At 57.6% G+C, this 56501-nt stretch carries 53 protein-coding genes and 1 riboswitch (2 of these 54 only partly in view); of the genes, 27 read left to right on the plus strand and 26 right to left on the minus strand.

Going from position 1 to position 56501, the window contains the following annotated elements:
* The 5 genes from QWU00_RS04915 to QWU00_RS04935 all read right to left on the minus strand — a co-directional run.
* Positions 1-230 carry the 5' portion of a lysozyme inhibitor LprI family protein gene (locus QWU00_RS04915; protein ID WP_052051193.1) on the minus strand. The gene continues 250 nt to the left of window position 1, outside the view, so only the first 230 of its 480 coding nucleotides appear in the window; the start codon lies at positions 228-230; the stop codon falls past the left edge of the window.
* 55 nt (positions 231-285) lie between these two features.
* On the minus strand, positions 286-816 hold the full coding sequence (locus tag QWU00_RS04920) for a hypothetical protein (protein WP_231551611.1): 531 nt from the start codon (positions 814-816) through the stop codon (positions 286-288).
* Positions 817-978: 162 nt separating this feature from the next.
* Positions 979-1659 carry a hypothetical protein gene (locus QWU00_RS04925; RefSeq protein ID WP_052051192.1) on the minus strand — a complete coding sequence of 227 codons (681 nt, stop codon included), beginning with the start codon at positions 1657-1659 and terminating at the stop codon, positions 979-981.
* 2 nt (positions 1660-1661) lie between these two features.
* On the minus strand, positions 1662-2459 hold the full coding sequence (locus QWU00_RS04930; protein WP_035378358.1) for a hypothetical protein: 798 nt from the start codon (positions 2457-2459) through the stop codon (positions 1662-1664).
* Complete coding sequence (locus tag QWU00_RS04935) at positions 2456-3151, minus strand: hypothetical protein (RefSeq protein ID WP_052051191.1); 696 nt, start codon at positions 3149-3151, stop codon at positions 2456-2458. Before QWU00_RS04935 ends, QWU00_RS04930 begins: the two co-directional genes overlap by 4 nt.
* A 156-nt stretch (positions 3152-3307) precedes the next feature.
* Here QWU00_RS04935 and QWU00_RS04940 point away from each other — a divergent pair, with 156 nt between their 5' ends.
* Positions 3308-4021, plus strand: a complete 714-nt coding sequence (locus tag QWU00_RS04940) for a LexA family transcriptional regulator (protein ID WP_035378357.1) — start codon at positions 3308-3310, stop codon at positions 4019-4021.
* On the opposite strand, the gene QWU00_RS04945 is transcribed toward QWU00_RS04940, so the two are convergent.
* Positions 3984-6887: a M16 family metallopeptidase gene (locus QWU00_RS04945; protein ID WP_150395669.1), complete on the minus strand. Its 2904-nt coding sequence runs from the start codon at positions 6885-6887 to the stop codon at positions 3984-3986. The genes QWU00_RS04940 and QWU00_RS04945 overlap by 38 nt on opposite strands.
* Positions 6888-7083: 196 nt before the next feature.
* Here QWU00_RS04945 and QWU00_RS04950 point away from each other — a divergent pair, with 196 nt between their 5' ends.
* Positions 7084-8823, plus strand: a complete 1740-nt coding sequence (locus QWU00_RS04950) for a Hint domain-containing protein (protein ID WP_081938966.1) — start codon at positions 7084-7086, stop codon at positions 8821-8823.
* A gap of 39 nt (positions 8824-8862) precedes the next feature.
* On the opposite strand, the gene QWU00_RS04955 is transcribed toward QWU00_RS04950, so the two are convergent.
* Positions 8863-9588: a LysE family translocator gene (locus tag QWU00_RS04955; RefSeq protein ID WP_035378355.1), complete on the minus strand. Its 726-nt coding sequence runs from the start codon at positions 9586-9588 to the stop codon at positions 8863-8865.
* Positions 9589-9710: 122 nt separating this feature from the next.
* The gene (locus QWU00_RS04960) at positions 9711-9890 is read right to left on the minus strand and encodes a hypothetical protein (protein ID WP_035378353.1); all 180 of its coding nucleotides are present in this window, start codon (positions 9888-9890) and stop codon (positions 9711-9713) included.
* Between the two features lie 492 nt (positions 9891-10382).
* Here QWU00_RS04960 and QWU00_RS04965 point away from each other — a divergent pair, with 492 nt between their 5' ends.
* The 4 genes from QWU00_RS04965 (at position 10383) to QWU00_RS04980 (ending at position 17313) form a co-directional block, all read left to right on the plus strand.
* Complete coding sequence (locus QWU00_RS04965; RefSeq protein ID WP_086641765.1) at positions 10383-10685, plus strand: hypothetical protein; 303 nt, start codon at positions 10383-10385, stop codon at positions 10683-10685.
* Between the two features lie 222 nt (positions 10686-10907).
* A complete protein-coding gene (locus tag QWU00_RS04970; protein WP_035378350.1) occupies positions 10908-12152 on the plus strand; it encodes an FAD-dependent oxidoreductase in 1245 nt (414 codons plus the stop codon).
* Positions 12152-12682: a c-type cytochrome gene (locus QWU00_RS04975; RefSeq protein ID WP_052051188.1), complete on the plus strand. Its 531-nt coding sequence runs from the start codon at positions 12152-12154 to the stop codon at positions 12680-12682. The genes QWU00_RS04970 and QWU00_RS04975 overlap by 1 nt, the downstream gene beginning before the upstream one ends.
* Before the next feature lie 206 nt (positions 12683-12888).
* A complete protein-coding gene (locus QWU00_RS04980; RefSeq protein WP_035378348.1) occupies positions 12889-17313 on the plus strand; it encodes a Hint domain-containing protein in 4425 nt (1474 codons plus the stop codon).
* 22 nt (positions 17314-17335) lie between these two features.
* Here the strand turns inward: QWU00_RS04980 and QWU00_RS04985 are convergent, their stop codons facing one another.
* The 3 genes from QWU00_RS04985 to QWU00_RS04995 form a co-directional block, all read right to left on the minus strand.
* A complete protein-coding gene (locus tag QWU00_RS04985; RefSeq protein ID WP_231551610.1) occupies positions 17336-17935 on the minus strand; it encodes a trimeric intracellular cation channel family protein in 600 nt (199 codons plus the stop codon).
* Positions 17936-17970: 35 nt separating this feature from the next.
* A complete protein-coding gene (locus tag QWU00_RS04990) occupies positions 17971-19002 on the minus strand; it encodes a threonine aldolase family protein (RefSeq protein ID WP_035378345.1) in 1032 nt (343 codons plus the stop codon).
* A 45-nt stretch (positions 19003-19047) separates the two neighbouring features.
* A riboswitch (SAM-I-IV-variant riboswitch) is annotated at positions 19048-19157 on the minus strand.
* A gap of 210 nt (positions 19158-19367) precedes the next feature.
* Positions 19368-19766 carry a hypothetical protein gene (locus tag QWU00_RS04995; RefSeq protein ID WP_035378343.1) on the minus strand — a complete coding sequence of 133 codons (399 nt, stop codon included), beginning with the start codon at positions 19764-19766 and terminating at the stop codon, positions 19368-19370.
* 181 nt (positions 19767-19947) lie between these two features.
* On the opposite strand from QWU00_RS04995, the gene QWU00_RS05000 reads away from it, so the two are divergent.
* Entirely contained in the window at positions 19948-20526 is a 579-nt protein-coding gene (locus QWU00_RS05000; RefSeq protein ID WP_035378341.1) for a nicotinamidase, read from the plus strand.
* 102 nt (positions 20527-20628) lie between these two features.
* On the opposite strand, the gene QWU00_RS05005 is transcribed toward QWU00_RS05000, so the two are convergent.
* Positions 20629-22374, minus strand: coding sequence for a Hint domain-containing protein (locus QWU00_RS05005; RefSeq protein WP_081938965.1), 1746 nt, complete (start codon positions 22372-22374; stop codon positions 20629-20631).
* Between the two features lie 355 nt (positions 22375-22729).
* Here QWU00_RS05005 and QWU00_RS05010 point away from each other — a divergent pair, with 355 nt between their 5' ends.
* Together QWU00_RS05010 and QWU00_RS05015 are read left to right on the plus strand one after the other, a co-directional pair.
* The gene (locus QWU00_RS05010; RefSeq protein WP_231551609.1) at positions 22730-23605 is read left to right on the plus strand and encodes an META domain-containing protein; all 876 of its coding nucleotides are present in this window, start codon (positions 22730-22732) and stop codon (positions 23603-23605) included.
* A 216-nt stretch (positions 23606-23821) separates the two neighbouring features.
* Positions 23822-26020, plus strand: coding sequence for a TonB-dependent siderophore receptor (locus QWU00_RS05015; protein WP_052051187.1), 2199 nt, complete (start codon positions 23822-23824; stop codon positions 26018-26020).
* Positions 26021-26076: 56 nt separating this feature from the next.
* Here QWU00_RS05015 and QWU00_RS05020 read toward each other — a convergent pair whose 3' ends face one another.
* Positions 26077-26334, minus strand: coding sequence for a hypothetical protein (locus QWU00_RS05020; protein WP_035378338.1), 258 nt, complete (start codon positions 26332-26334; stop codon positions 26077-26079).
* 343 nt (positions 26335-26677) lie between these two features.
* Here QWU00_RS05020 and QWU00_RS05025 point away from each other — a divergent pair, with 343 nt between their 5' ends.
* Positions 26678-27289 (plus strand): DedA family protein, encoded by a 612-nt coding sequence (locus QWU00_RS05025; protein WP_187668522.1) that lies wholly within the window; start codon positions 26678-26680, stop codon positions 27287-27289.
* 12 nt (positions 27290-27301) lie between these two features.
* Here the strand turns inward: QWU00_RS05025 and QWU00_RS05030 are convergent, their stop codons facing one another.
* Positions 27302-29281, minus strand: coding sequence for a Hint domain-containing protein (locus tag QWU00_RS05030; RefSeq protein ID WP_052051186.1), 1980 nt, complete (start codon positions 29279-29281; stop codon positions 27302-27304).
* Between the two features lie 206 nt (positions 29282-29487).
* Between QWU00_RS05030 and QWU00_RS05035 the strand changes: the two genes are divergently transcribed.
* A complete protein-coding gene (locus QWU00_RS05035; protein ID WP_231551608.1) occupies positions 29488-30177 on the plus strand; it encodes a recombinase family protein in 690 nt (229 codons plus the stop codon).
* Between the two features lie 58 nt (positions 30178-30235).
* Here QWU00_RS05035 and QWU00_RS05040 read toward each other — a convergent pair whose 3' ends face one another.
* Positions 30236-30838, minus strand: coding sequence for a TetR/AcrR family transcriptional regulator (locus QWU00_RS05040; RefSeq protein ID WP_035378337.1), 603 nt, complete (start codon positions 30836-30838; stop codon positions 30236-30238).
* Between the two features lie 3 nt (positions 30839-30841).
* Positions 30842-31315 carry a nuclear transport factor 2 family protein gene (locus tag QWU00_RS05045; RefSeq protein ID WP_035378335.1) on the minus strand — a complete coding sequence of 158 codons (474 nt, stop codon included), beginning with the start codon at positions 31313-31315 and terminating at the stop codon, positions 30842-30844.
* A 182-nt stretch (positions 31316-31497) separates the two neighbouring features.
* On the opposite strand from QWU00_RS05045, the gene QWU00_RS05050 reads away from it, so the two are divergent.
* The 3 genes from QWU00_RS05050 to QWU00_RS05060 all read left to right on the plus strand — a co-directional run bounded on the left by QWU00_RS05050 (position 31498) and on the right by QWU00_RS05060 (position 32946).
* Positions 31498-31686 carry a hypothetical protein gene (locus tag QWU00_RS05050; RefSeq protein ID WP_035378333.1) on the plus strand — a complete coding sequence of 63 codons (189 nt, stop codon included), beginning with the start codon at positions 31498-31500 and terminating at the stop codon, positions 31684-31686.
* A 91-nt stretch (positions 31687-31777) separates the two neighbouring features.
* Positions 31778-32209, plus strand: coding sequence for a CHRD domain-containing protein (locus QWU00_RS05055; RefSeq protein WP_035378475.1), 432 nt, complete (start codon positions 31778-31780; stop codon positions 32207-32209).
* A 137-nt stretch (positions 32210-32346) separates the two neighbouring features.
* Complete coding sequence (locus QWU00_RS05060) at positions 32347-32946, plus strand: YceI family protein (RefSeq protein WP_035378331.1); 600 nt, start codon at positions 32347-32349, stop codon at positions 32944-32946.
* A gap of 7 nt (positions 32947-32953) precedes the next feature.
* On the opposite strand, the gene QWU00_RS05065 is transcribed toward QWU00_RS05060, so the two are convergent.
* The 5 genes from QWU00_RS05065 to QWU00_RS05085 all read right to left on the minus strand — a co-directional run bounded on the left by QWU00_RS05065 (position 32954) and on the right by QWU00_RS05085 (position 35989).
* Positions 32954-33301 (minus strand): DUF3147 family protein, encoded by a 348-nt coding sequence (locus QWU00_RS05065; protein ID WP_035378329.1) that lies wholly within the window; start codon positions 33299-33301, stop codon positions 32954-32956.
* Positions 33302-33670: 369 nt separating this feature from the next.
* On the minus strand, positions 33671-34108 hold the full coding sequence (locus QWU00_RS05070; protein ID WP_035378327.1) for a hypothetical protein: 438 nt from the start codon (positions 34106-34108) through the stop codon (positions 33671-33673).
* Between the two features lie 353 nt (positions 34109-34461).
* Positions 34462-34857 carry a hypothetical protein gene (locus QWU00_RS05075; protein WP_035378325.1) on the minus strand — a complete coding sequence of 132 codons (396 nt, stop codon included), beginning with the start codon at positions 34855-34857 and terminating at the stop codon, positions 34462-34464.
* A gap of 40 nt (positions 34858-34897) precedes the next feature.
* Positions 34898-35404 carry a GAF domain-containing protein gene (locus QWU00_RS05080; protein ID WP_035378323.1) on the minus strand — a complete coding sequence of 169 codons (507 nt, stop codon included), beginning with the start codon at positions 35402-35404 and terminating at the stop codon, positions 34898-34900.
* A 117-nt stretch (positions 35405-35521) separates the two neighbouring features.
* Positions 35522-35989, minus strand: a complete 468-nt coding sequence (locus QWU00_RS05085) for a hypothetical protein (protein ID WP_052051185.1) — start codon at positions 35987-35989, stop codon at positions 35522-35524.
* A 524-nt stretch (positions 35990-36513) separates the two neighbouring features.
* Between QWU00_RS05085 and QWU00_RS05090 the strand changes: the two genes are divergently transcribed.
* The 5 genes from QWU00_RS05090 (at position 36514) to QWU00_RS05110 (ending at position 43220) form a co-directional block, all read left to right on the plus strand.
* Complete coding sequence (locus QWU00_RS05090; RefSeq protein WP_035378319.1) at positions 36514-37395, plus strand: CPBP family intramembrane glutamic endopeptidase; 882 nt, start codon at positions 36514-36516, stop codon at positions 37393-37395.
* A 207-nt stretch (positions 37396-37602) separates the two neighbouring features.
* Entirely contained in the window at positions 37603-39846 is a 2244-nt protein-coding gene (locus tag QWU00_RS05095) for a hypothetical protein (RefSeq protein ID WP_035378318.1), read from the plus strand.
* A 41-nt stretch (positions 39847-39887) separates the two neighbouring features.
* On the plus strand, positions 39888-40580 hold the full coding sequence (locus QWU00_RS05100; RefSeq protein ID WP_081938961.1) for a YoaK family protein: 693 nt from the start codon (positions 39888-39890) through the stop codon (positions 40578-40580).
* A 133-nt stretch (positions 40581-40713) separates the two neighbouring features.
* On the plus strand, positions 40714-41559 hold the full coding sequence (locus tag QWU00_RS05105; protein ID WP_052051184.1) for a hypothetical protein: 846 nt from the start codon (positions 40714-40716) through the stop codon (positions 41557-41559).
* Positions 41560-41678: 119 nt separating this feature from the next.
* A complete protein-coding gene (locus tag QWU00_RS05110; RefSeq protein WP_304651028.1) occupies positions 41679-43220 on the plus strand; it encodes a glucosyltransferase domain-containing protein in 1542 nt (513 codons plus the stop codon).
* A gap of 106 nt (positions 43221-43326) precedes the next feature.
* Here the strand turns inward: QWU00_RS05110 and QWU00_RS05115 are convergent, their stop codons facing one another.
* The 3 genes from QWU00_RS05115 to QWU00_RS05125 form a co-directional block, all read right to left on the minus strand.
* Entirely contained in the window at positions 43327-44394 is a 1068-nt protein-coding gene (locus QWU00_RS05115; RefSeq protein ID WP_035378313.1) for a glycosyltransferase, read from the minus strand.
* 376 nt (positions 44395-44770) lie between these two features.
* On the minus strand, positions 44771-45835 hold the full coding sequence (locus QWU00_RS05120; protein ID WP_035378311.1) for an ELM1/GtrOC1 family putative glycosyltransferase: 1065 nt from the start codon (positions 45833-45835) through the stop codon (positions 44771-44773).
* A complete protein-coding gene (locus QWU00_RS05125) occupies positions 45832-47193 on the minus strand; it encodes a lipopolysaccharide biosynthesis protein (protein ID WP_052051183.1) in 1362 nt (453 codons plus the stop codon). Before QWU00_RS05125 ends, QWU00_RS05120 begins: the two co-directional genes overlap by 4 nt.
* 366 nt (positions 47194-47559) lie before the next feature.
* On the opposite strand from QWU00_RS05125, the gene pqqA reads away from it, so the two are divergent.
* The 5 genes from pqqA to pqqE all read left to right on the plus strand — a co-directional run bounded on the left by pqqA (position 47560) and on the right by pqqE (position 50990).
* A complete protein-coding gene (pqqA, locus tag QWU00_RS05130; protein WP_035378309.1) occupies positions 47560-47640 on the plus strand; it encodes a pyrroloquinoline quinone precursor peptide PqqA in 81 nt (26 codons plus the stop codon).
* Positions 47641-47708: 68 nt separating this feature from the next.
* A complete protein-coding gene (gene pqqB / locus QWU00_RS05135; RefSeq protein ID WP_035378307.1) occupies positions 47709-48620 on the plus strand; it encodes a pyrroloquinoline quinone biosynthesis protein PqqB in 912 nt (303 codons plus the stop codon).
* On the plus strand, positions 48617-49357 hold the full coding sequence (gene pqqC, locus QWU00_RS05140) for a pyrroloquinoline-quinone synthase PqqC (RefSeq protein WP_035378305.1): 741 nt from the start codon (positions 48617-48619) through the stop codon (positions 49355-49357). The genes pqqB and pqqC overlap by 4 nt, the downstream gene beginning before the upstream one ends.
* Positions 49358-49623: 266 nt before the next feature.
* On the plus strand, positions 49624-49896 hold the full coding sequence (gene pqqD, locus QWU00_RS05145) for a pyrroloquinoline quinone biosynthesis peptide chaperone PqqD (protein ID WP_006560022.1): 273 nt from the start codon (positions 49624-49626) through the stop codon (positions 49894-49896).
* A complete protein-coding gene (pqqE, locus tag QWU00_RS05150) occupies positions 49893-50990 on the plus strand; it encodes a pyrroloquinoline quinone biosynthesis protein PqqE (RefSeq protein WP_035378303.1) in 1098 nt (365 codons plus the stop codon). Before pqqD ends, pqqE begins: the two co-directional genes overlap by 4 nt.
* Before the next feature lie 106 nt (positions 50991-51096).
* Here the strand turns inward: pqqE and QWU00_RS05155 are convergent, their stop codons facing one another.
* A complete protein-coding gene (locus QWU00_RS05155; RefSeq protein WP_035378301.1) occupies positions 51097-52353 on the minus strand; it encodes a dicarboxylate/amino acid:cation symporter in 1257 nt (418 codons plus the stop codon).
* A 243-nt stretch (positions 52354-52596) separates the two neighbouring features.
* Between QWU00_RS05155 and QWU00_RS05160 the strand changes: the two genes are divergently transcribed.
* The gene (locus tag QWU00_RS05160; RefSeq protein WP_231551607.1) at positions 52597-53574 is read left to right on the plus strand and encodes a hypothetical protein; all 978 of its coding nucleotides are present in this window, start codon (positions 52597-52599) and stop codon (positions 53572-53574) included.
* An 89-nt stretch (positions 53575-53663) separates the two neighbouring features.
* Here the strand turns inward: QWU00_RS05160 and QWU00_RS05165 are convergent, their stop codons facing one another.
* Positions 53664-54257 carry a recombinase family protein gene (locus QWU00_RS05165; protein WP_035378299.1) on the minus strand — a complete coding sequence of 198 codons (594 nt, stop codon included), beginning with the start codon at positions 54255-54257 and terminating at the stop codon, positions 53664-53666.
* Between the two features lie 209 nt (positions 54258-54466).
* Here QWU00_RS05165 and QWU00_RS05170 point away from each other — a divergent pair, with 209 nt between their 5' ends.
* Positions 54467-56101, plus strand: a complete 1635-nt coding sequence (locus tag QWU00_RS05170) for a Hint domain-containing protein (protein ID WP_081938960.1) — start codon at positions 54467-54469, stop codon at positions 56099-56101.
* 319 nt (positions 56102-56420) lie between these two features.
* A protein-coding gene (locus QWU00_RS05175) for a DUF2987 domain-containing protein (protein ID WP_052051181.1) crosses the window boundary here: on the plus strand, positions 56421-56501 show its start. It continues 666 nt past the right edge of the window; 81 of the gene's 747 nt are visible here — the first part of the coding sequence; its start codon is at positions 56421-56423; its stop codon lies off the right edge, out of view.

Below are 56501 nucleotides of genomic sequence, written 5' to 3' on the forward strand. Positions count from 1 at the left end.
TCTTTTAAAACCTTTACTGTGTCATCATCTTTTGTATCGATGATCTGTTTCTGAAGAAATGCAAGCGCGGCCTTGGCATATTTCTGATGCGTTGCTTCGTCCTGCGCCAGTGCATTGCCCTCACACTGGTTCATCTCAACCGTGTTGGTACCCGGGCATGAATTTGCGGCTGCATGCGCCTGTGTTGCGCATAGGAACGCCAGAGCAGAAAGCACTGCGAAGCGGGACATATGGACCCCTTTCACGACATGAAAAGCCTTGGGCCAGACTAGCGCTTGCGCTGTGCTATGGCGAGGGCAAAGTGGTGGCGGACGCGGCTGCCTTACGCGCCATGCGGGCTTGTTTGGCGGCCTTGCGGGCGTTTTCTTCGAAGGCTTCCAGTTGTTCCAGCAGCAGGGCGCACTGGGCGGCAATCTTGCGTTGGGCGGAACTGGCGGAAAGCTGCGGGAAGAGTGCTGCCCCCATAGCGCGGAAAGAAAGTTCATCCACCAGCATCATACGCAGGCGTTGGTGGGCGCACAGGCCCAGGGCTTCCCGCACGCTGGTGATACGCGCAACGGCTTTGCCGCGCACCATCTGCCAGGACACAGCATCATGCTTTGTCAGAGTGCTTGTGCGGTGATCCTGTGAAAACTCCTTGTAGTCACAATAGCCGAACACATAATCCTGATACCAGCGTTCAGCGGCATCTGCGGCGGATTGGGTGATGTCTCCGGCGTTTAAAAGCGCCTGTACGGTGCGGCGCACACGCATGGGATGTGTGCCCACAAACTCCGAGCGTGCCAGCCGTTCCGGCGTGGGGGTGATCTCGGCCATGAGAGGGGGGCATGGGGAGTGTGAAGACGGTCTGCAGGTGCCGGATTTTCTGATTGCCATGGAAAACTCCTTTTCTTTTTGTGTCGTTTTTTATTCTCTCTGGCGAGAGATGTTCTCTGTTGGACGGGTAAGGCGTGCTGGCTGAAGGAGCTTCCTCCTGCATTAAGGAGAGGGAAAGGTCTGTGCGGGCTGAGGGCGGACTGCGAAAGGACTGGTAGCCTCCCCAACGGGACGCAGACGGAGCAATGCGCGGCATCCTTCCGCATCTCGCCTTATGGTTTCTGAAAATGGAAGTAACAGGGTGCGTAATTCATTGGGGCTGGGCCAGCGGGCCCCGGTAGGATAGCCGTTGCGGGGTGGCTGCCGTGCCCATGCCAGACGCGCCTCCCGCCCCCATGCACCAGACGGGATATCACCACATACCTCAAAAATGGCGCGGCACTGACTGGCGGCGGTCTCTGCCCCCGGTGGATTGGTGACAAGTTGGCTGAGTTTTTTCAGCCATGCTGCCACATGCAGTTCTGTAACGGGCTGAAGGGCGTGCTGCACCTGCGCCCAGTGCAGGCGTACGGCATCCATCATGCTTTGCGGCACATCCCGCATGGTAAGTGGCACCCCTGCGGCATGCGCAGCAAACACGGCGCGCATGGCGGGTTCAGCGGGTCTATAGCGCGCGAGAACCGGAACGGTGAGCAGTTGTGGCGTTTGAGAAAATGCTGCGGTTTTCTCTTCTTTTTTCGGGGTGTCCTGCTGCTTGAGGACGGAAGACGGGCTTCTCTGGGCTTCTGCACACACATGGCGGGCGGCCATAGTTTCCGATGAGGCTGTATGGGGAGATTGCATGATTACACTCCTTCCAGATCAGGCACGTTCTGCCATGCGGCAAGGCGCTGGGCATGGGTGGACGATGTGTGCCCAACCGGCTGGGCGTGTTCCGCCACGCGGGCCCGCACTTTGGCTTCCACCCATGAGACGGGTTCGGCTGGTTTGAAGGCCGCGCATTCGCCCAGAACCGCCAGCAGGCAGGCGGCATCATCATGCAGCATTTTCAGCCATTTCCCCATCAGGGCGCGGGTTGAGCGCTCTGGCCGGCCTGTTGCCTTCTGCAAAAAAAACAGACCATGTTTAAACAGATGCAAACGGACATCATCGTTCGGCCCGAACGCAGTGAGGGTACACTCTGCTTCTGACTCTGCTTCTTGGTGTTTATGGGGTGGGCTTAACCCCTCCCCTGCCCCCATGTCCTGCACGGAAAACGGAGCAGAGGGTGGCGTGGAACGTGCGGCCTTCAGGCTGGGGTTGCCACCTGTGCGCCCCCAAGCCGCTCCTTGATCTGACGCGGCTTTATCCCGCAGCAGGCGGCGGCTGTATACGCACCCTTCCGCAGTGGTGCTGAATACGCCAGCCTCTCTCAGTTCAGCCATCAGGCGCGTGATCTGCCGTTCCGCCACGCCCAGCATAAGGGCGAGATGCCGCGGATGCAGAGGGCGATGATTGACGCAAAGATGGCCGTAAGGTTCGCCCTCATGCATCAGGCACAGCAGGCGCATCCAGAGGCCCTGTGCAGCCAGAGAGCACAGACGCAGTGCCGGGTCGCGCTCATAATCCTGCCACCAGAACTTGGACCAACGACGCTTGCTCATACGGCCCCCTTTGCTGGAACGAAGGACAGGAACACCGTGTGATCAGGGTGAGTGCGGGCCGCGTGCGCGGGGCCGTGTGATGGGGCCAGAGGGTCTTCAAGCGGGCTGAGGGGGAGATGCGTCGGCTCGGCCGGCATTGTCTGCCAGCGTTCCAGCCCGCGCCACAGGCCGCGCATGGCGATGGGATGACCGGGAGGAAGCGGTTCTGCATCACGCAGGGGATCGTTCCACTCGCCCTCATCCGTTTCAGAGGGTGTGGGGCAGACGCGGGCGTTTTCGTACCGCATCAGGGCCTGTCTTACCCCTTCCATGCACCGGCCAGTGTGGCGACCGATCTGCCGCAGGGAGCGACCGGCGCGGCGCAATGCCACCATCTGCCCGAGCAGGGCCGCACTGGTGCCCGGACGGGCTGCGACCTGACAGGCAGCGTCTGGCTCCATGGGGGGATGAGACGACTCGGAGAGGGATTTATCACACCAGATAGGCATCACAACAGGAGCGGTGTGATTTATCCTACTCTCCGCAGGGAAAGAGCCTAGCTGTGACTGCTGTGAAGACGGCATGCGCGTGAAAGAACGATTTCTGTTGGGGATGACAGAAGACCGAGAGGAGACCTCGGAAGAATGAGGGGAAAGGGCTGAAATATGAGAGAAAGAGGTGTGTTTTGCACGCACGGGCAGCAGGACAGACATGGAGGCTTTTCCGTTATGAAAGCTGGTCAGGAGCCCCCGGTCTTGAGGTGGGAGGCTTAAGGGCAACGCTAGTGTGACCAGTCACACTTGGTCAAGCGGAAATGGTGTGATATATCCCTTTTGATCTTGCTTCGTTCTTATGGGATACCTCCCCCTATGACACGCTCCCCGGTTGCTGAAGAACTTGAACGGCGCATGGCGCTGCTGGGCCTGACCCAGAAGGCCCTGGCCCGCAATGCGGGCGTGGGCGATACCTACGTGCGCGATATTCTGAAGGGAAAATCCCGCAATCCGGGCGGCGAGAAGCTGGAACGGATTGCGGCCATGCTAGGCTGCACAGCGCGAGATTTACTGTTTCCTGCCCATGCACGGATGACGGGGGAGCAGGATAAGCCCGCCCGTTATTCCCCCCCTGCGGATATGCCAAGCGTGTGTGTGGAACTGAACCCGCCCGGTTATGTGGCCGTGCCGTTTATCTCTCTGCGGGCAGGCATGGGCGGCGGCGGGTATGTGGAAGACCAGCTTCTGGGGCGCCCCAAGTTTTTTGAGGAAGAATTTGTGCGTGGTACCCTGCGTGCCCACCCGGCGGATTTGCGGGTGATTGAAGTTGAAGGCCAGTCCATGGAGCCGATGCTCAAGAATGGAGACATGGTGCTTGTGGATACCCGCAAGGTCTCCATTATTGAGCCGGGCATTTTTGTACTGTTTGATGGCGATGGCGTGGTGTGCAAATGGGTTGAGCGCGCGCATGAGGCCAGCGAGCCCATGATCCGCATCAAATCTGAAAATCCGCGTTTTTCTCCTTATGAAGTTCCGGCTGATCTGGTGCAGATTATTGGCCGCGTGGTGTGGTTTGCCCGCCGGCTGTAAAGGCGGCTGGTGTGGGCGGTTTGGGGCCATACACAAATGTGGACAGGCCATCTGGTTTCACCTCCTGCGCAAATACGGTGCGTATCTGCTCCGGGGTTGTTGCCGCTATGGTTGCGGCGTCCTGATTGGGCTGGTTGAGAGGCAGATCATGGCTCAGCAGAAAAAGATCGCGTCTGGCAATGCCGCTGAGCGATGACGTGCTGAAGGGCTGCGTGCGCAGATAACCGGCCTTGACGCGGTCCAGTTCCGCCGTGCTGACGGGATGGGTCTGCATGTCCTGAAGTGTGGCGCGTATCAGCGTTTCCGCCAGCGGGACTTTGGCGGGATCAGCCCCGAATGTGACGCTGAATGACCCACGTGTCTGATCCACTGATGCAGCACTCCCCACCGTATAAACATAGCCGGTTCTGGCCCGCAGGGCCTGGTGGAGGCGTGAGGAAAAACCACGGCTCAGGATCAGGTTGCCCAGATCAAACTGTGCGGTTTCCGGCTGGCCGAGCCTGAGACCCGATGACTCAAACAGTTGCACCTGATCCTGTGTTCGGCCCTCGCCATCCATCTGGAAGGTGGTGACGGGGGCATCCGGGACGGGAGGCAGGAGAACCTCCGGTTTGGGGCCTGTGGCATGCCAGTTTCCAAACGCGGCCATGACAGCCGCTTTTGCGGCATCGGGTTCGATATCGCCAATGACTTCAATAACAGTCATGTCCGGGCGATAGGCTTTTTGGAAAAACGCCAAGACATCGCTTCGGCTCAAGCTACGAAATGTCTGAGGTGTTGGCTCGCGCTGTGCGGGATCATCCTTTGGCAAGACGCGTTCCATTACGGCGCGCCGCATGGCATAGGCTGGTGTTTGCTGGACGCCCTGCTGCGCAACGGCCAGCTTTTCCCGCCGTGTGATGAGGTCTTTCTCCGGGAAGGCCGGATGCAGTTCGGTATCGGCCAGCACTGCAAGCGTGGGGATGAAATCCTGCGTGTGCGCGCTGAGCCCGAAGGCAGAACCAAGCGAGACCGAACTCCCGAGATCCCCCACTGTTTTGGCGATACTCAGCCGGTCATGCTGGGCCGTGCCATACAGCAGCAATTGTGCCGTGAGGGCTGCAATGCCCTCTTTCCCAACAGGGGCTTGCAGCGCCGGATTGATGCGGACCTGCCCGAAGAGCAGCACGGTATGGGACTGATGGAAGGGCCGCACAATCAGCCGAAGACCGTTGGGTAGAGTAAAGAGCGTGCGCGGCAGCGGCCAGTGCGGCACGGGCGGCATGTCCAGAACGGATTGGGCCCAATCGGGCAGAGGCACCGGACCTGTGGGCGTGCGGGCAAAGGATTCTCCGCCAGAGTCCCCTTTATCCTGCACGGGTGGGATAGTGCCCTGCGGTAGCCACACCTGCGTGATGGCGTGGTCCGGGTCCAGATAGCGGGCAGCGAGGGCGTTGACCTGCTCCGGCGTGACGGCAGCGTAGGCTTTTGTCAGCACATCCGGGCTGCTGACACCCCAATCTGCTACGGCGGCGGTCCAGACACGGGTTAACCCCGCAATGCTGTTGCGTTCAAACTCGGCTGCCTTGATGCGGGCCCGCTTGGCGGCGTCCACCAGATCAGCCGGAATACCGTGAGCACGATAATCGGCCAGAACGGCCCGGAGTTCAGCCTGATAGGGGGCTGGGTCAGCGCCACGGGGAAAAGAAATGGACGCTGTGATGGAGCCGCGGGAGGGATAGCCCTGATAGAGAAACGCCGTGCCCAGACTTTTACCGTCCAGCCCCAGAATGCCCAGCTTGCTGCGACTGTTGGCAATAGCATCTGCCATGACGATCAAGGCGGCAGCATCTGACTGGCGCAACCCCGGAGCACGCCAGCCGACGGTAATGCGCCCGATTGCGGAATCCGTTGGCGCGGTCAGGGTGCGGGCGGTGGGAAGAGCGTGGTCTGTGTCTGTTGGTGTGCGGACTGGAACAGGACGGGATGGTACGGCGCCAAAAGCTTCCCGCACCTGTTTGAGGGCTGCCGTAGGTTGCACATCTCCGACAACAAACAGGATGGCGTTATTTGGTGCGTACCAGGTCTGATAGAACTGGCGCAGGCGGTCCGTGGTTGTGGCGTCAAAAGACTGGCGCGTGCCCAGAGGAGACCATGCAAACGACGTGCCATCATAGACTGCGTTTTGAAACTGCTCCCGTGCGCGAAACTGGGACAGGGAGCGGTCTCTGGACACTTCCTGTTCAATGGCCCCGCGTTCCCGCGCCCATTGGGCCGGGTCAAACGAGAGGGCGCGCATCCGATCCGCTTCCAGATGCAGGATAACGCCCAGATCAACAGGGGCGATATTAAACTCGTATTGTGTCTGCTCATAGGAAGTGGAGGCGTTGGCGTTATTGCCCGTGGCCTGACAGATACGTGTGAGTTGATCACTGCTGAGCGTGGGCGTGCCACGGAACATCATATGCTCCAGCGCATGCGCCGTACCGGGAAAATCGGCTGAAGCGGCACTGGAACCTGTCAGATAGATCAGCCGCGTGGCCACCATAGGCGCGAGTGCATCCCGCACGATAACAACCCGCAGCCCGTTGGGAAGGGTGGTCTGCACCACGCCGTCTGCCGCCAAGGCGGGCCCGGCCCAGCCAATTGCAGCCCATAACACCCCTATCTGAAAGTGTTTGATCCAGCACATGACTCCCCCCTTGCCCAGCCCACCTAACACCGGCCGCCAACGGAAGAGTATCTGAATTCTGTTATGGTTTTGTTGCTGCCCGTAGCCTGAAAACACATTTGTGATCATGGCCAATGGAATGGGGGTAAAACCGGCCTTTTCGTGCGGCCTGTTTCTGACTTTAGGGCGCGCCATTTTGTGGTGACTGGTCTTCACTGCCCACGCACTTCCGGAAGAGTGCCTGTTGGAAGAGGCACTTTTGCTTTTCCTTTTCTTTTAAGGGTTCCCTCGAAGTGAGGCTTTTTTAGGTTTGGAAAAATTAAATATATTTAAGGACCAAATTACTCCTGTTTGTCACGTTTATTTGATAATGATGCGGAAAGCGACGTTTGTTAGGAAAGAATTTACGTCTATGGCGATTTGGGTTGGCACAAGCACTACGATCAATAAAAACTGGTCAAATAGTGCAAACTGGACGGATCTAATGGGGTATCAGGCAACTGAACCCACAACATATGAAGACATTACGTTGAATAATGATGCTGTGGTTGGGCTACCTGCATCTTTTTCTACGTCAGGCACACTCACTGTTCACGGCAATGCCACACTCAACAGCGCAGCCAACGGAAGCAGCCTGACTTTTAGCAATGCCTCTGTGGCTTCGGGTAGTAAGCTGACACTCAATGGTGTTTCCACCAACTTTAGCGGGGGGGCCACCGGGGCTGGCTCCATTACCTTGGAGAACGGAGCGTCCCTGAAAAGCTCCAATGGTAAAGTCATTGCCCCTACGGTTGTTTTCAAGCAGAGCGCGGATGCTTCTGGCACGGTTCATGGCAACACGTTGACTATAGATTTTAATGGAGCAACGGCTGATCAGATTCCCTCCATTCAGAACCTGAGCACGTATGACAGGATTGTTATTGCCGGAACTGGCTCTACCACCACGAATCTGAGCCTGACGCCCAACGGAGATGGAACGTATTCCCTGATTGGAACCATTCCAGGTTGGGGAAACAAGATTGTTGTGTTCTCCAAGTCTGTCACGCTGGCGGGCAAGCTGACCCCGAGTGACTTCACATTCCCGCACGATGGCACGAACACCATGGTGGCATGCTTTCTGGCTGGCAGCATGATCCGCACACCGGCGGGCGATGTTGCGGTTGAAGAAATCCGTGTGGGCGATGACGTAGTGGCTTACGTAAACGGTGAAGCCGTAGTGCGCCCCGTTGTGTGGGCCGGGCGTAAGCGCGCCACCGTGCAGACGCATCTGCCCGATGATGAAGCCGGGTATCCGGTGCGGGTAAAGCAGAACGCCATTGCGGACGGTGTGCCTTACAAGGACATGCTGGTGACACCCGACCATTGCCTGTTTTTTGAAGGCCGGTTTGTGCCTGTGCGGATGATAGTAAACGGAAGCTCGATTTTTTATGAGCGGAGTGTTCTGTCTTACGATTATTACCATATTGAGACAGAGCAGCACTCCGTTATCATGGCTGATGGGATGCTGACGGAAAGCTATCTGGACACTGGAAACCGGCCCAGCTTTCAGCAGGATGGAACGGTGGCGCGCCTTGGCAGCCGTGCGCTGGACTGGGCGAAGGATGCTGCGGCACCGCTGGAGGTTTCACGCGCGATGGTGGAACCGCTCTTCCACGCTCTTGCCGCGCGGGCGGGCGGTACCACACATGGCACGAAGGCTGTTACGCAGGATGCAAACCTGCACCTGCTGACCAATACGGGGGCTGTGGTGCGGTCTCTGCGTGAACAGAACGGCCGTCCAGTGTTCCTGCTGCCCGCAGGCACGCGCCATGTTCAGGTGATTTCCCGCGCCAGCCGTCCGGCGGATGCGATTGGCCCGTTTGTGGATGATCGCCGCCTGCTGGGCGTGCTGATTGGTGAGGTCACGCTGCTGAATGCGCGTGGGCAGCATACTGTGCGGGAGCATCTGACAATGGCTGAACTACCGGGCTGGTATGGTCAGGAAGAGGCTCCCATGCGCTGGACCAATGGCCATGCCCATCTGCCGCTGACGGGTTTGCCAGAAGACAGCCTTGCACAGAACGGGCCAACCCTGCTGATGCTGGAAATTGTTGCGGGAGGCCCTTATCTGGTGGAAGCCGCTGGCCAGAAGCAGACCGCGCACTGCGCCTGAGCTTTAATGCCCACTGACACGGTGGGCATTAAAAGAGCGCTACAGCCGACCGCGCAGCAGGACACCACCGAAACCCATGAAGACAACGCCGGTTATGCGATCAAACAGTTTGCGCAGATCCGGCCGTTGCAGCATGCGGGAGAGGCTGGTTCCGCCAAAGGCGTAGAGACTGTACCAGAACAGTTCCAATGCCAGAAAAGTGAGGATCAGCACCAGAAACTGTGGTGCGCGTGCCTCATGCGGGGAAATGAACTGTGGGAAAAAAGCTGTTGCAAACAGCAACAGTTTTGGATTGCTAAGCCCCACAAAAAATCCATCACGCCACAGAACACGCATGGAGAGATGGGGGTTGGCCATGGCGGCGGAAAGTGTTTCTGCACCGCCATGAGAGCCCTGCTCGGCAGGCACCAGAGAGACGCCGGTATTTTCTGATACGCCGCTCCCCTCCTGCATGGTTGCTGGTGCATCTTGCGGCACGGCCCCTGCCCCACGCCATGCCTTGATGCCCAGATAAACAAGATACAAAGCGCCTGCCACACGCAGCACACCAAACAGATGGGGGGCGGCTGTCAGCGCGGCCCCCAGCCCGGCGGCGGAAAGGCCAAGCACCACCACCAGCGCGCTCAGGCAGCCGGCCATGGTCATAGTGCACCGCTTGATCCCGACCTGTGCGCTACGGTTGAGCACATGCAGCATGTTAGGCCCCGGAACGGCACAGAGAAAGAAAACGATACCGCTAAATACCCACCATACATGCCAGGACATGCGCTGCTCTTTCCTGTTTTTGCATATTGAAAGCGCATCGTATCGCACAGTCTGGAAAAATGCCATTTCCATGCGGCATATGGGAGAGAGGATGGCCCCCTTTTTCTGAGAGTAGTCTCTTTTTAGAACAGGGCGCGGTCAGGAATAGTGCCTTCATCGGGCGTAATATTGGAGACAATGCTGTTCAGAGAGAGCTTTCCGTCCGGGCCGGTCATATCTCCGCACTCGCAACCCGACAGGAGAGGAGCCACGGCAAGTATAAGCAGGGCGAGACAGAGCGTTTTTTTGTGTGTTCGGGTCATTTCTGTTCTCCCCTCAGGTTTTACAATATGCCCTACGGCGGCAACGCTTTCCCTGCGTGCAGGCCCGTTTGGTTGCGGCGTCTGCCAACAGCCTGGGGGTATCTTGAGGGCCTTTCTTGGAGTGTTTGAGCGGCCTGTATAAGGGAGTGCCTAAGTAAATCAATAGAATAAACGAAATTTTTTAATCATTACTTTATATGTATTTATAAATCCAATTTATGATGAGCATTAACTTCAGAACAAAAAACTTTTCTATTCGTTGAATTGCTCTGATGTCATAAGGCATACAGGCTCTGCCAGAACGGCTTTTATCGCCTGGAGAATAAGGAGTGTCTGGCTGCTTATACCGAAGACAGCATAGCCTATGATCTGCGTCTGGCAGACGATTGGCACGGTTTTCTCCCTCTTGCGGCAGAAGAAGAAACGTGTGCGCAAGGGTGGTCAGCTTTACAGAACAACGCCCTTCCCCCTTTCTTCCTGAACGTGAGACGGATGATGCCGCCAAGCAAAATAGCCCCCTTGCGGGATGATTTACGCCACAAGCCTCTGCCGGGCACAGCAGCCTTCATACAGGATCAGGCGGATCAGGATTGCCGGGATCTTGCGGCCATAAGTGGGCTTTTACGCAGGACCTCTGCCGGGATCACCCCTATTCTGCAACGGTTGACCTTCAGGACCCTGCCGCTGGCGGCGCTGGAGAGTTGCACCCTGCTGGATGCGCTGGCAGAAGAAATTGACCGTGACGATGTTACGACCGTGCAAGACCATGCCGAGGCGCTTTGCGCGGCACGGTAGACTGAACCGGGGCTGAACGGAAGAAGGAGCCTATCACGGGCGCGTGCTTGGCGCTTCGGAAATTCGTTGTTTTTCCGCAATTTTTTTCTTGATGAACAATTCTGGAATAATCCTGCTTTTTCGCTCTTGCGTTGTGCTCGGGATAAGGGAATTCTGAGCGGAACAGTGTGGCCGGAGCGGCTTCCGGTTTGTGCAACCTTTCGGATGTAAAGACCCCCTATCTTGAAACGAAGAGATCTGTTTGCGGGCTCACTGGCCCTTGGCGCACTGGCGGCGCGCTCTGCCTGGACCTCCATTCCGGCGGCGGCTCAGGCCCTGCACCGCACCGCCCCACCGGGTTCCGTACCGCACCTGACACCCATGCGGGTGCATGCGGACCAGATTGCGGATATCAAGGTCTGCCTGCGCCCCTTCCGCCCCATGGGCCCACGGCTGGATGTGGAAAAGATTGGCGATAAGACAGTCATCCACAATTACGGCCATGGCGGCAGTGGGTGGTCTCTGTCCTGGGGTTCGGCTGATATTGCTGTTGGCAAGGCTGCCGCCACGCTGGACAAGAAAATTGCCGTGATTGGCTGCGGGGTGATTGGCCTGACCTCCGCCCTGACAGCCCAGCGCGCCGGGATGGATGTGACCATCTATACCAAGGATCTGTTGCCGCACACGCGCTCCGTACGGGCGAACGGAAGCTGGACGCCGGATTCCCGCGTGGCGCTGACCAAACCGGCAGGGGACGCTTTTCCGGCCCTGTGGGAGCAGATGGCCCGTTATAGCTGGAAAACCTATCGGGATTATCTGGGCCTGCCGGGCAACCCGATTGATTTTCGGGATAATTACATCCTCTCGGACATTCCATTTGACCAGAAGCATTTCCCGCCGCCGCAGCCCGGTGCCGGGGATTACAGCACCACGGGCAAGCCGCAGCACACCTCCGAATTTGCGGATTATGGCGATCTGATCCGCGATATTATTCCCAACCCTGAGGAGATTGACCCGAAGGACAACCCTTTTCCCGTAGCGCATGCGCGCCGGGCGAACATGATGATGTTCAATTTTGGGGCCTATGGGCATCTGCTTTTGTCTGAATTCTATCAGGCTGGCGGGAAGATTGTGATCCGTGAGTTCCATAACCCCGGAGACCTGAAGAGCCTGCCTGAGAACGTGATTATCAACTGCCCCGGCTATGCGGCGCATGATTGGTGGCAGGACAAGACCCTTATTCCCGTGCGGGGGCAGACCACCTGGCTACCGCCGCAGGCTGATGCCCTGTATGGCGTGGAGTATAAAGGAGCGGCCCTGCTTTCCAAAACCGATGGGGTAATGGTGCAGGCGCTGGATTTCAGCCATACGCTTGGAGAAATGGTGGGCGTAGGCAACAGTTTTGAACATGCTGACCGCTCTGAGGCGGAAAAGGCGATCGGGATATTTGAGGATCTGTTCGCGCGCATGGGTAAGGAGCACGTCTGATGCGCATGATGGAAAAGATGCGCCCTGCCCTATTTGGGGTGTTGGGCCTTACCGCACTGGCAGCCGGGACCATGAACATGGGTTGCGCACAGGCTGCCCCGCATGGTGCGCGGGTTAAATCCAGCTCGTCCGCAGGTCTGCCTGCTGCCAGCTATACAGCCGAACAGGCGGACCGGGGGGCGGAAACCTACAAGGAAGCCTGCGCGGTCTGCCATGGCCCGGCGCTGGGTGGTGCGTTTGATGCGCCGCCACTGAAAGGCCGGTTTGTGGCCAACTGGTCTGACGGGCCACTGAGTGACCTGTTCACCTATATGTCCGGCGCGATGCCCCTGTCCTCCCCCGGTGCGCTCTCGGCTGAGGACAACGCGGATATTCTGGCGTTCCTGCTCCGTGAAAACGGTGTTGCTGCGGGCAAGACGGCCCTGCCCACCACCGCAGCGGCACTGGGCAAGGTGCGCTTCCCCAAGGTGGATGTGCAGAAGCAGCCGCCTCTGGCCCCGGAAACCACGCCTGGCACCGCGCCACGCTGAAAAACCGTAGCGACGGGAGGGGACACAAAAGAGGTCCTCTCCCCCTCGGTTCAGTATAACGATCTCAAGGGCCTAACGCCCATGCTGCGCAAAAAACGCATGGCAATGAGACTGTCATGCGTTTTTTTGACGACTATAGGTTACCAAATCTATACAAATAGTTCATTAATTCCAGATCATCTGATGTCGCCTGCTCTGGAATCCTCATGTCTGACAGCACTTCCTCCTCTCTCATTATTGCCTCTGCCCAGTCTTCTTCTGGTCTGATTATCAATGATGATCAGATTTTAACGGTTCAGGCAGGTGGCACTGCCATTGATACCCAGCTTGATCCTTCCCTGCGCCATACAGCAGATGATGAAGACACAGGCGGGGAAGAGGATGTTTACGGCAGCAGCCTGCGCACGCAGGTAAATGATGGAGATCAGGAGATTTATTCCGGCGGCGTGAGTATCAGCGCCACAGTCGGCAATGAAGGAACCGTATGGGTTGATGGAAGCGGCACGACGTCTGCACTGGTAATTTCCAGCGGAGGCTCAGCCGAGATCGGGAATGATGAGAGCGCTTTTGCCCCAACGGCCACAGCTTACGACACGACCGTTCTTTCCGGCGGCAACTTCTTCACCGACTACAATGCCATTGTAAACAACACGACCGTCAGGGGCGGCGGTTATATGGAACTTGCGGACAAAGGGGCCGTAGCATCCAGCGTTGTTGTACAGTCCGGCGGGGTGCTCCTTGTTGATTCAGGAAACACCGTACAGAACGCAACAGTTGAAAGCGGAGCCTTCTTTTTTGCCGAACCCGGTGCCTCGGCCAGCAATGTTACCGGCAGCAGCGCTGGGTATCTGGTCACCACCGATAATGACGTGATTGAGCAGATGGGCTTCATGTCAGGCAGTGCCCCCATTCAAACTGTTGATCTGTCTGATCTGCCCAACCCTGATGATGACATTCTTGAACTTCTGATTACGCCCGATACGGTCATCAACTCTTTAACCTTGACCAGCGCTACGGAGATCCAGAATTACGGGACGCTGTCGAGTATAAAATACACAGCGTCTGGCGAGGATCAGACGGAAGTTGATATTTTATCGGGCGGGCGCCTTGCCAGTGGCGTTCTGACAGCAGCAACCACAGACACCAGCCATAGTGCTTCTGACGTTCTGATGAACATTCACGTTGCCAGTGGTGGATCAGCCTCGTCTCTGGTGATTGAATCCGGCACGGTCCTCACGTTGGATGCTGGAGCATCCGGCACGCAGCTTTCTGCGGGAATGGGCGGAAAAATTGAAAACAGTGTTTTCTCATCCGGCACACAGATCGGGGTTGATGGCGGCATAACGAGCAGCAATGCCTTCTCCAACGGGACGACCGAGACAATATGGGGTGGCACCACCACCAATGACACCTTTCTCTCCGGGGCTAACCTTTATGTAGAGCAGCCCAGTGTTTTTACCTCTTCTGGTGCGGTTCCAACTATTGTTCGTCACGACACGTTCACAGATGCGGGGATGGAGTTGAACCGTTCCGTCTCTGGAGAAATAGACCATAATACGTTTATAGGCAGCCACGCTCTGGCCAATATAGACGATGACCCGAACGCCGTTATTTCCGCCAACACCTATTTGTCTGGAGCAAGCCTCTATCTTGGCGGCAGTGGGACCACCACCACCGGAGACATATTTGAAAACGGAGCACTAGAAGATCTGACATCTGGAGCAAGTGTCTCTTCGCAAACCTTTTCCAATGCATCCCTCGAAATGCAAAATGCCAGTGCCTCTGATCTGACGCTCGTGAACGCGTCTCTAGACGTTGGAGGTGGCAGCATCATCAAAAATACTGAAATTACCTCAGGCACCACATTGGGGCTTGGGGACGCTGATTTTGAAAATGTTACGATTGACGAAGGGGCTATCCTCACCCTCCCTATGGATGAAGCCCAGGTAAGCATAGAGGATGGTGTCCTTTACAGCACCAACTACGTTACCAATGCTGTAAGCCTTCTGAAAATCAAAGGACATGGTTCTTCTTTCAAACTGGAGACTTATGGGGATTCCGGCAACCAGCAATACATCCTTGAAGAAGGAACACCCTGTTACTGTCGTGGCACGCTTATTGAGACTGATGCCGGAGAGGTTGGGGTTGAAGCTCTGAAAATTGGAGATTTGGTCAAAACCCGTTTCAATGGGTACCAACCCATCCGCTGGATTGGGCGGCGCGCCTATTCCGGGCAGTTTGCTACGGGGAACCGAGATGTGCTGCCTGTGGTGTTCAAGGCTGGCGCATTGGGATGCGATGCGCACGGCCATGCGCTGCCCCGGCAGGATCTGGCTGTTTCTCCGCTGCATGCCATGTATCTGGATGAGGTTCTGGTGCCGGCAGTGCATCTGGTAAACGGAACATCCATTGTGCAGGCAGAGGCCATGGATGAAGTGGCCTATTTCCATATTGAACTGGAAAAGCACGACATCATTTTGGCAAATGGTGTGGAATCCGAGACCTTTGTAGATGATGGTTCGCGCGGGATGTTCCACAATGCGGCTGACTATGCCCGGCTTTATCCGGATGCTCTGCCAACCCCCGCCACATATTGCGCGCCCCGTGTGGAAGAAGGCCAGACGCTGGAGATCATTCGCCGCCGCCTGAACACACAGGAGACGCAGACTCCCCCTGCGACGGGACCTCTGGAAGGCTATCTGGACGTTGCCACCCGCACACATCTGCGCGGGTGGGCCCGTATGCCCAATAGCCGGACGCCGGTACGCCTGCGCATTCTGGATAACGGCAGAGTGCTGGGAGAAGCGGTGGCCGATCAGGCGCGTCCGGATGTAGGCGATAACTGCGGGTTCAGTTTTGATATTCCCGGAGGGTTAAGCCCCTTTGTGCGGCATGTGCTGGAAGTGCGCCGCACGGACGATAACGCTGCTATCGGGCACAGCCCCTGGATAATGGATATGGCCGCGCACAGCCCCGTGCATACCGTTATTCCCGTGCAGCCCAGCGGGCCGCTGAACGGGTTTGTGGACTGTGTCAGTCATGAAAACATCGCCGGGTGGGCTTATAATCCTGAAAAAACGGATGAACCTGTCGCGTTGCAGATTCTGGATAATGGCCAGCTTTTGACGACCCTTGTGGCAAATGGTCTGCGCCCGGATGTTAAACGGGCTGGGGCCTGCCCCACGGAGCGGTGCGGGTTCAACGTGCTTCTGCCTGCCAGTCTTTCCCCTTTCACGCAGCATGTGATTGAAATACGGCGGGAACAGGATGGCGCATTACTGGGCAAACCCCATGTGCTGCCTGCGGCCACTGCGTTTGACCACACAGTGGAAAAAGCGGTGGAAGAGGCTGTGGCCGCCGCCGCAGGGCAACCACAGCAGGACGATGTGCTCCACTTTCTACTGGCGCAGGCCGAGCGCCTGAAAAGCGCACGCGCCGCACACCAGAGCGGTATGGCAGCGCACCGTATTTCTGCAGCACGGCAACGGCGGGCGGCAACCCCTGCCCCCACTCGCCGCAAGCGTATGCTGGTTATTGATACGCGACTGCCTGACGCAGGACGGGATGCGGGCTCCTGCGCAGTACTCTCCCACATACGGGCCTGTGCTGCTCTGGGGTATGAGATCAGCTTTGTGGCCGCAGACCAGATGCTGGAAGGGACCAGCACTTTGAAAACGTTGCCACACGTGCAGGTTATGACCGCACCTTTCTATTCCTCTGTGGAAGATGTGCTACGCAGGCAGGCTGATAGCTTTGACGTTATTTATCTGCATCGGGTGGAAACCGCTGCACGCTATACTGGCTTGGTACGCCAATTCCAGAAACGGGGACGCGTCCTTTACAGTGTGGCCGATCTGCATTTTGTCAGGCTGGCACGGCAGGCACAGGTACAGTGCCGCCCGGAACTGCTGGCACAGGCCCGGCGTATGAAAGACACAGAATACAGCGCCATGCGGCAGGTGGACGCCGTGATCAGCCACTCACCGGAGGAAGCGGCGCTGCTGGCCGATATGCTGCCCCATATGCCTGTCCATGTGGTACCTTGGGCTGTAACTGCCCGCCCCCGTGTGCCAGCCTATGCGCGCCGGCAGGGAGTTATCTTTGTAGGCAATTATGGCCATGCCCCCAATATTGACGCAGCACGGTGGCTGGTAACCGAAATTATGCCCCATGTATGGGCTACAGCTCCTCATATCCGCTGCGTGTTGGCTGGTGCTGAAATGCCCGACACGATACGGGTTCTGGCGGGACGTAACGTGGACGTGGTGGGCCATGTACCGGATCTAACCCGCGTATTTGATGGCGCTCGCCTGAGTGTGGCGCCGCTGCGCTTTGGTGCTGGTATAAAAGGGAAGGTTCTGGACAGTCTGGCTTCGGGCCTACCCTGTGTCATGACGCCTGTAGCGGCAGAAGGTCTGTTCCTGCCTCAGACTTTGCAAAACCTGATCGGGCAGGATGCAAAAACGCTGGCTGCGCTTATTGTGGCTGCGCACGAGCAGGAGGCTTTCTACAAAACGGCCTCCAAGGCTGGGCGGCAGTTTGTGCGGGACCAGTTTTCCGAACAGGCGGTGCAAGACGCACTGCGTGCGGCCGTGAACCCGGCCGCCGCACGCTTGCAAAAAGTGATGTGAGCGGAGCTTACTGACCGGTTTTCTACCGCCGGTAAGTCGGCAGATTCAGGCCGTGGCGGATGGCCGCGCCACGCAGGAGGAAACCTGCGGCGAAGGAGATGCCTGTGGCGGCCACCATGGGCAGGCCGCAGGCGGTCAGCCCCACATAGCTGCCAGCGGAAAGAGCCGCCGCCGTTACGTATAGTTCGGGCCGAATGACGATAGAAGGCACATTGGCCAGGACATCGCGGAAGATGCCGCCCATGCAGGCGGTGACCACGCCCATAATGGCGGCAGGCACCCAAGGGATGCCGTAAGCCTGTGCCTTGGCTGCCCCATAAACGGCATAGGCGGCAAGGCCCATACCATCAAACCAGTCTATGGCGTGACGGGGCCAGAGGCGGGCTGGCGTGAACCACACCAGCATGGCCATGAGCAAACAGACCGCCAGTGGAGTGGAAGCGTGCATCCAGAAAACAGGTGCGCCTATCAGCAGGTCTCGCACCGTGCCACCACCCACGCCTGTAACCGCCGCAAAGAATGCGAAGGTGACGAGGTTCTGCCGGGCATGGGCTGCCTGCAATGCGCCGGAGATGGCAAACACGCCGGTAGCCACAATATCCAGGCGCGGCAGGGCCGACATGGAAAACGCCTGGATGGCGAGTAAATGCTCTGAGATCATACACTACAGGCAGCAAGATCAGCCGCCAGTTCATCCACACGGGCGGGGTCTGCATCCCACGCGAACATGAAACGCGCGCCGCCGCCAATAAAGGTATAGAAGCGCCAGCCGCGTTCCTGCAGGGCGATGAACACCTTTTCCGGCGCACGCAGGAAAACGGCATTGGACTGCACCGGAAACATCAGTTCCAGCCCCGGAACGTCACGCACGGCATGGGCCAGACGGAGCGCGCAGCTATTGCCATACGCACCATTACGCAGCCATGCTCCGCTTTCCAGCAGGCCAACCCACGGCGCAGACAGGAAGCGCATTTTGGAGGCCAGTTGCCCGGCCTGCTTGCAGCGGTAATCAAACCCTTCGGCCAAAGCATGGTCAAAGAACAGAATGGCCTCACCCACGGCCATGCCGTTCTTTGTGCCGCCAAAACACAGCACATCCACGCCTGCTTTCCATGTCATGTCGGCCGGGGTGCAACCAAGGGCGGCGCAGGCATTGGCGAAGCGGGAGCCATCCATGTGCAGGCGCAGGCCCAGTTCCCGGCAGGTGGCGGAAAGGGCGCTAATTTCCTCTATCGTGTAGAGTTCGCCCGTTTCCGTGGGCTGGGTAATGGTGACGGCGCGCGGCTTGGGGTAGTGGATATCTGTCCGGCAGGTGGCAAGCGTGCGCACATCCTGCGGGGTGAGTTTGGCGTTTTCCGTGCGGGCGACCAGCAGCTTGGAGCCGTTGGAGAAGAACTCCGGCGCGCCACATTCATCCGTTTCCACATGGGCGAAAGAAGAACAGATTACGCTGTTATAAGACTGACACAACGCGGCCAGCGCCAGCGAATTTGCAGCGGTGCCGTTGAAGGCGAAAAAGACCTCGCAATCTGTTTCAAACAGGGTGCGGAAGGCGTTGGCGGCGCGGGTTGTCCACTCATCCTCGCCATAGGCGGTGAGAGAGCCCTCGTTGGCCTGTTGCATGGCCTGCCACGCTTCCGGGCAGATTCCGGCGTAGTTGTCACTTGCAAATTGCTGGCTCACACTCATGGTCCTTTCTGACGTGCGGCTCCGGTAGCGAGGAGATGAGTGTGTGACTATGCCCGTTTTTGCCGGTCTGGCCACATCCCTTCACGTTTGTGAAGGCACCACCTTGCCGGGAGCAGGTTGGTGTCAGGCGACAGGCCTGACTCTTGATGTCTGGGCGGTGCAGTAGCAGAAGCGCGGGCGGCCCGCAACAGCCACTTTGCGGAGCGGAAGCCGGACTTGCATTCACGTTGCCACAGGCAGCATGGAGCCAGCCCCCATATGGCTGCAATCAGGCAGCGCCTCGCATCGCGGACCGGCCCTGCCACTGGCGGCAGGACTGATGGAAGGGGTGAGCCCTTCTTGCCCGTTTGCCTGAAACGCGCGCTCTAGACTGCGCCAGTAGCGTTCAGCAGAAGCTTGCACTTCACGAAGGACGTTTTATCCCGAAAGATGAACAGCAGATAGTAATCCAGCGAGCGGCTGCGGCGTTTGGAAGTATGCGCGTAGAAGGGGAACACATCAAACGGGCCTTCATACCCTTCTGGCACCGCACCGGCTGCGGCCTCGCTGGCCAGGAGGGTCTTGACGCGAAAGAGCGGGATATAGACGTGCGTTGCCCCGGCGTTCTTGCGAACATGCCACAGGTTTTTCCGGAATTTTCTTAACCTGTCAGGCAGGATGAAGATCATGTTTTCTTCAATGAAGCGTTCATCGGGGCTTTCCCGGCGCAGATACTGCATATCCTCGGGCATGTCACAGAAGAAATTGTAGCCCTGAATCTTCATGGTCCTGCGTGTGTCTTTCCTGCTCTGGTATGTTGTGTGTTCCATAAACACCACAGGGGGCAAAACAGCAACATAAGCCCGAACATGGCCGCGTTTCCGCCCGGCCCTGCGTGATCTTTCCCTTGGGGCCAAGGGCGGGTAGCCTGCGGAGGTGTCACAGCATTAACCAAGGAACCGAACCATGCGTGCAGGCCCGCAGGACGCGCTGATTATTGTTGATCTGCAAAACGATTTTCTGCCCTCCGGCCGCTTGCCCGTAGCCAATGGAGACCGGATTATTCCAGTAGTGAACCGGCTGGCCGCCCTGCCCTTTCAGGCCGTGGTGGCCACGCAGGACTGGCACCCGCAGGATCATTGCTCCTTCCCGGCCCAGAACGGACCGTGGCCGGTGCATTGTGTGCAGGGCACGGAGGGCGCGGAACTGGCTGCCCTGCTGCGGCCAGAGCCCCTTACGGCGATATTCCGCAAAGGCATGGCGCAGGATGTGGACAGCTATTCCGCCTTTGCCGACAACGCTGGCCAGAACCCCACGGGCCTGAAAGGGTTTTTACAGGAACGCAGCATAACCCGCATTTTTGTGTGCGGACTAGCATACGATGTGTGTGTAAGCCACACGGCACGGGACGGCATGGCGTTGGGGTTTGAAACCTGCGTGGTGGCCGATGCCTGCGCCAGCGCCGTAACGCCACCGGATGACGTGACAGCCAAGCTGCGCGCCGAAGGCGTACAGGTGGTGCGGGCCGAGATGCTGATGGGGTGAGGCTGGAGCGAAGCCAGAAAAAAGCCCTCAGGACACAGGTTCCTGAGGGCTTTTTTGTCACTTTCTCCCCCCGTGATGAGGGAAGAAACGATCTTTGACAGTTCAGGCCTGAAGAGCAGACTGACCTTCGATTTTCTGTTCAGAGAAATAGGGGCCAGCAGCCACAATCTGGATGCTCAGCATGCCCATTCCGTTAACAGCCTTGCCCAGCGGCAGTTCTGCGTTGCCATTGGTCCAGCGGTAGTCAGCACCTTCCAGAGGATACCAACCGGAAAGGTTTTCCGTGTCCGTGTGTGCTGTCACGTTGTGGGTGACATCCGCATTCACAACGCTCACTTCCCCGACCAGCACGCCAAGGTGACGACGATCATCCACAAACGGGCCGATCACATCGCTGGGGCGGTTGGAGCGGGACACCAGACGCACGCTGTTCACACCGGTAGGCAGCATGAAGGAAACGCGGCCTGCCTTTTCACGCACGGAGCGGATGATTGCGCCCGTGTTGGTGATCAAGTGCAGATCATGATCCGTGGTCATTGTGTAGGTCTGGGTTTCTTCCCGACGACCTTCAATGGAAGATGCACGCTGGGCGAGAGCTGCAAAAATGGGTTCTACAGCATCACGGCTGACGGCCAGCGGGGCTGCGGCATCTTCTGCCCAGCTTTTGGCACGGCCCAGAGACACAACATTTCCGTTGGAAACGAAAGCAGCACGGTTGCCGGTGTCCAGGTAGCTTTCAGTCAGCATCCCATCAACCGTCAGCACAGAATGCTCGGCCGTTTCAACGTGGTAATAGTCATAATCCGTGATGGAGCGATCATAGAAAATGGACGAACCATTGACCAGCATACGGGCCGGAACCATCTTGCCATCAATGAACAGGCAATGTTCCGCCGTGATCAGCATGTCTTTGTAGGGAACACCTTCAGCGAACGCGTTCTTGAGAATACGGACTGGATAGCCAGCCATATCGTCAGGCATGTCCGCCTTGATCTTGGCGTGTGCAACCCCCGTCCAGACCACTTCACGCGTGACATTCTGCCCATTGACCAGAGCAACAACATGGTCACCGCTACGCAGGTTTTCTACCGCAACATCGCCTTCTGGGGTGCGAACCATGCTGCCAGCAAGGAAGCAGATGTTGGAGTAGTCTACTGCCGTCAGGATGGTGTTTCCGTTGGCATCCGTGTAAACGGTAAAGCCTTCTACACCGTTAGCCAGAACCGGCTGGAAACGGCCTGTGGCCTGAAGTTCCGTACCATTCTGCGTCAGGGTGTAAACGCCATCATCCGTTTCACTGATGCCGTTACTTGTAACACCATCAATAATGATTGTATCACCCACTTTGATGCCTGTAATTTTGGACAGGATAGAAAGAGACACACCAGAAGCGACTTCAATAGTGCCGCCTTCCGTGCCGAAGGATATACCTGTGGTGGTTGTTCCTACGCCATTTAAAATCAAGTGACCGCCATTATTGACAACGACAGATGCTCCAGCCGCCATATTTAGCGGACCAAGAGTAACAACACCACCGTCCTCAACATTAATAGAAGATCCACCACTTAAATTGACGTTACTCGTAAAAGTAATAGTACCACTTACATTAACGTTAGTGCCATAACCTTGAGCAGCAGATCCAATATTCCATACATTGGAACTCTGACCTCCAATAGCTAGGGTAACACCAGAGTCAATGTTTACATTCGCCCCGTAGGTACCTCCAGATATTTGGTAGTTATTATAAGTGCTATCAATTTCGATTGTACCATCTGTGGCACTAAGAGTTACTGGATCTACAAAAGGAGTATCTGAATTATAAAGAGTGACGGTCGGTACGTAGGCCATTGTTTAATTTCCTAGATTCGAGATCAGGCTATAGCCCTGCTACAGGGTGGACAGAATTTGCCTAACATCTTTTGTTTCTAAAAAGCAAACCGATTCTGTTAACTATATCCTAAAAAAAAATTAACCAGTTCCCTCTTGTTAAACGACCCAACATCAACAGCTTATGGTCGTCCCTTAATAGAAATGCTTAATCAAACCTCATCTCTTGTTAGATCAGAAGACGACATGCAGGCCCTGTTCCTTGGAACGGGGCCTGTTTTCATTTGGAGGGTTGGGCAGAAAACTCTTCCTTAACAGCGGGCGGGTTCTGCGGCACACTTGTTTGATGGAACAGACACGAGACAGGACTGAGATCATGCGGGCTTTCAGGCTTTCTTCTGGCAGACAGGGCGTGGTGCGGCGAGGGGCTGGTGGCGCGAAGGAGCGCGGCGTACGCTCCATCAGAGTCATGGGGGTGGCGGGGGCTGCTTTGTGTGCATCCGGGTTCCTGGTGGGGTGCGCCACGCAGGAGGCAAAGCCGGTGGCGTCATCCCACGCGGCGGGTGCCGTATATCAGGCCTCTGGCAATGAGCCGTTCTGGCATCTGACGCTGGCGCAGAATACGCTTACGCTGCAACAGCCGGGCAGCCCGGAACTGGTGCGGGCGGTGACGCATGCACACACGGACTCTGGCGAACGGATTTATGAAGCCCAGGATCTGAAAGCGGTGATGACACCGGGCACCTGCACGGACAGCATGAGCAACCAGCGCTTTACGGAGAAGGTGCGCGTAACGCTACAGGGCCGCACATTGCAGGGCTGTGGCGGGGATTCACAAGGTCCGGCCAGCCTGAATGACACACGCTGGGTTGTCACAACCCTGAACGGCAAGCCTCTTGCCGCCAGCAATCATGCCCCTACCGAAGCAGACCGCACAACGGACCAGCCGAACCATGACCATGAGCCGCCGTTGGTAGCCCCTACGCTGGACGTGAATGCAACGGGCAAGGTTTCCGGTTCTGATGGGTGCAACCGCTATGTTGGTGGCCTGACATTCGGCCCCAAAGGCCGGGTGGAAGCCTCAAAAGCAGGCGGGATCAGCACCATGATGGCATGTATGGGCCCGGGCGGTGCACTCTCCCGCAGCTTCAATGACCTCAAACAGGCTGTGACCCGCTGGCATGTGGATGGCACGACGCTGGTACTGGAAACTGCTGATAACCGCACCATTCGCCTGCGGCAGGTGTTCTGAAACACTTACCTTTTTCTGAAATGTTGAACAGGGGTTTTGCCGAGGCCCCTGTTCTTTCTGGTTGAGAGAGTCCCCTCCATAAAGTTATTGCGAATCAGTTGCAGTATTAACCTTATCTCACTACGGTGCCGCCCGCACACAAGACGCTGTTTTGAAAGCCCCTGCACCCACCAGCAGAGCGGGGGGTTCAGCAGCCTCTCACGAATGAGGATAAGAATGCGCGCGGTTCTGCTGGTTTCCACGTTGATGATTGTGCCCTTTGCTGCTGGAATGCCTGCCCGTGCGCAGGACGGTATGGAAAGACCTGCCAGCAAACACAGTCCCTCTGCCGAGGCGAAAAACAAAGCCAGCACAAAAAAGAAAACGGAAACGCAGGAGCATGTGGATGTATTGGGCAAGCGCTCGCTGATCCCGTCCGAACAGACAGGCTCGCTGACAGTGCAGGCCACTACGGTTGCCACCCGCCTGCCGCTGACACTGCGTGAGACGCCGCAATCCGTAACGGTGCTGACACGCCGTTTTCTGAATGATTTCACACTCCAGAATGTCAATGACGCCCTGGGCCACGCCACGGGTATAACCGTGCAGCGTGTGGAAACGGACCGCACCTATATCTCCGCCCGTGGGTTTGATGTTTCCAATTATCAGTATGACGGCATTGGGCTGCCTTTTTCCCAAGGGACGCAGACCGGCGCGATTGATACTGCGATCTATGACAACGTGACCGTGCTACGCGGGGCCAATGGCCTGCTGTCCTCTACCGGTAATCCCTCCGCAACGGTGGATTACACCCGCAAGCGCGCCACGCGGGATTTTCAGGCCAGTGTGGAAGGCACCGTGGGATCATGGGCCAAGCGCCGCGTGGTGGGGGATATTTCCGGCTCCCCTATTGCATCCGGCCGCCTGCGCGGGCGGCTGGTTGCGGTGTATGAGAATGGAGAGTCCTACCTCAAACGTTACTCTCAGGAAAAAACCGTTGTGTATGGCACGGTTGAAGGCGATCTGGACCAATATACCACTGTACGGCTGGGCTATGTGTGGCAGCAGAACAACCCCAACAGTTCCATGTGGGGCGCGCTGCCTTTGTATTATACGGATGGATCGCCCACGCATTACAGCCGCTCGACGTCCTCGGCGGCAAAATGGTCTTACATGAACAACCGGGATTCGCAGATGTTTGCGGATATCAGCCGCCAGATCGGGTCTCACTGGAAAGTGCGGTTGTATGCCTTCCACCGGGTCATGCAAACAGATGGCAACCTGTTTTACACTTACGGCACACCTGACCGGGAAACCGGACTGGGCCTGTATAGCTATCCCTCCCGCTATACGGGATCAGAAAGCCAATGGATTGGGGATCTTTCCGCCACAGGCTCCTTCAATATAGGGGGGCGCACGCACCAGCTTGTGTTTGGGGTGAATGCGGCGTCTGCACGGTCGCGCCAGTTGTCCAACTACTCGGCGGATGTGGGGACGGCCCTGCCCCCGCTGGAAGGATGGAATGGCAATTACCCCCAGCCGCCTTTTACCGCGTATGATGAAACCGCCAGTTTTAACCAGACGCGTGAGAGCCTGTATGGCGTGTTACGACTCAACCCGTTCCGCAATGCGCATCTGTTTGGCGGGGCCAACCTGACCCATGCTGAAAGCACGGGTTACAGTTACGGGGTGCCCAGCAATTATTCCGCAACACGCCCCTCCCCTTTTGCCGGGTTTACGTATGATTTCCTGAAACACTACACATTTTACATCAGCTATTCGAAAATCTTCAATCCGCAGTCTGAACTGGATGAGAACCGCCGGATTCTGGGGCCGGTGAACGGGGATAATCTGGAAGGTGGAGTAAAAGCCGCATGGTTTGACAACCGGCTGAATGTCTCCCTCACCGGGTTTCATGTTCACCAGAACCATCTGGCGGATGCTGCTGGCTACTTCTTTGACGGGCAGAGCTATTATAAGCCCATCAATGCGCAATCTGCCGGAGCGGAGTTTGATATCTCCGGCCAGATTACCCGCAACCTCCAGATCATGGCGGGCGGGTCGCTCATGAAAATCTATGATCAGGACGGCAACCCCGTACGCACCTATGTACCACGCCAGACCCTACACGCCGCGCTGACATGGCAGGTGCCGTATGTGCCACATTTGCGGGTAGGGGCCAACGTGACATGGCAGGGCCGGATCTGGCGTGATCAGGGCGTGACCTCAACAACCACTGGCCGGGAGATTATTACCCGCCAGCATAGTTACGCACTGGTGGACCTGATGGTGCATTATGATCTGGGCAAGCACTGGCAAATGACGGGCACGCTGAACAACATTACCAACCACAAATATCTGACCTCCCTCTACTGGGATCAGGCCTATTATGGTGCGCCGTTCTCCGGCATGTTTACCCTGCGCCACCAGTTCTGAACCATCGGGAGCTTTCCGCACCGCCAACGCAGGCAGTGCGGAAGCAAACATGCCGCTCAGGCGGCCATATCATCTTCCATGCCGGGAATATCGCCCATGGTGGCAAGATATTCGGGTTCTCCATAGTCACCCAAATCTTCATCCACCGCCATACGGACCAGCACCGCGCCATCCAGACTGAGCAGCCCGGCGCGGGCCTTGTCCATGCGGCGCTGACCGTCTTCCACACTACGGCAGGCGATGGGAGTGCCGGGCTGGAGCGTATGATTTTTCCATAAATAAGGCTGAAACACGATATGTTGGGTTTCGGACATGGGAGCCTCTTGAAGAACGATATATGTTCTATTTTTGTTCTTATTTTGCGCTATACGCCCGTGATAAAAAACTGGCAACAGGATTCTGCAAGGCGGGCTGACGGATGCAGAAACCGTACATACAGCCATGCACCAGCCTGCCTTTCCTGATAGGGCAACTTCCCTCATGCTCCGCAGCACCCAAGGGCACCCTGCCCCAGCAATACTGGGCGGGAAATGCGGTGGCTTGGGCACCGGTTAACGTTGTCCGTGCGCCTGCGTGCGCCTGAACTGAGGATCAAGACCCCTGCTGCATCATCTGGATCATCTGCTTCAGCATTACGGGTATGGCATTGTAACCCTGATGGTGATGATGGAGAGCATGGGCGTGCCCGTGCCTGCCGAGGCCTGTATTATCACGGCGTCTCTGTACAGCCTGAAAACCCACCATCTGGCAATTGAGGGCGTGGCGCTGGCGGCCATTCTGGGCGCAGTGATTGGCGATAATTTCGGGTATCTGATCGGGCGTAAGGTCGGGCTGCCACTATTGCGAAAGTATGGCGGGCGCATTGGCCTGACAGAAGACCGGCTGATTCTGGGGCAGTATCTGTTCCGCCACCATGGCAGCGCCATTGTGTTTATTGGCCGCTTTATTTCCCTGCTACGGGTTTTTGTGGCCATTCTTGCCGGTGCCTGCCAGATGGCATGGCCGCGCTTTATGGTTTTCAACGCTTTGGGGGGTACCTGCTGGGCTGGAGGCTATGCGCTGGGCACGTACGCGCTGGGCAAGAAGATTTCTGAAGTATCCGGCCCCAGCGGCATTGCCATTGGCGTGCTGACCGCCATTGGGCTGGTGGCCAGCGGGATGTTCCTGAAAAAGAATGAAGCCCGCCTGACGCAAAAAGCTTTGGAAGAAGCACGGGCGGAGGGAGAGCTGCCCTCCGCACCGGGTTCCCACCCGCAAAGCGCGCAATAAAACGCAGCAGGATCAGACGGTTTGCGCCGTTATCCCTGTGTCTGCCTGTAGCTTGATCTGGTAAGGCCCTGCGGTCTGGATTCTGAGGGACAGCATACCTATTTTTCCACCCAGAAGATAATTGCCCAGCGGCAGCACGGCGTTTCCATCCGTCCATGCCACGCCATTGCCGCCCATATCCTCATACCATCCCTGTGGCTTACGCGCGTGCAGATGAGAGGTGATTTTGTAAGGGCCTTTCACCACCAGCAACTGTACGTCTTCCACACCGACCCCCATAGGGCGACGATCATCCACAAACGGGCCTATCACGTCACACGGGCGGTTGGTGCGGGACACAAGGCGGACGGATGTGATGTCCGATGGCAGCATGAAGCTGTAAACCGGGCCTTCACGCCGGAGGGGGCGAATAGTGCCGCCTTTTTCTGTCAGCAGGAGCAGATCAGGATCATTGCTGATATGGATGGTCTCGGTCTGCACATTTGTGACGTTGACTTTGTTTTCACGGCATTTCAGCTTGTAAAACAAAGGTTCGACAAAAATACGGTCCACCCCCAGAGGGGCTGCGGAGTTCGTGCCCCAGGAGCGGGTTTTCCCACGTAGCACGGCAACTTTGCCATTTTGCACGAAGGAAGCACGATTGCCGGTATCCAGATAGCTTTCCGTCAACATGCCATCTGCGGTGATAACGGAATGCGGATCTGTTTCCACATGGTAGTAATCGTACACAGGAAAAGATTTATCGTAGAACAGGGATACGCCATTGACCAACATGCGCACCGGCACAAATTTATCTTCAAAAAACAGGCAATGTTCTGAGGTAATGAGCATGTCCTTGTAGGGCACGCCATCGGCAATAGCATTTTTCAGGACACGGACCGGCCACCCTGCCTCATCATCCGGCAGGGTAGGGTTGACGGTAACACGCCCTTTTCCAACCCACACAACGGGACGGATGATGTCTCGGTTGTTTCTCCAGTCAAACGCGACAATCTTGTCCCCTACCAGAATGTCTTCAATAGCCACATCTCCTTTGGGAGTGCGGATCATGCTTCCGGCAAGATAGCAGTTGGCGGCATCTGTTGTGGCGTTGAAGGTGACAGGTGTTCCGTCCGTTGTGGCAGGGTCCACCACATCCCAGCTCCCATCGGTATTCTGAGTGATTTTAAAGGTGCCTATGGTAAAGACAGGGTCCGTATCCAGAACAACATCCGTGAATTTGATACCGTTGCCGTAATTGTCAAAAGCGATGAAAATTGTATAGCTGCCATTGCCATTGCTGGACCATGACGCAGAGACAGGCGTGTGGCCGCCAGCCTCAATGCGGATAACCGTGTTATCATTATAACCGGATATCTGCGTGCTGACTGTCTGGTTGTAATCCTGAAGAACAATGTAGTTTTTGGTATTATCAACCTCAATGCTCTTACCGGCCGCGGCATTGTTGATGTACAGCGTTGAGCCGTTTTCCAGCACTGTTGTCAGGTTCTGGCCCACAGCCATATAGGACGTTGTGCTGCCCAGGGTTGCATTATCAAGAACAACCGCGCCGCTGCCGTTGATGCTGTGACTATCTATAAGGGCCGCGGCATTGGAGATTTTGAGAAGGCCGTCTATCTCCGGGTTGTTGCCCAGAAAAACCTGACTGGTGGTGTTGATATCCAGTTCACCACCCTGCGCAATATCAAGGTTATTGACGTTAAACGCATACTGCCCGCTTGGCTGCACGCCAGAGACGGTCAGCGTTGCGTTATCCCCAATTTCCAGACTGCCGACCTGGGTGGCGGCTTCCTGACTTTTACTGGCGTCATAGTCTACCGTAGTCGGGTTTTCTTCCGTTCCAGTGATTATAACCGAGGCGTAATTTATATCTTGCGGGACATAGCTTTCCGTATAAACGCCATTAATCCACTGGCCTCCGTAAGTATCCTCCCAGTTATCGCGGTCCCACCAGGCTATATTCTGAGCGTTCCCCGACCATTTAACTGCCACTTATAACTATCCTTTCCCAAATCTTAAGTTGCGCAGAAATTTTTTGTTAGATTTTTACCATCCAAATTATGTTTCTATTGCATTAACTATTTGAATAGCGTAGTAATATCTATATCTGATTAAATGTGAGGCGCGCGGTGTTTCTGCTTGCGCAACTTAAGAGTTTGACAAGAAACTTCTCTGTGTTTTCGTGTGTTTAGGCGCTGATGAATACACTCCCATCTCGACGAAAAGTGGGGTACGCCCGTGTCAGTACGGTCGGGCAGACTCTGGAACTTCAGATAAAAACTCTTCAGGAATTTGGATGCCGCAGGATCTACCGCGAAAAAGCGAGTGGCGCGGATTCCGAACGGGCGGAACTGCGAAAACTGATTGCCGGACTAAAGGAAGGGCAGTCCGTGGTAGTTACGCGCCTGGACAGATTGGCGCGGAGCACGTTTGACCTTTTTGCTATTGTGAAGAGCATTACTGACAAAAAAGCGCAGTTTTACTCTCTGGCAGAACCGTGGACAGATACCAGCACTAGCACAGGACGGCTTATGCTTGCGGTTCTGGGTGGTTTGGCCGACGTGGAACGGGACCTGATCCGCACCCGTACTTCAGAAGGGCGCGCAAGGGCTATCCAGCAAGGCAAACGGATGGGCCGCCCGCCCCGTATCACACAGGAACAGCGGCGGGAAATTGCCCAAAGGCGACAGAATGGAGAAACACTTCGGGCCATAGCCAAGGATTATGGCATGAGTGACAGTACAGTCTCCCGCATTGTCAGCGGCAAAGATAGCCATGCCAGCCGCAAGATAATGACGGAGAAAAAAGCGCCTGCTACCGGAGCAGCGACGCAACAGATGAGAGGGGCTTCTTGCCGCCCCCGCTCTTCAACACGGAGCGCCTTCTAATCTGGCAGGCTTTTCAAACGCTTCTCCCGCAGCCAATTCTTGTGTGCTGGCACACATATCATCGCTCTTTTGGGGAAAGGACAAAAGGGTGTTCAGGCGTGGAGACCGTAATCAAACGTGCGGCCAACCGGCTGAGGGCGCGGGGGAACAGGGTTGAATCCTGCATGGCGCGGGCCTGCACCAGAGCGCCCTGAATGGTGGCGATGGCCTCCTCCGCCAGAGTAGAGGCAGCCGGTTGTGGGTGGCCCGCACGCACAAGCGCCTGTGTCAGGGTGCTTTGCCATGTGGCGAAATAAGCACGGATACGGGTGGCAAAGCGGTCCCGCTCATCACCCAGAGCAAACAGGCCCACAAGGCAGATACGCTGGCCGGATTCAAAATAGAGTTCCACCTGCGCCAACATATGCCGGATGGCCTGCGGGGCGGAAGGGTCATCCCGCAAGGGCTGGAAAATGGCGGTTTCAAACCAGCGATCAATAGAGGCCAGAACGGCCTGCGCCATTTCCTCCTTCCCGCCGGGGAAGGCGTTATACAGGCTGCCTTTGCCTGCACCTGTTGCGGCGGTCATGCGGGCAACGCTTGCGCCTTCATACCCATATGCGCGGAACACCTCCCCCAATGCGGGAAGAAGGCGGTTACGGACAGCCGCTTTTTCTCCCATCCGTTACAGCCCCAGCTCTGACAGGCTTGGGTGCTCTGCCGGGCGGGGGCTGGCGCGGTCCCAGAAAAACAGGCGTTGGGCTTCCTTTATGGGTACATCGTTAATGCTGGCGTGGCGGGTGTGCATCAGGCCGTTGGCATCAAAGGCCCAGTTCTCATTCCCGTAGGAGCGAAACCACTGGCCTGCATTATTGCGCCATTCATACGCAAAGCGCACGGCCAGCCTGTCCCCCGTGAAGGCCCAGAGTTCCTTGATGAGGCGGTACTCGTGCTCCTGTTGCCATTTGGCCACCAGAAAGGCCTCTATCTGCGCACGGCCTTTTATGAAGCTGCTGCGGTTGCGCCATGTGCTGTCTGGAGAATAGGCCAATGCCACCCGGGCGGGGTCCCGGCTGTTCCAGGCATCTTCAGCGGCGCGCACCTTCTGCACGGCAGTTTCAAAGCTGAACGGAGGCAGAGGCGGGCGGCGGTCAGACATGGAAACTCCTGCAAAGCGGGATAGCCCGGTTGATATAACAGGTAGTCTGTACCAATTGGTACAGGTCAGTCAAGCAAAACGAGCCTAACTGAAAAGAGCCTGATTTTTCAAAAAAACGTCACATGCGTGCAAGAAAATAGTGCTTAAAAGAAGGCAGTTCTCCTTTTTATGTGAGCACGAGCATGACGCCCTCTTCCTGTTCCACCCCGGAAAACGAGCAACGCTGCTCCCGCCATGATGCGGCAACCCAACGGTGGCTCAAGACCATTCAGCAGACCATGAGGAAAACCGCCATTCAACCGCGTGTGCATTTCCAGCGCGTACCGCAACGCCCGGTAGATGATGAGGGTATTTTGCGGGATTTTGAGTAATCAGCCGGGAACGGTACGGAACACCTGACGTTAGAGAAGGAAAAACCCGTAAGGGTTGCCCTGTTTTTTCTTGCTGAAGGAAACCGTATTCATGCTTTTTCAGCACCGAGCCCTTTTTTGTGCAGCCATGTTGGGCGGTAGCCTGCTGGCAGGACACACCTCTGCCTTTGCCGAACGCAGTGAACGGTTTTCTGGTATATTCTATGGCGAGCACGGCACGACCACCAAACCCACCGGCAGGGTGGACGCATTGTTCTACCCGGCGGCCCATGTGCTGCGCTATTCCATAACATGGGACAAACTGAGCGGCCCTGTCACTGCTGCCCATTTTCATGGTCCCGCCCGCAAGGGGCATGATGCACCGGCCGTTATTTCCATTGATGGCCCGTATAAGAGCCCGGTGACAGGGAGCGTGAGCGTCAATCAGGATCAGGAAGACATGCTGCATAATGGCACGCTGTATGTGAACCTGCACACTCATGCGCACCCAAGTGGAGAAGCCCGCGCCCAACTGGCGCAATAGCCCCCTGCCCCTACGGCACAGATTTCTGGCGCGACCTGTGGCGTGGCAGCGCATGGCAGCATATCGGCTGATGCACATGCAGAGCGGAAACTCTGCCATGGTATCAGCCGTTTTTATGCATGTTATAGGAAAGGGATATGAACCACATGCGGCTTACCGCCATTCTGGCCTCAGCTTTTCTTCTTACGGCAGGTACTGGTATGCTGGGCACGCCCTCCGCCCATGCTGCCACGCAACATGTGACGCTGACCCCCAGAAATACACAGGCCCTGCTGCATGCTCGCTCCGCCCTGACGGATATTGATGGCACCTTTGAGACTGTCAGCGGCACGCTGGCCTATGATCTGGAAGCACAGACCTGTCAGGTTGATCTGACCATGGATGTCAATTCCCTGAAGGTGGGCAGCGCCGTGTTACGCAGCGTGATGCTCTCTGGCCTGATGCTGGATAGTGATACGCACCCGGCCATGCATTATGTGGGCCATTGCGTGCCAAAAATTGTAAAAGGCAAACTTTACACGCAACTTATAGGGAACCTGACCATGCGGGGACAAACCCACCCGCTGACCTTTGCCGTGCAGATGCGCTTTACCGGCAATACACTGACCACCATTGCCAGCACCGCCACGTTTGATCAACGCCAGTGGGGGCTGAGCACGCTGTTGCATTCTGTGGACCCGATGGTGAAAACGGAAACCATCATTACCCTGCCTGCCCCTTCTGCAAAGCAGGGGTAATGGGCGCTTAGGGAGAAATGCCGAACCGCCCCGCCAACCATACAGCCACAAGGTACAGCACTGCTGTCACCACACAGCCGCCCAGCAACGCGGCATAAAACGGCACTCCATTCCGCATGGCCAGCGGGATAAGCAGGAACATGGGAAGAGAAGGCAGCACGTACCACAACGTGGCACTCACATGCGCTTCCATGCGGGCCGGGTCTTTTGTTTCCTGCCACAGCCAGATCATGCCCAGAATGGAAATGAGCGGCAGGGAGGCCACCAGCGCCCCGAAACCGGGATATCGCCGCGCAAGGGAAGAGACAGCGGCAATAATCAGGCCAGACAAAAACGCTTTCAGCCAAAAAAACATAAGATGGGGTTCCTCTGTCTTTGGCAGGACAGGCTCTATGAAGCCCCGTGACCTTACGGGCTTCCCTACACATTGGAAGGGTTGGGCATGAAACACACATGCCACGCAGAACCCTGCCTGATGCGGGAAACCGGCTAAGCTTTTAAGCCGCCCGCCGGGGAAAACCGGCCCAGAAGAAGGCAGGACGGCGGGATAGCCCCGCAAGCAGTGCCGTTAGACGCTGCTTAAACAATGGGGCTGGTGGAGTTTTTAGGAGCTGAGGGCGTTGGATTTTCCGTCCCGATGCCTCAGCATCGCGCCTTCAAATCCGCCTTCAGGCCTCCAAAACTCTCTCACCAGCCCTCCCTTGCTGCTTCTTTAGCCAAGGTCTTAGAAGTGGGTATCATCCTGTCCGGCTGGAGCGGACTGGGTCTGGCCCTGTGCCGGAGTGTTGGACGGAGAGGGTGTGCCAGCGGGCGTGTTAGCGGTCATTTTGCCGGGCTGGGTGGAGTGTTCCACGTCATAAGCCGTGGCTTTTTCCTCATACGTGCCCTTTGCGCCGGGGTGTTCCTGATCGTACAGGGCGGCCTTCTGTTTGGCTTCCTTGCGATATACGTGGCGACGATACATGCCGGTCACACAGCCACCCAGAGCGCCGATAACACCATGATGCACCACATGGCCGCCCACGGCACCCGCTGCCCCGTATTTCAGGCAGCCCCCGGGTTCGGCCTGCGCCACGGAACCCATGCCTGGCGCACCCGTGCCAACAATACCAGAGCTGAGGGCCACAACGGCTACCGCCGCCAGAGTTGTCATTCGACGCATTGTGTCTCACATCCTTCAAGCTGCCATACAAACCGGCAGAACTATTTGCCTATGATAGCCGCCTGAGGGGAGAACGCCAAACCCCTGCCCCTGCACGGGCCATATACCCGCCCTGCAAACCCGGTTGCGTTTCTGCTTGATCCGCTATTTTCCGGATGCGGCAGAAGTAGCTTGCGCGTCCCGCGCCTGAATGGTGGCGTGCGCAGAAAACTCACAGAGGAAACAGGCCTCAAACGGTAGCGGCGGGACGTACCGCCCTTTTCACTATGGCGAGACATCATGGCGCAAGAGTGGCAGGCTGGTTACGGCAAGCCCGTTTGATCAGGCTTGGCTGGCAGACTGTTCAACCGGCTTTACTGAACGCGACAGTTGCGGTCCGTATGCCGACGGGGGCCGTGCTCCGTACTGCCGGAGCCACCAAGGCCGCCCATGCCGTTGGGGCCTGTCATCCCCGGCCCTGGAGACATTGTTCCGTGCGGGGGCACACCCCGGCAGGTGGAGCGGCTTCGCCCATCATAGGACCCGCTGTGGCACCCTGCCAAAGGCAGCCCCAGAAGCAGAAGAGCCGTAAAAGAAAGAACGCGCGGAACCATGCAAGTCTCCAGAACAAAAAATGTCAGCCCATCCGCCTTTTCCGTCAGAGCAAGGGCTGTATTGTGGGCTGCCGTTTCTAAAAAACCCGTAGAGGTAAGGCAGAAACAGAAGCCAACGCGGCAGACCACACGCCCCACGGAGGCGAACGGGATCATGCGCCAGAACGCCGGACGTGCAGGGACGTTGCCGAGGCTGTTAGAGGCTTCCGTTTTCCACGCCTTGGCTGGCGGGGCTGGCGGCAAGAGTGGCTGCCAGATGCGCCACAATCTGCTCCAGCAAACTCTGATCTGCGGGGGAGAAACGGTTGGGCCGGGGGCTATCCAGATCAAGCACGCCCACAAGCTGACCATGCACCAGCAGAGGCACCACAATTTCCGAAGCCGATGCCGCATCACACGCAATATGGCCGGGAAAGAGGTGAACATCCGGCACCACCAGCGTGGTCCGGTTCTGCGCTACGGTGCCGCATACGCCTTTGCCCAATGGAATGCGGGTGCAGGCCACCCGGCCCTGAAACGGCCCCAGCACCAGTTCGCCCTGCCGCAGCAGATAGAACCCGGCCCAGTTGAGGTCTGGCAGGGCTTCAAACACCAGGGCCGAGATATTGGCCAGATTGGCAATGAGATCTGTCTCGCTCTCAAGCACGCCCTGCACGGCGGGCAGCAGATCATCCGGGGTCAGGCGATGGGTGGGTGCGCTCATGAAAGGGGGCCTTCTGGCAGAAAGCAAAGGAGAGAAAAACGTGCCGTGACACACAGCAACCGCATGGCCTGCGCCGCCCCGCCGGGTTTTCCTTCAGGGCGGTCTCAGGGTATGGGGTTAGCGGCTTTTCAGCAAATCCGGGCCGCGCAGCGCGGAGCGGCTGCACACGGCGGCGCGCTGGTCCCGGTTGAGGGTTGTGACATCAAACATGGTCTTTCCGCCCAGTTCCAACTGCCCGGTGCCGCCCCATGCATAGGCCGGGTTGGTGGCCACCCCTTCCCGCGCAGCCAGCTTACGGCCCAGTGAGCGCACGGTTGTGTCTGTGACCAGCTTGTGGCTGTAGCAATAGGCCATCAACCCCGCCACGTTGGCCGGAGAAGCATGTTCCACCGTGGGAATGCCATCATAATCCAGCACGCCTGGGGCTGCTGTGGTGGCTGTCATGGACGGGGGGACGGCTGGCACTTTCAGGATTTTGGCGGCATGGGCCTGCTGTGGAGCCAGGGGGGCAAGAGCCACCACCGCGGCGCAGCCAGAAAGAGCCAGAGTGGCCACTGCTTTGAAAACCGGACGAAATGCCGACATGAACATGCTCCTAACGCAAAATGAAACGCGTGATCCAAGGTGCGCCAGAGTGGGGCAGATACGCGCCGCCAGCAAGAGCAGAGGGAAGATGGCTGGGTTTTGGGTGCATGCGCGGTACAGGCGGCATCACATGATCTTCCATCCCGAGGGGGAGGCTTTTATGCTCTCATCTCTCCAGAAAGTGCGCTATGTTTCTGTGCTGCGGCACCATACAGGCTTTCAGAATGCGCAAGGATAATCAGGCTACGACGTTTATCTTATCGGCTCTGCCTGCGTGACATGGACGCAATATTATCTACCACGCCTGTCATGGGGCGCATTCCCTGTCCATCAAGACGGATCGTGCTTTTTCTTGCAGGTGCAGGGCGGTATTATAATGGATAATCCTGTTGGGATTGACGGTGGCCCCGCAGCCGCTATACCGTTCCGATATAGTTATAATTGAGTGTATCTTGGTGCGCCCTTTGTTCAGAACATGGCGGAGCATGCATGAATAGATAAGGGTTTTGAGAATGCGCAGGACAATGAAATATATTTGGCCTGCCGCACTGTTTTTTCTCCTCACAATTCCGGTGGTGTTATCCCTTCATAACCCCCACGTTCTGGCGCACATTTTCCACACGTCTTTATCTGGTGGGTCTCAGGCACTCATTGAGCTTATGGATTTCGTGTTTACGGAAATCCTGATGTTTTTGGCCGTGCTTACGGTAACGATCATTTTCGCGGTTTGTGATCGGAAAAATGCCGCGTTCTGTGGCCTGCCCTTAAACAAAACGGGTAGCCTGCGTTTTTTATACGGTTGCGCCCTTTCCGCGGTAGGTATGCTGTTACTGGGCGGTTTTGAATATGCTTTTGGCGGTTTCCATATAACCGGGCTGGTCTGGCCTGCGACGACAACCTTGCTGATCACGGTGGTTTCAGCCTGCTGGCTGCTGCTTGTTGCCATGACAGAGGAATTGTGGTTCCGGGGCTACCCCCTGCAAAAGCTGGAATGTGGCATGGGGTGGTGGGGAGCCGCCATAACAACCTCTTTAGTGTTCGCGCTTTGCCACTTACACAATCAGGGCGAAAACATTGTTGAGATCGTCCTGATTTTCCTCTCCGGTATGTTGCTGTGCGGGCTGCGGCGTCTGTCAGGCTCGCTGTGGCTTGGCATCGGGGCACACGCCACGGCGGACCTTGCTGGCATTATCCTCGGTATGCCCGGGCATGACTTGACGCATAGCCCCATGCAGATTGTCTATCTTTCAACCTCGGGCTCTCCTTTGGTTACGGGTGGCGAGAACGGCGTGATGTTCAGTCTGCCCGGAATTGCCAGCCAGTTTCTGATGATGCTGGTACCGATCCTGCTGTTCAAACCCTACCGGCAGCGTACAAAGACCACCGTTCTTTCAACATCCCTGTAAGGGCCGCCCGCATAGTTTGAACCGCACGGAGCCAACGCTTCCCCTTACCACTGGCGGAGTTTCAGCCATTTTGTGGAACGCCGCCGCTTCTGGTGTGCAAGCCGGAGGAGGCGGCTTGAGATGTCTTGACCATATTGAGGGGTATCTTCTTGCCTTACTGATGCGCGCCTGCCCCGCGTGGCCTTTGGTTGACGCCGGAACAGGGGGTTGGCACAGACGGAAGGGGTAGTCTGGCAGGCGGGGACATTGCTTTTGAAAACGGCAGGACAGGGTTCCGGCACGGGGCATGTTGGAAAAAAACGGTTCTCAGGTCTGGTGGTCTGTCTGCTTGTGGGGCTGATTACGGCGGGGCTTTGCCGCAGTTTTCAGGTCGCGGCCTTTGTGCCGCCGGATGCCGACCGCGCCACGCCTGCCGTAGTGGCGGAAGCCCTGTTGACCCATGGTCTGACAGCACTGAACGCGTGGCACGGCACACAGGATAACTGGCTCCTTTCTGTCATTGTGCCGCAATTTCCGTTTTATGCCCTGTTGGGGCAGCAACCATGGCTACCTGCCCTGTGTGGGTGGCTGGGGTTTGTGGCAACCTGCGCCCTGTGCGGGGTGCTTGTAATGCTGGCCTCCGCCCCCCGGCCTGCCGCATGGCGAATGGGGCTGGGGCTGTTTGGCGTGCTGCTGTTTCTCAACCCTTTGGCGTTGGGGCCTGTGGGGTTTCTGGCGCATCCGGCCAGCCATGGCATGACATGCTTCTGGGGGCTGGCAGCCCTTGTACCGTGCATGCTGGTGCTCAAGGGGGCCTCCCGCTGGCTGCTGGCGTTGACAACATTGTTGCTGCTGGTGGCCGCGATCTCTGACCCATGGGCACGGGCCGCGTTTGTTCTCCCTCTCACACTCGCAGGGGTAGGGCTGAGCCTTTTGCCCTCCGCACCGCAGCACAGAAAAACCGCGCTGTGGCTTATTGCCAGCACTCTGCCCGTATGGCTGGCGGGAGCACATGGGTTTGGACTGTTTCCGGGCATTCCGGGCACGCAGTTTACCAAAGGACCGCTGGCGGACATTCCTCATCATGCCGCACTCGGCTTTTCTGGTCTGGCGATTTTACTGCATATGGTTCCGGGCACCTCTGCTCTGTCGCAGCCATGGGCTCGGTGGGGTGATCTTGCAGGGTTGTGTGGTCTGGGCGTGCTGGCGAGCATTTGCCTTACCCGCTCTTCCTTCCAAAAAACGGTTCCACACACGCGGGTTTTTCTGGCGCTGTTCTGCATTCTTTCGCTGGGGGGTACGTTTTCCGCATTTTGCCTCTCCGCGTTGGCAACGGATTTGAACACCACGCGGCTACTGGGGCAGTTTGCGTTTCTGGTGCCTCTTCTGCTGGCACTTGCCCTGCCTGACGCAGCCTGCGTGCGCAAAACCCGTGATAAAAACAGAAACAACGCAGAAGGCCTGAGCAACCCTGTGCCGGAGGAGGCCACCCCCTCTCCCCAAGATGTCGCGCGTCTGAGCACCGGCAACGGGTGGGCGATGGCGCTGCGCGCCACATTGGCCTGCGCGGGGGCCGGGTTTGTGCTGGCGGGCCTGTTTCCCGCAGCAGACATGCGGTCAGCACAAGATGAGAGTATGGCGCGGTTCAAAGGGCTTTTTGCCTTTTTGCAAACCAACGGGCTTACGCAGGGATATGGCGCTTACTGGGCCACGCAGGCCAATGCCAGCCGTCTGCTGAGCGCAGGAGCCGTGACCATTCGGCCAGTGGCGCTGAAAGGGGGAAACCTGATCCAACCCCGTGATGAACAGGTTTTTGATGCCTGGTACCGACCGGAAGACCATACCCAGAACAGCCGTGGGACACAGCCCCCTGCTGCCATGAGAGAGTTTTTTATTGCCCTGCCTGATCAGGAGCTCTGCGCTAACAGGGAGAGCTGCATGGATCTGGCCCGCCGCAGTTTTGGCCCCCCGGATGAAACAGTGATGTGGGACAATACGCCTGTCATGATATGGCACAAAGCCCTGTTTCCCCCTGAACCTCTTGCTGAAAACAGGCAGCGCGCACCAGAACTTTTGTATGATCACGCGCAGAATACTGCCATTGCGGTCACACCTCAGACCGCGCCAGCCATGCTGTGGCGGGGGTGGGCCAGTGTGGGGCCGGATGGTGCATGGAGCGGCGCACAACAGGCTGGCATCATGGTGCGGCTGACAGGCCCCTCTGCCCCCCTGTGTCTGACAATGCACGCAAGCGGCCGGTCTTCTGCTCCGCCCCAACCTGTCACGCTGTTGCGGGATGGAACGGCCGTAGCCCAATGGGCCGTGCATGCCGGGACGGCTACCCCCTATTGCACCGGCCCTTTGCCAGCGGGTGATGCCTATCTGGTGCTGGAACGTGCGCCCCCACCATATGATAACCAGCGGCTTCTGCCCGGTATTCTGCTCTCCACCCTCAGCCGCCCGCACGGTTGAGCCGTCCCTGACGCGCAACAGATAAATAAGAAAGACCCGCCATGGCCCAGATACCGGCCCAGTCCTTTGCCCCTGTTTCCCGCTCTGCCCAACGCATTGCGCTGCTGGGCATGATTGCGGGTTACGGCAATGCGCTGGGGTTTGTGGAGCTGGGCGGCGTGTTTGTCGGCGCCATGACCGGCAACACCACGGACATGGGGGCCGCACTGGCCAGCGGAGACTGGGGGCACGGGCTGAAAGTGGCTGCCATTGTGGCCGTGTTTTTTAGCAGTGCTGTTCTGGCGGGTCTTGTACGACGGCTGGGGGTGCCTGCACGCGGCTTTCTGATTATGGCGGGGCTGCTGGTGCTGACACAGGCTGTACAGGGCCACCCCGCCCAGCGTGTGTGTGAACTGCTGTTTCTGCCCGCCTTCATGGCCGTGCAGGGTGAGACGATTTCCCGTTTTTCCGGTACAGCCATCCAGACCATTGTGGTCACCAGCAATCTGTTGAAATGCGCCTCCGCCGTGGCGGGATGGCTGGCCAGCCTGTGGCCCGGCAGCACTGCCCAACGCCCGGCGCGTGGTGCAATTCTGTTGCCGGGCATGGCATGGGTGGCGTTCTTTATAGGAGCCATGGCGGCAACCTGCGCCTTGCGGCTGCACGCCCCCCTGCCCTTTGTATGGCCGCTGCCTCTTCTGGCCGTTCTCTATGCTGATCTGGGCCATGCCGAGCGCCAGCATGAGCCGGAATAAGAACCCACTTCTGCCATAGAAAAGATCTGGCATGAGAAAGAGGAGGAAATGCAACGCTGCGTAACATTCCTTTCCTGGCGCAAGATGCTACAGTAAAGGGCATATTTTCTTCAGCCGGACATTTCTGCCCCCCATGACGTTCCGCCTTCGCCGTGCCCTGAGCCCCATTCCTTCTGCGCTGCTTTCTGGCATGCCTGCCTCTGTTGCCGCACGAAAGGCCGTGGTTGCGGGGATATTGTTGCCTGCACTCAGCCTGACAGGATGCGGGTATTTTGATTCCCGCACTGCCCACCGCGCCCAGCTTTCCCTTATTGGTATGAGCAGCAGTGATGTGCAGGGGTGCATAGGCGTGCCGGACAAGGTAAAAAAGCTGGAAGACGGCACGGAAGTTTATGAATATTCACGCACACTGAATATTCCCGCCACCAATGATTCCACCTTTATCCCGCTGCAATCCATGGTGAATATTGTAGAAACCACCTTGGGGGGTGCTGGCAAGACCTGCATTGCCGATATCCGCGTTGCCAATGGCGAGGTGGTGGACCTGCATTACAGTGGCGACAATGATGAAATTCTTGGCGCGGATGGCGTGTGTTCCGTCATTACGCGCGGCTGTGTACGCCGCCCCATGCCGGATATGCAGAAAGTCTCCAACAGTCCGTTAGGTCCGGTTTCCGGCTTCAGGCAACCGCAGATCAAAGGGCAGACCATCCTGCACGCCTCCACCATGATGAATGCGCAGGGAGCCGCCGCGCAGGCAACGGGTGTAAACACCGGCACAGCCGTTACCGGAGGGGTGCCGCAAGCTACCGTAGCGGGCAGCAACACTGGTGCTTCGGGCACGGTGAGCACGGGCACAAGCCTGGGCAACGCGGCAGCAGGGGGGGCTGCTCAGGCCGCCGTCCAGAATGCAGGGGTTGCCAACCCTGTGACCATTCCGGGCACATTAGCCGCGCAACCGGCTACGGTTTCCCATTAACCACTGCTTTTTCCTCATCATTTCCCACGCCGCCCCAGTGTGACACACCGACGCTGCCTTTCCTGTGTCACTCGGGCCACGCGGTATCAGGACGCAGCATGGAAGCAGAGCATCACGGCATGACAACACACCGCCTCTCCCATCTGGACGCCTGGGCACAAAACGGCTGGATGGCACTGGTGCAGACACGCATCCCGCTTTTGCTCACGGTGGTGCTGGGGCTGTGCGTGTATGGCGGGTTTGTCTTTGTGCCCGGCATGCATATTGATGATGAAGTCTATGCCGTTTACGGTTTTGTGGACCACGATATTGCGCTGGGCCGCTTTATCATGGCGTTCATACGGGCTTTTATTCTGCCCGGCCCCTTCAACGGTTATTTCACGGCACTGCTGGCGGTGGGGATGCTTTGCTGTTCCGCCGTGACATTTGCCTGCACCCTGTTCAGGGATCAACTGGCGCGTAACGTGTGCGCAACGCTGTGCGTGGTGTTTCCACAATTCTGTTACCAGATGGAATTCCATTTGCAGGAAGCCATCATTCCGCTGGGCTATCTGCTGTCTATTGGCGCGTTTATTCCCCTTCCCGCCATAGCCCGCGCACGCAGCGCACTCCAAGCGTGTCTGCTGGCAGCGTCCTCCGTTGGGCTGATGGTATTGGCCGCAGGTATTTACCAGCCCATTATTGTCTTTCCTGCCTGCATGAGCCTGTTTTACGCCCTTACCATGCTGCTGAACGGGCGGGAGATCAGGCCAGCCTGTATGCTGATTGGCCTGACTGCCCTGTTATCCGGTCTGGCGCTTGGGGTGTATTATGAAGCCGCGCATCTGGTGTTACGCCTGACGGGCGTGCCCAGCGCCGGAGCGTATTTTGTCGCGCAGGTTGGCTGGCTGCATCTGCCCTTCCGCACGGCGCTGCATTATGTGCTGCATGTGCCGGCAGAGGCTGCAAAAGGCCATAATTATTATGGGGAAATGCTGTATGATACCAGTCTGCTTCCGCTGGCATTTCTGGCCATGCGGGCCATCCGCGCTGGCCTGCTGCGCGGTGGGATGATCCTGATACTGGCGCTACTATTACTCTGTTTTCCCTACATTCTGCCGCTCGCTCTGGCACAGGGGCAGGCAGGCCGCACCTTTATCATTCAGGGGGCGTGTTTTGGCGGCCTTTGGGCGCTGGGGCTGCAAAACCTGCTGAAGAACAGCACCCAGCCCCTGCGCAGGGTAAGCGCGGGGTTGGTGGTGGCGCTGTTCACGCTTCTGGGCAGCCACATTGCCAGCCGACTGGCCTTTGCTGATTATATTCAGTGGCAGGCGGACACATCTGTCTCCACGCGCATTATTGCTGATATTTATAGAAAATATCCAGACTTTAATGAAAACAGGACGCCGGTTTATTTTTATGGTCCCTACCGCAGACATAATTTCTGGCAGCACGACCATTATGATGCCTTTGGCCAATCCTTTCTGGCATGGGATGAGGGAAATACGGACCGGATTACGGCCTTCATGACCATAAGCGGACTGGCCAACCTGCATCCCCCCGATGCCCCGGCACGGCCCCGGCTGGAAGAAATTGCCCGGACCCTGCCCGTCTGGCCGCAGCCGGATGCTATTCAACGCCGTGAGAACACCCTGATCATCCGCTTGGGCACCCGCCCTTGAGGACGCTTGACCTCTTCGGGCAGGGGAGAATCACCTTCCGGGCATGAGTGCGGGAAACAGGCGTCCGCTGGCTATGTGTTTTTTGAGTAATAGAAAACCGTAGGAATTACAGTGATGTCTCGGCTCTGACAGAATGGACAAGAGTGTTATCAAACCGTTCTGCTTCTCCATCCCGAATGGCCTTGCGGATCAGGTGCCAGCGGCGGAGCATGCGCAAAGGATGGCGCAGGTGATACCCCACGCTGCGCGGGGTGGCGCAGAACACTTTGATCAGCAAAAAGAGCGCCCGGTTCAGCCTGTAAAGAGCATGGCTGCGCACGGCGCGTTTTTCAAGAATGATGCGGTTTCTGATGGAAAAATAGGGCCTGATAGGGCCGTTTTCCGGTTGCAGCCATGGGTGCAGAATGGCTTTGCCGTCCGTCCATGAGGGTTCAAGATCTGTCAGCGTGCTTTGCTGGCAGAGCCAGATTTTGCCGCCGCCTTCTGTCAGGCGCAGGGTGAACGCATAATCATCAAAATAAAGGTAGAAACGGGCGTCTGGCAGGCCGGTTTTCTGCAACGCATCCTTGTGGAGCCACAGGCCGCCATAGCCCGCCATATCCATGGACCAGCAGGCCAGCCCATCCTGCCGCCAGTGGACCACTTTCTGCTTTTGCCACGGGCTTTGCACGGAAAAACCGAAGAAGCTGTTGGGCAGAAGGCTGTTGGGTTTATCGCGCGTAATCAGCTTCTGGTAGGTGCGTTTGTCTGGACGGTAGCTGACAAGCGCCACCTCTGGCCGTGCGCCCATCAGCCGCCAGATTTTTGCCAGAACAGCCAGCGCATCTGGCGCAGGCAGATTGTCATCATCCAACAGCCAGATGTGCCCGGTTTCCGGGCGGCCCGCTGCGGCCTCCACCCCGGCGCGGAAGCCTCCTGCAGAGCCCCTGTTTTCTGGCAAACGCACCACGCTGACACGGTCTGCACCCAACCGCGCAGGCAAGGCCGCCAACCCGGCGGCAACAGAAGTTGCGGTGCCGTTATCCACCACCACAACATGCCCAGCCCCGCAGGCCAGTGCGCCCTGCACCACCTGCTGAACCAACGCCAGACGGCTGCCATACGTAACGGTTACAGCGCAGGTCTGGCGCTGCGTGGGCTGATCGACCGGCTGATCTGGCATGGCGATGGTCAAGACAAGGCTCTCCTGTTTTTAAACGCGAGCGGTGCTGGGGTCAGCAAATGGTCGTGGAGCGTTGGCCATGAAGGAATGGGCTACTTGGTGGGGACGCAGTGCCAAACCCTGTGGGGTTGTGCCATCGGAACACGCCTGCTTGATCATGGGCTGAGGCGCGCTGGCAACGCTGGGGACCAGAGCAAAGCGTGAGGTGAACGAACTTGCAAAGACCCATTTGAGCAGGACGCAAATAGCCGCGAAAGAGGCCGCCGGCAGAAGGTATTATTCGGGTGGCCATTCCGTAAGGCGACACAAGGGCTACCGGGCCGCGAGGCATGATGAAAAGGCTGCTCATTGTGTGGTTTGCTCAGCGGCCCTCCTGCATATCGGGCAATCAGATGGCAGCCTGCATCTGTCGGGCAAAGCCGGGCAAGGCGAGAATACGGTCCCGGCACAGAGCCAGATCCCGGTCGGCACGGCCTGCTGCGGGGTGCCATGTCAGATCCTGAGCAGAAAGGCCCGGCTGGGCCAGCCGCACGTAGCCCATCCGTTGCAGCCAGGTGTGCCAGCGCGTGAAATCAGCACCACTGCCAAGCCTGCCCTGCCTGACCAAGCTGTGCCGTATGGGGCGCAGGCCGGCGGCATCTATGGCCTCCTGCAAACGGGTGGAGGCCGTATGCCGCGCAGGGAGCGGAAAGAGCCACACAGGCGCGCCGGTGCGGCAGGCATCCGCCACCATGGAGGCGCTATCCGCTGTCACCACAAAGCGGTTGCCGCTGGCCAGCAGGTTCTGGAAACGGCAGGTGTGGGGGCTGAACAGAGTCAGCGCCACATCTGTTCCCGTTGTGAGGGTTTTCAGCCAGCCGGCTTCCTCCGCTGTGGTGCGGGGGCCGGTCAGCACCTGCGCACGCTCTCCGTTGGCAGCAGCCAGACGCTGCGTGAACAGAATAAGATTGCGGGTGGAAGCCAGAGTTTGCGAGAAATGTTTGCTGGTGGCGCCGTACAGCACCACCGTGCCGCCCCGCCGTGCGCCGGGATCAGGAAAACAGGGGCGCGAGAGAGCGGCCCCGTTTAACGGCAGAGCCAGACGCAGCATGTTGGGGGCCAGAGGATAATCATCCTGTGGCAGGACAATAATCAGATCAAACGCATCCGCTGGAATGTGGCTGGGGCGGCCCAGATGCACAATAAAGGGGCGCAGGCCGGTGCCGCCTGCCTGAAGAGAGGCCATGCAACGCGCGCGCAGGGCCAGCGCCGCTTTTGCCGTATTGCCAAAAGAAAGAATAAGCCGCAGCGCCGAGAGGTCTGGCACAACGGGCGGCAGGGTAAACCCCTCCTCCAATGGCAGAAAGGTAAAGGGCATGCCCAGCGTTTGGGCCAGAACGCGGCACTGCGCCATCTCTCCCAGACGGCCAGTATCAAGAATCCAGACTGGGGCTTCAGGATTGAAAAAGGTCACTCTTCTGCCTCGCGGGTTGGGGAGGACGGAGCGGCATCTTCCTGAGCATTTTGGAAGTTTTTGTGGCGGTTCATGACAAGATACGGACCAAGACGCGTGAGGAAAATACCAAGTTCACTCAATAACGTGGCAAGGCCCGCCCCGGTCATGCCCCAAACGGAAGCCAGCCAGTACAGAAACGGGAGGGAGACGCACATGGTGGCCACCCGGCCCAGCAGAAGCTGATGCGCGCGGTTAAGGGAGACCAGAATGGGTTCCAGCGGGACATCCCACAGATCAAGAATGGCGGTGGTGGTCATAAGCAGCAGCAGGGTGCGGGTGCCGGACCACGGCACCGTAAGCAGCACATGCAAAAGCCACGGCCCCACAAAGGCCGCCGCCAGAATAACCACCACAGAGAACGCCCCCAGCGCTTGCAGGATGCGGTTTGTGACCTGCCGGATGGACGCCCAATCCCGTTTATCCCGCAGGGCGACGAGTTCTGGATACAAAGCGGGGGTCATCATTTGCGCGGGGCGGGCCATGCCGTCCGATATCTGCCAGGTGACATTATAAATGGCAGCGCTCTGCGGCCCCAGCACAATGCCCACCACCAGCACCGTAAGCCGTGTGGACAGGCGGGAGAGCGCCTGATCGACACTGACGGAGAATGTAAAGCGCCACAGCCCCTTGATGGGACTGAGCCACGGAACGCCCAGCAGACGGAACCCCTTGAGCCCATCTGTATGGCCCAGCACCCAGAGGGCAATGACTCCATCCAGCGCAAAGGCCGCAACAAAGGACGAGTACCACAGGGCCAGAAAATCCTGGAGGGTCCAGTGTAGAACAAACCCGGCAATACAGCCCAGAAAACGGACGATACCGCTGAGCGCATCCGCCAGCACGGAAAGCTCGTACCTATTGGTCAGCCGCATGACACCCAGCGCGGAGCCGGTGTTCATAAACAGCACGACTGTCAGATACCACAGCGGCATGCGGCCATAGGATTCCGGCCAGCCAAAAGCATGCCCCAGCCAGAGGCTGCATAACAGCGCGATAGTCAGGGCGATGAGCGCCCCCATTCCATCCAGCACGGCGCAATGGCGCATGAGGGTTTGGAATGCGGTTTTATCCGCCCGTTTGAACAGGGCGTTGCCGTATTGCAGCAGCGGCTGCCAGGACTGAAACCGCGTCCCCACGGAGCAGGAGCTGGTGAAGGAATTGATCAGCAGCAGAATGCCGTATTCTTCCAGCCCAAGGGCGCGCACGGCCAGCGCCGTACTGCCCAGCGCAAGTGCCGCTGTGGCGCCCTTGCCGGTGAGCAGGTACCCCGTATTGCGGAAAACCCGAGCAAAAAGCGCTCTGACCCGATTATTCATCCACCCTCGCGTCCGGCACGGCGCACCATATCCTGCATGGAGCCTTCTTTCTGCCTAATGTTCTGTATGGTCTGCACCATGGGGAGAGACAGCTACGTTCTGCTGTAGTGGGTATGGGTTTAAAAGCCAGAGGCAGCCGTGGCAAATCCTGTATGGCAAAAAGGAGCCTGCCCCCAGCCGTTCCGGCAAGGCGGCGGCGATAATCACAGTTCCGTGAAGACTCGGTTGAAAGCCAGATTCCGGGCGGAAAAAGGTTGCACTGTGCCCGTTTTTCCTCACACTCCGCCTGTATGCAGCCTGCTGGGCGGCCTGTCCGTGCGGGGGCTGCATTAAACTCTATCCATGACGCAGACAGGGAGAGCCATCATGGCCTGGACCGCACCGAAAATCACCGAAATTCCTCTGGGCGCTGAAATCAACAGCTACGTTTGCGGCCAGAAGAAATAAGTCTCTCCACCGCCAGCATTGCGGGTTCCTTACTCGCGCTGGCGGTCTTTTTTCTCTAAAAGCAGCCCATGCTTGATATCATCGTTCTTGGCGCTGCCGCTGGCGGGGGCTTCCCGCAATGGAATTCAAACGCACCGGGTTGCAACCGCGCCCGCGCAGGTGACCCTACAGCCCCGGCCCGTACCCAGGCCTCCATCGCGGTAAGCGGGGATGGCGCACAATGGTACGTGCTCAATGCCTCGCCCGACCTACGGGCCCAAATCAACCAGACCCCTGCCCTGCACCCCAAAACGGGGTTACGCTCCACCCCCATTGCCGGTGTGGTGCTGACCAGTGGTGAAATTGACACCATAACCGGGCTTCTGACCCTGCGGGAAAAACAGGCGTTTGACCTGTATGCCGCCGCCCCGGTGCTGGCGCAGCTTGACGCCAACCCCATTTTTGAAGCGCTGGACCGCACATTGGTGCCCCGCCACGCCATGGTGCTGGATCAGCCCCTGACCCTGAAACCCGCGGGCTTTACCATCACGCCGTTTGCCGTGCCCGGCAAAGTGCCCCTGTATGCGGAACAGGGCGCCAACCCGGCGGAAGTGAAGACAGATGGCGAGACCATTGGGCTGGAACTGTCTGACGGCACACACCGCGCCCTGTTCATTCCCGGTTGCGCGGTGATGACAGACGCCCTGCGCACCCGCATGGACGGCGCTGATGCGGTGTTCTTTGACGGCACCCTCTGGACGGATGATGAGATGGTGCGCGCCGGGCTTGGGGTTAAAACCGGCAAGCGCATGGGCCATATGTCCGTTGCGGATGAGCCTGATGGCACCATGGCTGCTTTCCGCCCCCTGCATATTGGCCGCAAGATTCTGATCCATATCAACAATTCCAACCCCATTCTTCTGTCTGACTCACCAGAACGCAAAGAGGTGGAACAGGCGGGATGGGACGTCGCCTTTGACGGCATGAGGGTAACATTATGACCAACCGCCTGCTTTCCCCCGCTGAACTGGAAGCCGCCCTGCGTGCCATTGGTGCGGAACGCTACCACAACCTGCACCCCTTTCACCGGGCGCTGCATGATGGAAAGCTGACCAAGGGGCAGGTGCAGGCGTGGGCGCTGAACCGCTATTATTATCAGGCCAGCATCCCCGCCAAGGATGCCACCCTGCTGGCCCGCCTGCCCACGGCGGAACTGCGGCGCGAATGGCGGCGGCGGCTGATTGACCATGATGGCACGGAACCCGGCACCGGCGGCGTGGCCCGCTGGCTGAAGCTGACGGATGGGCTGGGGCTGGACCGTGCGTACGTGGAATCGCTCGATGGGTTGCTGCCCGGCACTCGCTTTGCGGTGGAAGCCTATGTGCATTTTGTGCGCGAGCGCTCCATTCTGGAAGCCATTGCCTCCTCCCTGACGGAACTGTTCTCCCCCACCATCATTAGCGAACGTGTGTCCGGCATGTTGCGCAACTATGATTTTGTGACGGAAGAAACGCTGGCCTATTTCACGCCGCGCCTGACGCAGGCCCCGCAGGACTCCGCCTTCGCGTTGGCTTATGTGAAAGAACATGCCCGCACGGTTGAGCAGCAGCAGGCGGTATTGAACGCGCTTAAATTCAAGTGCGGCGTGCTATGGTCCATGTTGGATGAGCTTGATTATGCCTATGTCTCTCCCGGCAACATTCCGCCGGGTGCGTTCTGCCCGCAGGAGGATGCATGACAGCACACACCGCGCACGCACCAGAAACTGGAGCGGGAGCAGGAGCGACCTCCGCCGCTTCCCCTGAACCGCCCCACGCCGCCATCCCAGCCAATGCCTCGCCTGAGAGAGCGTCCGCTCCTGTAGAAAACGCTCCTGGCACTGGCACTGGCACTGGCACTGGCACTGGCACTGGCACTGGCACTGATGCGGCACAGCAAGAGGCCGCAACGGCAAGCCCCGCGAACGGCAGCGCCGGGACCGAGGGGCTGCCTGCCACGGAGGGAATGACGGAGCAGATAGTGCTGCGTTTCCGCCGTGGCACGCGGCTGCAATATGACCGTGTGCGGGAACAATGGTTTATTCAGGCGCCGGAACGGGCTTTTTTTGCTGACCCGATTGCAGCGGAAATTCTGCAACTGGTGAATGGCAAGCGCACCGTGGGGGCCATTATCAACCAGTTGTGCCAGAAATTTGCCGCCCCGCGTGAGACCATTGCGCAGGATGTGCTGCGCATGGTGCAGGAACTGGCGGACAAACAGGTATTGCAGACGGCATGACCACTGCCCCGCCCCCCATGAGCCTGCTGGCGGAACTGACGCACCGCTGCCCGCTGCAATGCCCCTATTGTTCCAACCCGCTGAAGCTGGATGTGCGTGCGGGGGAGCTTGAAACGGCAGAATGGAAGCGCGTGCTGGAAGAAGCCGCCGCCATGGGCGTGTTGCAGGTGCATTTCTCCGGCGGGGAGCCCATGGCCCGGCCTGATCTGCCGGAGTTGGTGGCACATGCGGTTGGGCTGGGGCTTTACACCAACCTGATTACGTCTGGCGTGCTGATAAACGCCACCAGCCTGAAAGCGTTGGCTGATGCCGGGCTGGACCATGTGCAGCTTTCCTTTCAGGACGCAGATGCGCAGCAGGCCGAGCGTATTGGCGGCATGGCGGGAGCACAGGCCAAAAAGCTGGAAGCGGCCCGTCTGATTGTGGAAGACGGCCTGCCCCTGACGCTGAACTTTGTTATTCACCGCCAGAACGCCGAGCGGGTGCCCGCCATGCTAGACATGGCGGACCGACTTGGCGCGCGCCGGGTGGAAATTGCGCACACCCAATATTACGGCTGGGGGTTGCTGAACCGTGATGCGCTGCTGCCCTCCCGCGCGCAGCTTGAAGAAACCGAACGCGCCGTGGCCGCCGCCCGCGCGCATTTTGGCACACGCATTGCGATCGATTTTGTAACACCCGACTACTATGCCGATCAGCCCAAGCCCTGCATGGGCGGATGGGGGCAGCGGTTCATCAATATCTCGCCCACCGGCAAGGTTCTGCCATGCCATGCGGCTGAGAGTATTCCGGGCCTCACCTTTCCTACCGTGCGGGAGGAAGGGCTTGCGGCCATCTGGCAGGATTCACCATTGTTCACCCTGTATCGGGGCACGGACTGGATGCCAGACCCCTGCCGCAGTTGCGCCTTCAAGGAAGATGACTGGGGCGGATGCCGCTGTCAGGCGCTGGCGCTGGCTGGTGATGCTGGCGCAACCGATCCTGTCTGCCATCGGGCGTCCGGCCATGGGCTGATTGAAAAAGCCATTGCGGAGCGGCCCGCCGTGCCGCCTGCGTTCCGTTATCGCCGGTATGGGGGAGCGGAGAAGGCGTAGAAACGCTTTCTCCCGGCGGGGCAAAGACGCAGCACGTTCAGATGTAAAAAAGACCACCTGTGAACCTGCCGCGCCCTGCTCTACCTTCAAGAAGCCCTCTGCTGTTTTATACCGTATCCTCGGCAGGACCATCGGAGAGGACACCCTCCCACTTGGCGGAGACAGCGGCAGCGTAACCGTTGCCCAGAACGTTGGTGGCGGTGCGGGCCATATCCAGAAAATGATCAATGCCCAGAATAAGCGCAATGCCGCTTTCAGGCAGGCCGAACTGCGGCAGAACAGCCACCAGCGTAACCAGTGAGGCACGCGGCACCCCGGCAATGCCCTTGCTGCTGAGCATCATGACCAGCACCATCAGGATCTGCTGGCTCCATGGCAGATGGATGCCATAAGCCTGCGCGATGAAAATGGCCCCGAAGGACTGGAACATGATGGAGCCATCAAGATTGAAGCTGTACCCCAGCGGCAGCACAAAGCCTGCAATCCGGGCGGGCACGCCAGATTCCTCCAGCTTTTCAAGCAGGAGGGGATAGGCGGATTCACTGCTGGCAGTTGAAAAGCCCAGCAGAACCGGCTGCACCAGATTTTTGATCAACGGTTTGAGGCGCGGACCAAGCACACAGAACGCAAGGCCCGTCAGCACCACCCATTGCGCCATGATGGTGCTGTAGAATTCCAGCAGAAACCGGCCAAACTGTATCAGTATATCTATGCCGCTATGGGCCAGACTGCCCATGATGGAGCCAAACACCGCAAGCGGGGCCAGCACCATGACCATGTCCGTCATGCGCAGCATGATGTGAGACAGTTCTTCAGACCACGCCAGCATGGTTTTACCGGCCTTGCCCGCAGCGGGGAGAGACAGGCCAAACAGCACGGAAAACACCACAATCTGCAGGATGTCATTCCGGGCCATGGAATCCAGAATGCTGGTGGGCACGATGTGCAGAATGAAATCAATGGGCTGGAACGGGTGCTTCAGGCTGGAAATATCGGACGGAAGCGGCGCGGAAAAGCCAGCACCAGGGCGCAGCACGTTGGCCGCCACCAGCCCGATGATAAGCGAGAGGAAGGACATGCAGATAAACCACAGCAGCACGCGCCCACCCACGCGCAGCACCAGTGTATCATCCCCCAGCTTGCCAATACCGCTGACAAGGGTTGCAAACACCAGCGGCGCAATGACCATACGGATCAGCCGCAGGAACAGGCCTGTCAGCAAAGACGCGATCTGTTCAGCATCATGAACATAAGCCGGCAGGAACGAGTGAACGGCCAACCCTGAAACAACGCCAAGCACAAGCGCCACCAGAATGGCATATGTGCGTTTGCGGGTGTTGGCTGGCTGAGCGGCTGAGCCCATGCGCTTCCCCCTTTATCCTTATGGTCAATGAGCCAGTGGAACAAAGAGCGACGGTATAAAGAAAATGGCCGTTGAGGTCAAAATCTGAAATTTTGTTCCTGTATCCGATTGCAATATTTTCGATTCTGTCTGTAAAAAGCCGAACTCTTTTCGACAATTACGATGCAAAACCGTATCGTTTTGTTGATAGATTGTACTGTTTTGATTTTGTCTTTCTGAACTACCGGATTTTTGAACCAGACCATGATGGGTATCCTACAAAAAGCGCAAACAAAGTCTCTTTTTTATTATGGCGTGACTATCGCTTTTCTTGCGTACACCCATCCGGCGCAGGCCCAGCAACAATGGTATACCGGCTCCCTCGTCTCCCCCGCCAGCGCGAAAGATCACGCCGGAGATGCCGGGATTGAGCCCTATTATACCTACAGTCAGCCCATTGGGTATTATGATGCGCACGGCATCAGTCACCCCCAGCATCCACGCCAGCAACTGTTCAGTAACTCAACCATGTGGAAGTACGGGATCACCGATTATCTGAGCATTCAGGCGCATACTGTCATCAGCTACGGATGGAAAAGAAACGCGGGACATTCCTCCGGCCCCAAGTTTGGCGACTTCCCCGTTGATCTGATCTGGCGCTTCCTGAACCCTGACCCCAAACGCTATATTCCCGGCCTCAATCTGTTTGCCGGGGTGGTATTCCCCACCGGAGATTACAGCCGCCTGGGCCATGGGCAGGATGGCGTGGGTGCAGGCTCCTACGTGTTCCGCACAGCCCTGCTCAGCCAGTCCACCTATCAGTTGCCGGGCCATCATGCCTTGCGCCTGCGGGTCTGGAACTGGTTCCGGCGCGCCCTGAATGCCGCCGCCCTACGGGATACAACATCCTACGGCACCATGGCGGGATTTCGCGGCAAGGGCCGCCCCGGCATGAGCGGGCAGACCGGGTTTTCCCTTGAATATGGCGTCAACCGCCAGTGGGTGCTGGCCGTTGACGTGGCGCGGGACTGGGCCAACGGCTCCCGCGTGTGGGGGCACACCCGAACCGGGCAGTATATGGACCGGACGGGATCTTCCTCCGGAGACTGGCAGGTAGCCCCTGCGCTGGAATATAACTGGAACGCCCGGTGGGGTGTTATTGCGGGGGCATCCGTTTATTACGCCGGGCATAACACCAGCGTAAAAATTGCTCCGCAGGTCGCCATCAACACCGTTTTCTGAGGGGATGTTGTAAAAGGCAGCTATACAAGTTGCGCTGGGCATTACGCGGTTTTTTTCGCACACCCCTTATGTTTCTGTGATTACCTTATTCAATAAAGGATCGCGTGCTTTGTGCTGGTGTGACTATCTTTCCCGCTCGCAATACGAGAGACGGTGCTGTCACTGATCCCGAATGCACTTGCAATGGAATGCAGCGCTTCCCCTTCTTGTCTCCGCATCGCAATCTCCTGCCGCTGAGCATCAGAAATCCGCCGAGGACGGCCCATACGCCTCCCCGGCTCGATCGCTCTGGCACGCCCTTCAGCCGTGCGGATGCGGATCAGATCACGCTCCACATCAGCTAGACCACCCAGAACCGCAAGCATAAGGCGGCCCGTACTGGTGGCGGTATCAACCCATGGCTCCGCCAATGAGTAAAACCGCGCCTTTTTCTGGGTAATATCTCTAACAATACTAAACAGATCAAATGTACTGCGTGCCAGCCTGTCTATGCGGGTAACCACTACGGTGTCCCCCTCCTGCAAGGTTTGCACCATTTTGCGTAACTGAACGCGCTGACCGTCCGCCCCGCTCGCCTTCTCTCTGAAAATGCGTTTGCATCCAAATGTTTTGAGAGATTTTATTTGTGTATCAAGGGTTTGCCCTACCGTACTGACGCGTGCGTAGCCCACTTTCCGGTCCATACTCTCAACTCATATCCTTACTTAACCAAAGCAAGGAACGCACGAGCTTCTTGCTTAATTCCTGAGTTGCGCAAGCCCGAATCTAAGAGCTGCAGAGGTTAACAAACCGTTAAGATTACTAACTCACCCAAATTGTTAACGCAACAAAAACATAAATCCGATCGGAAAATCTTAACGAAAAAATTTTGCGCAACTCAGGAGATCGGAAAATGACAACAACACAAGCATGGCCTACTAACAATTGGGAATACGTGACAGCTGGCACGGCCGGTACGACGACAATCATGACCGGAACTCCTCCCCAATACATGAACGGTCTGAATGTGAATGGGGATGTGATTATGCCATCCGGCACAAGTCAGGTTTCAACGGTTACAATCACTTCGGGCTCCTCTCTAACAATGCAGGGTGGTGCCACTTTTACAAACAGCTCTACTCTCAACGGGGCTGGTGGAACTCTTATCCTGGATAACGCTATTTTCAATTTTACCGGGAATGTACAAAGCGGTACTGTAATCAAGTTTGATCATACGTCTAAAAATCAGTCGAATAGCCTTACTCTAGGTTCAGACCAGTACAGAAATGTAACCATTGAAAATTACGCTCCCGGCGATACATTGACAATGAATTATGATAATATCAAAACATTTACAGATGATGGTACAGGAAAAATAAAAGTTGTTACAAATAATGGAGTAACACTTACCCTAAATACTGCCATCAACCCTGATACGGGGAAATATTTTACAGCAGCAGATTTTTCTTATAAAGCTGGTACAATTACCTGCTTCCTTGCTGGCAGCATGATCCGCACCCCGGACGGGGACGTGGCGGTTGAAAACATCCAGATTGGTGATCAGGTTATTGCGTTTGACTGGAAGAACAACCGCAACATTCTACGTTCCGTTGTGTGGGTGGGTACGGCCCGTGCGGTGGTGCGGCCGCATCTTGCGGATGATGAAGCAGGATGGCCGGTGCGCGTTCTGAAAGACGCCGTTGCAAATGGCGTGCCTTACAAGGACATGCTGATTACCGCTGAACATTGCCTGTTTTTTGAAGACCGGTTTGTGCCAGTGCGAATGCTGGTAAACGGGCGCACCATTTTCTATGACAAATCTATCCTGTCCTATGACTATTATCACGTGGAAACGGAACTTCATTCCGTTATCACGGCTGATGGCATGCTGACGGAAAGCTATCTGGATACCGGTAACCGCTCCTCCTTCCGTCAGGATGGCAAAGTGGCAAGCCTGCGCAGCGCAGCGCGGAGCTGGCAGGATGATGCCGGGGCACCCCTGTGTGTGGATCGCTCCTTTGTGCAACCTCTGTTCCATGTGCTGGAACATCGTGAAAAGAGCATTACGCAGGCCCTCCCCGCACCGGAAAAAGCCGCTCTTGTGCATGATGCCGACCTGCGCCTTGTGACGGACAAGGGAGCAACCCTGCGCCCCGTACGGCGTCGGGACGAGCAGTACAGCTTCATGCTGCCGTCTGGCACGCAGGCTGTGCGTATTCTCTCCCGCGCCAGCCGTCCGGCTGATGTGATCGGCCCGTTTGTGGATGATCGCCGCCAGATGGGGGTTGCCGTGGGGGATGTCACCCTCATTACAGCAAAAGGCCAGCAGGCCGTGACAACCCACCTTCAGGAAGACAAGCCCGAAGGCTGGCACGCGGATATGGGATGGGCGGGTGTTGCCTGGACCAATGGGAACGCGCTGCTGCCGCTTGGCGCACTCCATGCCGAGGGGAATATGGCGATCCTGTCTCTCTCCATTCGTGCGGCTGGGCCTTATCTACCAGCAGCAGACACCACACAGGCGGTTCGGTCCATCAGCATCGCCTGAGAGGTGAGTGGAAAAGGGGCCTGTTTGAGGTTGGGGAGAATATTTTGAGGCTGTGAAAAGTGGGGTTAAGGCGGGATACGCGGCTATCGCGCCAAAAACCCAATCCATCCCGCCACAAAATGCTCTACCCCGCCTGTCTTGGCAGATATTGCAAACCCCCTTTTACGTGCCTTCATTTTTTAGCGTGTCTTATGCAGGTCCTGTTCAGATGAGCGGGGCCTGTATTTTTATCACGGAACCTGCCGCATGGCGGGCTGTTCCTGCCAGACGGGCATGACAGTGCGCGACACGATGATTTTTATGCGGTAAGTCCGAATTTATGATGTTTTTCTCTCGCCCTGCATGGGTTTTGACTGCGGCACTGGTGCTGGCCCCCGCCGGTGTAACGCAGGCCGCCGAT

Origin of the sequence: Acetobacter tropicalis, from assembly GCF_030644465.1 — a bacterium.
GTDB lineage: Bacteria > Pseudomonadota > Alphaproteobacteria > Acetobacterales > Acetobacteraceae > Acetobacter > Acetobacter tropicalis.

Coding starts and splice junctions, on each gene's coding strand:
- QWU00_RS04920 (WP_231551611.1), bottom strand. CDS start 816: ATGGCCGAGATCACCCCCACGCCGGAACGGCTGGCACGCTCGGAGTTT.
- QWU00_RS04925 (WP_052051192.1), bottom strand. CDS start 1,659: ATGCAATCTCCCCATACAGCCTCATCGGAAACTATGGCCGCCCGCCAT.
- QWU00_RS04930 (WP_035378358.1), bottom strand. CDS start 2,459: ATGAGCAAGCGTCGTTGGTCCAAGTTCTGGTGGCAGGATTATGAGCGC.
- QWU00_RS04935 (WP_052051191.1), bottom strand. CDS start 3,151: ATGTCTGTCCTGCTGCCCGTGCGTGCAAAACACACCTCTTTCTCTCAT.
- QWU00_RS04940 (WP_035378357.1), top strand. CDS start 3,308: ATGACACGCTCCCCGGTTGCTGAAGAACTTGAACGGCGCATGGCGCTG.
- QWU00_RS04950 (WP_081938966.1), top strand. CDS start 7,084: ATGGCGATTTGGGTTGGCACAAGCACTACGATCAATAAAAACTGGTCA.
- QWU00_RS04955 (WP_035378355.1), bottom strand. CDS start 9,588: ATGTCCTGGCATGTATGGTGGGTATTTAGCGGTATCGTTTTCTTTCTC.
- QWU00_RS04960 (WP_035378353.1), bottom strand. CDS start 9,890: ATGACCCGAACACACAAAAAAACGCTCTGTCTCGCCCTGCTTATACTT.
- QWU00_RS04965 (WP_086641765.1), top strand. CDS start 10,383: ATGATGCCGCCAAGCAAAATAGCCCCCTTGCGGGATGATTTACGCCAC.
- QWU00_RS04975 (WP_052051188.1), top strand. CDS start 12,152: ATGCGCATGATGGAAAAGATGCGCCCTGCCCTATTTGGGGTGTTGGGC.
- QWU00_RS04980 (WP_035378348.1), top strand. CDS start 12,889: ATGTCTGACAGCACTTCCTCCTCTCTCATTATTGCCTCTGCCCAGTCT.
- QWU00_RS04985 (WP_231551610.1), bottom strand. CDS start 17,935: ATGTCGGCCCTGCCGCGCCTGGATATTGTGGCTACCGGCGTGTTTGCC.
- QWU00_RS04990 (WP_035378345.1), bottom strand. CDS start 19,002: ATGAGTGTGAGCCAGCAATTTGCAAGTGACAACTACGCCGGAATCTGC.
- QWU00_RS04995 (WP_035378343.1), bottom strand. CDS start 19,766: ATGAAGATTCAGGGCTACAATTTCTTCTGTGACATGCCCGAGGATATG.
- QWU00_RS05000 (WP_035378341.1), top strand. CDS start 19,948: ATGCGTGCAGGCCCGCAGGACGCGCTGATTATTGTTGATCTGCAAAAC.
- QWU00_RS05005 (WP_081938965.1), bottom strand. CDS start 22,374: ATGGCCTACGTACCGACCGTCACTCTTTATAATTCAGATACTCCTTTT.
- QWU00_RS05010 (WP_231551609.1), top strand. CDS start 22,730: ATGCGGGCTTTCAGGCTTTCTTCTGGCAGACAGGGCGTGGTGCGGCGA.
- QWU00_RS05015 (WP_052051187.1), top strand. CDS start 23,822: ATGCGCGCGGTTCTGCTGGTTTCCACGTTGATGATTGTGCCCTTTGCT.
- QWU00_RS05020 (WP_035378338.1), bottom strand. CDS start 26,334: ATGTCCGAAACCCAACATATCGTGTTTCAGCCTTATTTATGGAAAAAT.
- QWU00_RS05025 (WP_187668522.1), top strand. CDS start 26,678: ATGGTGATGATGGAGAGCATGGGCGTGCCCGTGCCTGCCGAGGCCTGT.
- QWU00_RS05035 (WP_231551608.1), top strand. CDS start 29,488: ATGAATACACTCCCATCTCGACGAAAAGTGGGGTACGCCCGTGTCAGT.
- QWU00_RS05040 (WP_035378337.1), bottom strand. CDS start 30,838: ATGGGAGAAAAAGCGGCTGTCCGTAACCGCCTTCTTCCCGCATTGGGG.
- QWU00_RS05045 (WP_035378335.1), bottom strand. CDS start 31,315: ATGTCTGACCGCCGCCCGCCTCTGCCTCCGTTCAGCTTTGAAACTGCC.
- QWU00_RS05050 (WP_035378333.1), top strand. CDS start 31,498: ATGACGCCCTCTTCCTGTTCCACCCCGGAAAACGAGCAACGCTGCTCC.
- QWU00_RS05055 (WP_035378475.1), top strand. CDS start 31,778: ATGCTTTTTCAGCACCGAGCCCTTTTTTGTGCAGCCATGTTGGGCGGT.
- QWU00_RS05060 (WP_035378331.1), top strand. CDS start 32,347: ATGAACCACATGCGGCTTACCGCCATTCTGGCCTCAGCTTTTCTTCTT.
- QWU00_RS05065 (WP_035378329.1), bottom strand. CDS start 33,301: ATGTTTTTTTGGCTGAAAGCGTTTTTGTCTGGCCTGATTATTGCCGCT.
- QWU00_RS05070 (WP_035378327.1), bottom strand. CDS start 34,108: ATGCGTCGAATGACAACTCTGGCGGCGGTAGCCGTTGTGGCCCTCAGC.
- QWU00_RS05075 (WP_035378325.1), bottom strand. CDS start 34,857: ATGATCCCGTTCGCCTCCGTGGGGCGTGTGGTCTGCCGCGTTGGCTTC.
- QWU00_RS05080 (WP_035378323.1), bottom strand. CDS start 35,404: ATGAGCGCACCCACCCATCGCCTGACCCCGGATGATCTGCTGCCCGCC.
- QWU00_RS05085 (WP_052051185.1), bottom strand. CDS start 35,989: ATGTCGGCATTTCGTCCGGTTTTCAAAGCAGTGGCCACTCTGGCTCTT.
- QWU00_RS05090 (WP_035378319.1), top strand. CDS start 36,514: ATGAAATATATTTGGCCTGCCGCACTGTTTTTTCTCCTCACAATTCCG.
- QWU00_RS05100 (WP_081938961.1), top strand. CDS start 39,888: ATGGCCCAGATACCGGCCCAGTCCTTTGCCCCTGTTTCCCGCTCTGCC.
- QWU00_RS05105 (WP_052051184.1), top strand. CDS start 40,714: ATGACGTTCCGCCTTCGCCGTGCCCTGAGCCCCATTCCTTCTGCGCTG.
- QWU00_RS05110 (WP_304651028.1), top strand. CDS start 41,679: ATGACAACACACCGCCTCTCCCATCTGGACGCCTGGGCACAAAACGGC.
- QWU00_RS05125 (WP_052051183.1), bottom strand. CDS start 47,193: ATGAATAATCGGGTCAGAGCGCTTTTTGCTCGGGTTTTCCGCAATACG.
- pqqA (WP_035378309.1), top strand. CDS start 47,560: ATGGCCTGGACCGCACCGAAAATCACCGAAATTCCTCTGGGCGCTGAA.
- pqqB (WP_035378307.1), top strand. CDS start 47,709: ATGCTTGATATCATCGTTCTTGGCGCTGCCGCTGGCGGGGGCTTCCCG.
- pqqC (WP_035378305.1), top strand. CDS start 48,617: ATGACCAACCGCCTGCTTTCCCCCGCTGAACTGGAAGCCGCCCTGCGT.
- pqqD (WP_006560022.1), top strand. CDS start 49,624: ATGACGGAGCAGATAGTGCTGCGTTTCCGCCGTGGCACGCGGCTGCAA.
- pqqE (WP_035378303.1), top strand. CDS start 49,893: ATGACCACTGCCCCGCCCCCCATGAGCCTGCTGGCGGAACTGACGCAC.
- QWU00_RS05155 (WP_035378301.1), bottom strand. CDS start 52,353: ATGGGCTCAGCCGCTCAGCCAGCCAACACCCGCAAACGCACATATGCC.
- QWU00_RS05160 (WP_231551607.1), top strand. CDS start 52,597: ATGATGGGTATCCTACAAAAAGCGCAAACAAAGTCTCTTTTTTATTAT.
- QWU00_RS05165 (WP_035378299.1), bottom strand. CDS start 54,257: ATGGACCGGAAAGTGGGCTACGCACGCGTCAGTACGGTAGGGCAAACC.
- QWU00_RS05170 (WP_081938960.1), top strand. CDS start 54,467: ATGACAACAACACAAGCATGGCCTACTAACAATTGGGAATACGTGACA.